This is a genomic window from Bartonella rhinolophi (assembly GCF_036576165.1).
Lineage (GTDB): Bacteria > Pseudomonadota > Alphaproteobacteria > Rhizobiales > Rhizobiaceae > Bartonella.
Genome location: NZ_JBAFWY010000008.1, coordinates 1 through 48,843, shown reverse-complemented (window position 1 = coordinate 48,843; position 48,843 = coordinate 1). Strand labels below are relative to the sequence as shown.

At 36.7% G+C, this 48,843-nt stretch carries 44 protein-coding genes, 2 tRNA genes and 1 pseudogene; 20 read left to right on the top strand and 27 right to left on the bottom strand.

The genetic code is table 11. From position 1 onward, the window contains the following. The first annotated feature begins 334 nt into the window (after window positions 1-334). A tRNA-Ser gene (locus V5N67_RS05750) sits at window positions 335-424 on the top strand. Between the two features lie 196 nt (window positions 425-620). Here the strand turns inward: V5N67_RS05750 and V5N67_RS05745 are convergent. From V5N67_RS05745 to V5N67_RS05725, 5 genes are all read right to left on the bottom strand, one after another. Next, entirely contained in the window at window positions 621-1,439 is an 819-nt protein-coding gene (locus tag V5N67_RS05745) for a DNA adenine methylase (protein ID WP_332060942.1), read from the bottom strand. 141 nt (window positions 1,440-1,580) lie between these two features. Next, window positions 1,581-2,579 (bottom strand): phage late control D family protein, encoded by a 999-nt coding sequence (locus V5N67_RS05740; RefSeq protein WP_332060941.1) that lies wholly within the window; start codon window positions 2,577-2,579, stop codon window positions 1,581-1,583. Then, entirely contained in the window at window positions 2,570-2,824 is a 255-nt protein-coding gene (locus tag V5N67_RS05735) for a tail protein X (RefSeq protein ID WP_332060940.1), read from the bottom strand. Before V5N67_RS05735 ends, V5N67_RS05740 begins: the two co-directional genes overlap by 10 nt. After that, on the bottom strand, window positions 2,821-3,252 hold the full coding sequence (locus tag V5N67_RS05730; protein ID WP_332060939.1) for a phage tail protein: 432 nt from the start codon (window positions 3,250-3,252) through the stop codon (window positions 2,821-2,823). Before V5N67_RS05730 ends, V5N67_RS05735 begins: the two co-directional genes overlap by 4 nt. Beyond that, window positions 3,249-3,716 carry a hypothetical protein gene (locus tag V5N67_RS05725; RefSeq protein WP_332060938.1) on the bottom strand — a complete coding sequence of 156 codons (468 nt, stop codon included), beginning with the start codon at window positions 3,714-3,716 and terminating at the stop codon, window positions 3,249-3,251. The genes V5N67_RS05730 and V5N67_RS05725 overlap by 4 nt, the downstream gene beginning before the upstream one ends. 440 nt (window positions 3,717-4,156) lie before the next feature. Here V5N67_RS05725 and V5N67_RS05720 point away from each other — a divergent pair, with 440 nt between their 5' ends. The 4 genes from V5N67_RS05720 (at window position 4,157) to parE (ending at window position 8,679) form a co-directional block, all read left to right on the top strand. Beyond that, window positions 4,157-4,801: a LemA family protein gene (locus tag V5N67_RS05720; RefSeq protein WP_332060937.1), complete on the top strand. Its 645-nt coding sequence runs from the start codon at window positions 4,157-4,159 to the stop codon at window positions 4,799-4,801. Beyond that, the gene (locus V5N67_RS05715) at window positions 4,801-5,652 is read left to right on the top strand and encodes a TPM domain-containing protein (RefSeq protein ID WP_332060936.1); all 852 of its coding nucleotides are present in this window, start codon (window positions 4,801-4,803) and stop codon (window positions 5,650-5,652) included. Before V5N67_RS05720 ends, V5N67_RS05715 begins: the two co-directional genes overlap by 1 nt. Window positions 5,653-5,804: 152 nt before the next feature. Further along, entirely contained in the window at window positions 5,805-6,542 is a 738-nt protein-coding gene (lipB, locus tag V5N67_RS05710) for a lipoyl(octanoyl) transferase LipB (protein ID WP_332060935.1), read from the top strand. 79 nt (window positions 6,543-6,621) lie between these two features. Further along, window positions 6,622-8,679 (top strand): DNA topoisomerase IV subunit B, encoded by a 2,058-nt coding sequence (gene parE, locus V5N67_RS05705; protein ID WP_332060934.1) that lies wholly within the window; start codon window positions 6,622-6,624, stop codon window positions 8,677-8,679. 18 nt (window positions 8,680-8,697) lie between these two features. On the opposite strand, the gene recJ is transcribed toward parE, so the two are convergent. Then, window positions 8,698-10,482 carry a single-stranded-DNA-specific exonuclease RecJ gene (gene recJ / locus V5N67_RS05700; protein WP_332060933.1) on the bottom strand — a complete coding sequence of 595 codons (1,785 nt, stop codon included), beginning with the start codon at window positions 10,480-10,482 and terminating at the stop codon, window positions 8,698-8,700. 307 nt (window positions 10,483-10,789) lie between these two features. On the opposite strand from recJ, the gene rplM reads away from it, so the two are divergent. Then, window positions 10,790-11,254: a 50S ribosomal protein L13 gene (rplM, locus tag V5N67_RS05695; RefSeq protein ID WP_332060932.1), complete on the top strand. Its 465-nt coding sequence runs from the start codon at window positions 10,790-10,792 to the stop codon at window positions 11,252-11,254. 2 nt (window positions 11,255-11,256) lie between these two features. Beyond that, on the top strand, window positions 11,257-11,742 hold the full coding sequence (gene rpsI / locus V5N67_RS05690) for a 30S ribosomal protein S9 (protein ID WP_332060931.1): 486 nt from the start codon (window positions 11,257-11,259) through the stop codon (window positions 11,740-11,742). Window positions 11,743-11,874: 132 nt separating this feature from the next. Here the strand turns inward: rpsI and V5N67_RS05685 are convergent, their stop codons facing one another. The 5 genes from V5N67_RS05685 to folE form a co-directional block, all read right to left on the bottom strand. After that, window positions 11,875-12,240, bottom strand: coding sequence for a response regulator (locus V5N67_RS05685; protein ID WP_332060930.1), 366 nt, complete (start codon window positions 12,238-12,240; stop codon window positions 11,875-11,877). A gap of 472 nt (window positions 12,241-12,712) precedes the next feature. Continuing rightward, window positions 12,713-13,201, bottom strand: a complete 489-nt coding sequence (locus tag V5N67_RS05680) for a hypothetical protein (RefSeq protein WP_332060929.1) — start codon at window positions 13,199-13,201, stop codon at window positions 12,713-12,715. A gap of 130 nt (window positions 13,202-13,331) precedes the next feature. Then, window positions 13,332-14,504, bottom strand: a complete 1,173-nt coding sequence (locus tag V5N67_RS05675; protein WP_442879248.1) for an alpha/beta hydrolase — start codon at window positions 14,502-14,504, stop codon at window positions 13,332-13,334. A 198-nt stretch (window positions 14,505-14,702) separates the two neighbouring features. Then, window positions 14,703-14,787 (bottom strand) — tRNA-Leu (locus V5N67_RS05670). Window positions 14,788-14,899: 112 nt separating this feature from the next. Further along, on the bottom strand, window positions 14,900-15,517 hold the full coding sequence (folE, locus tag V5N67_RS05665) for a GTP cyclohydrolase I FolE (RefSeq protein WP_332060927.1): 618 nt from the start codon (window positions 15,515-15,517) through the stop codon (window positions 14,900-14,902). 125 nt (window positions 15,518-15,642) lie between these two features. Between folE and V5N67_RS05660 the strand changes: the two genes are divergently transcribed. The 3 genes from V5N67_RS05660 (at window position 15,643) to thrS (ending at window position 18,519) form a co-directional block, all read left to right on the top strand. Next, window positions 15,643-16,071, top strand: coding sequence for an iron-sulfur cluster assembly scaffold protein (locus V5N67_RS05660; protein ID WP_332060926.1), 429 nt, complete (start codon window positions 15,643-15,645; stop codon window positions 16,069-16,071). Beyond that, the gene (gene yidD / locus V5N67_RS05655) at window positions 16,072-16,422 is read left to right on the top strand and encodes a membrane protein insertion efficiency factor YidD (RefSeq protein WP_332060925.1); all 351 of its coding nucleotides are present in this window, start codon (window positions 16,072-16,074) and stop codon (window positions 16,420-16,422) included. 120 nt (window positions 16,423-16,542) lie between these two features. Beyond that, window positions 16,543-18,519 (top strand): threonine--tRNA ligase, encoded by a 1,977-nt coding sequence (gene thrS, locus V5N67_RS05650; RefSeq protein ID WP_332060924.1) that lies wholly within the window; start codon window positions 16,543-16,545, stop codon window positions 18,517-18,519. Window positions 18,520-18,563: 44 nt separating this feature from the next. Here thrS and V5N67_RS05645 read toward each other — a convergent pair whose 3' ends face one another. From V5N67_RS05645 to V5N67_RS05625, 5 genes are all read right to left on the bottom strand, one after another. After that, window positions 18,564-19,067 (bottom strand): MerR family transcriptional regulator, encoded by a 504-nt coding sequence (locus V5N67_RS05645; RefSeq protein ID WP_332060923.1) that lies wholly within the window; start codon window positions 19,065-19,067, stop codon window positions 18,564-18,566. A 160-nt stretch (window positions 19,068-19,227) separates the two neighbouring features. After that, entirely contained in the window at window positions 19,228-19,551 is a 324-nt protein-coding gene (locus V5N67_RS05640) for an integration host factor subunit alpha (protein ID WP_332060922.1), read from the bottom strand. Between the two features lie 76 nt (window positions 19,552-19,627). Continuing rightward, window positions 19,628-20,602: a beta-ketoacyl-ACP synthase III gene (locus tag V5N67_RS05635; protein WP_332060921.1), complete on the bottom strand. Its 975-nt coding sequence runs from the start codon at window positions 20,600-20,602 to the stop codon at window positions 19,628-19,630. A gap of 49 nt (window positions 20,603-20,651) precedes the next feature. Further along, window positions 20,652-21,722 carry a phosphate acyltransferase PlsX gene (plsX, locus tag V5N67_RS05630; protein WP_332060920.1) on the bottom strand — a complete coding sequence of 357 codons (1,071 nt, stop codon included), beginning with the start codon at window positions 21,720-21,722 and terminating at the stop codon, window positions 20,652-20,654. Window positions 21,723-21,874: 152 nt separating this feature from the next. Then, the gene (locus V5N67_RS05625; protein ID WP_332060919.1) at window positions 21,875-22,432 is read right to left on the bottom strand and encodes a YceD family protein; all 558 of its coding nucleotides are present in this window, start codon (window positions 22,430-22,432) and stop codon (window positions 21,875-21,877) included. A gap of 240 nt (window positions 22,433-22,672) precedes the next feature. Between V5N67_RS05625 and V5N67_RS05620 the strand changes: the two genes are divergently transcribed. Then, the gene (locus V5N67_RS05620; RefSeq protein ID WP_332060944.1) at window positions 22,673-23,152 is read left to right on the top strand and encodes an outer membrane protein assembly factor BamE; all 480 of its coding nucleotides are present in this window, start codon (window positions 22,673-22,675) and stop codon (window positions 23,150-23,152) included. 47 nt (window positions 23,153-23,199) lie between these two features. Here the strand turns inward: V5N67_RS05620 and nusB are convergent, their stop codons facing one another. The 6 genes from nusB to glyA form a co-directional block, all read right to left on the bottom strand. After that, complete coding sequence (gene nusB / locus V5N67_RS05615) at window positions 23,200-23,676, bottom strand: transcription antitermination factor NusB (RefSeq protein WP_332060918.1); 477 nt, start codon at window positions 23,674-23,676, stop codon at window positions 23,200-23,202. Window positions 23,677-23,678: 2 nt separating this feature from the next. Beyond that, on the bottom strand, window positions 23,679-24,137 hold the full coding sequence (locus V5N67_RS05610; protein ID WP_332060917.1) for a 6,7-dimethyl-8-ribityllumazine synthase: 459 nt from the start codon (window positions 24,135-24,137) through the stop codon (window positions 23,679-23,681). A gap of 79 nt (window positions 24,138-24,216) precedes the next feature. Then, window positions 24,217-24,834: a riboflavin synthase gene (locus V5N67_RS05605; RefSeq protein ID WP_332060916.1), complete on the bottom strand. Its 618-nt coding sequence runs from the start codon at window positions 24,832-24,834 to the stop codon at window positions 24,217-24,219. Beyond that, on the bottom strand, window positions 24,816-25,943 hold the full coding sequence (ribD, locus tag V5N67_RS05600; RefSeq protein ID WP_332060915.1) for a bifunctional diaminohydroxyphosphoribosylaminopyrimidine deaminase/5-amino-6-(5-phosphoribosylamino)uracil reductase RibD: 1,128 nt from the start codon (window positions 25,941-25,943) through the stop codon (window positions 24,816-24,818). Before ribD ends, V5N67_RS05605 begins: the two co-directional genes overlap by 19 nt. Next, window positions 25,936-26,418: a transcriptional regulator NrdR gene (gene nrdR, locus V5N67_RS05595; protein WP_332060914.1), complete on the bottom strand. Its 483-nt coding sequence runs from the start codon at window positions 26,416-26,418 to the stop codon at window positions 25,936-25,938. Before nrdR ends, ribD begins: the two co-directional genes overlap by 8 nt. 21 nt (window positions 26,419-26,439) lie before the next feature. Next, the gene (glyA, locus tag V5N67_RS05590; RefSeq protein ID WP_332060913.1) at window positions 26,440-27,744 is read right to left on the bottom strand and encodes a serine hydroxymethyltransferase; all 1,305 of its coding nucleotides are present in this window, start codon (window positions 27,742-27,744) and stop codon (window positions 26,440-26,442) included. Between the two features lie 250 nt (window positions 27,745-27,994). On the opposite strand from glyA, the gene argC reads away from it, so the two are divergent. Further along, on the top strand, window positions 27,995-28,930 hold the full coding sequence (gene argC, locus V5N67_RS05585) for an N-acetyl-gamma-glutamyl-phosphate reductase (protein WP_332060912.1): 936 nt from the start codon (window positions 27,995-27,997) through the stop codon (window positions 28,928-28,930). A 20-nt stretch (window positions 28,931-28,950) separates the two neighbouring features. Here the strand turns inward: argC and V5N67_RS05580 are convergent, their stop codons facing one another. The 4 genes from V5N67_RS05580 to hfq form a co-directional block, all read right to left on the bottom strand. Then, window positions 28,951-30,027, bottom strand: a complete 1,077-nt coding sequence (locus V5N67_RS05580; RefSeq protein WP_332060911.1) for a COX15/CtaA family protein — start codon at window positions 30,025-30,027, stop codon at window positions 28,951-28,953. A 152-nt stretch (window positions 30,028-30,179) separates the two neighbouring features. Then, window positions 30,180-31,943: a hypothetical protein gene (locus tag V5N67_RS05575; protein WP_332060910.1), complete on the bottom strand. Its 1,764-nt coding sequence runs from the start codon at window positions 31,941-31,943 to the stop codon at window positions 30,180-30,182. Window positions 31,944-32,085: 142 nt separating this feature from the next. Further along, complete coding sequence (gene hflX / locus V5N67_RS05570; RefSeq protein ID WP_332060909.1) at window positions 32,086-33,375, bottom strand: GTPase HflX; 1,290 nt, start codon at window positions 33,373-33,375, stop codon at window positions 32,086-32,088. Window positions 33,376-33,485: 110 nt separating this feature from the next. Beyond that, window positions 33,486-33,725: an RNA chaperone Hfq gene (hfq, locus tag V5N67_RS05565; protein WP_332060908.1), complete on the bottom strand. Its 240-nt coding sequence runs from the start codon at window positions 33,723-33,725 to the stop codon at window positions 33,486-33,488. 722 nt (window positions 33,726-34,447) lie between these two features. On the opposite strand from hfq, the gene V5N67_RS05560 reads away from it, so the two are divergent. From V5N67_RS05560 to mazG, 8 genes and pseudogenes are all read left to right on the top strand, one after another. Then, entirely contained in the window at window positions 34,448-39,010 is a 4,563-nt protein-coding gene (locus tag V5N67_RS05560) for a coiled-coil domain-containing protein (RefSeq protein ID WP_332060907.1), read from the top strand. Between the two features lie 1,041 nt (window positions 39,011-40,051). Then, window positions 40,052-42,385 (top strand): NADP-dependent malic enzyme, encoded by a 2,334-nt coding sequence (locus tag V5N67_RS05555; RefSeq protein WP_332060906.1) that lies wholly within the window; start codon window positions 40,052-40,054, stop codon window positions 42,383-42,385. Window positions 42,386-42,573: 188 nt separating this feature from the next. After that, the gene (locus tag V5N67_RS05550; protein WP_332060905.1) at window positions 42,574-42,849 is read left to right on the top strand and encodes an acyl carrier protein; all 276 of its coding nucleotides are present in this window, start codon (window positions 42,574-42,576) and stop codon (window positions 42,847-42,849) included. A 20-nt stretch (window positions 42,850-42,869) separates the two neighbouring features. Further along, window positions 42,870-44,045, top strand: a complete 1,176-nt coding sequence (locus tag V5N67_RS05545; protein WP_332060904.1) for a beta-ketoacyl-ACP synthase — start codon at window positions 42,870-42,872, stop codon at window positions 44,043-44,045. 14 nt (window positions 44,046-44,059) lie between these two features. After that, window positions 44,060-45,334, top strand: a complete 1,275-nt coding sequence (locus tag V5N67_RS05540; protein ID WP_332060903.1) for a beta-ketoacyl-ACP synthase — start codon at window positions 44,060-44,062, stop codon at window positions 45,332-45,334. 64 nt (window positions 45,335-45,398) lie between these two features. After that, the gene (locus V5N67_RS05535; RefSeq protein ID WP_332060902.1) at window positions 45,399-46,427 is read left to right on the top strand and encodes a zinc-binding dehydrogenase; all 1,029 of its coding nucleotides are present in this window, start codon (window positions 45,399-45,401) and stop codon (window positions 46,425-46,427) included. Between the two features lie 3 nt (window positions 46,428-46,430). Then, entirely contained in the window at window positions 46,431-47,363 is a 933-nt protein-coding gene (locus V5N67_RS05530; RefSeq protein WP_442879247.1) for a lipid A biosynthesis lauroyl acyltransferase, read from the top strand. Window positions 47,364-47,401: 38 nt separating this feature from the next. Next, window positions 47,402-48,201, top strand: a pseudogene (mazG, locus tag V5N67_RS05525) (nucleoside triphosphate pyrophosphohydrolase). A gap of 99 nt (window positions 48,202-48,300) precedes the next feature. On the opposite strand, the gene V5N67_RS05520 reads toward mazG, so the two are convergent. Continuing rightward, complete coding sequence (locus V5N67_RS05520; RefSeq protein WP_332060901.1) at window positions 48,301-48,678, bottom strand: iron-sulfur cluster assembly accessory protein; 378 nt, start codon at window positions 48,676-48,678, stop codon at window positions 48,301-48,303. Window positions 48,679-48,843 lie beyond the last annotated feature (165 nt).

Here is a 48,843-nt window from a genome sequence, read left to right as displayed (position 1 = left end):
GTACATATAATATGAATAACTAATTATTTTCATAACACTGTGTCGTATCATAAAATAAACTTTGTTTCTTTATAAGAAAGTATCATTAATGAATTTATTCATGTAAACGAAAACATACTCCATAAAATATGTTTCAAATTTAAGATTTTTACATATTTTTCTATGATAGCATACGAAAAAATTGTTTATCCTAGAATTAAGATTCCTTATTTTAAAAGAGCAAAATTGAAAATTATTTTTTAATCAAGATTAAGCAGTTTTATTAAAAACGTTTAAAAGCGTATTTAAATGATTGACCTTTTGCCAGAACTTTGTAAAAAAGTGTACTCAGTTTGGAGGGGTGGTCGAGCGGTTTAAGGCACCGGTCTTGAAAACCGGCGTGCAGGAGACTGTACCGTGGGTTCGAATCCCACCCCCTCCGCCACTTGATTCTTTTCTGCATGTAATATATTGATTTTATATGTATTTTTTAAAGGTTCGGTGTAGCTTGCCACTAGGTTTTGCATAATTTGACACTAGGTTTTGCACCAATTCATTTTTTTTCAAAGGGTTTTTAAAGGGCTTTCAAGGGGTCTTCAAAGGGGTTTTTAAGCCCCCTCAAAGAGGATTGTTTTCTTCTGTTAAAAATCACAATTGGTAATGATTAGTTCTTTAGCTACAGTATTATTTGAAATGCCACATGTATAAGATGTCGTCACTTCTTTTATATGAAACTGACTGAAGGTTTTTCGAATCTCTGGCACGTCATTTAAAGAAAGAAGGAACTTCCCTTTTAATTGGGAAAGAATCGTTGCCATCACCTGATAATCTTCCCTCTTAAACAAATCCTTTCCGTAATAATCCTCAACACCCCAATAAGGCGGATCAAGATAGAATAAAACATTTGGTCGATCATAGCGAAGCATAAAGTCTGACCAGTTTAACTGTTCAATGGTAACCTCTGCCAAGCGGCGATAAATAAGCTCTAATAACGCTTCAACCTTAAAATAATTAAACCGTGCACTACGGCTCATTTCAACACAAAATCCACGCTTTATCACCTTACCGCCAAAGCCTAATCGCTGCAGATATAAAAATCGAAGAGCACGCTCTAGATCAGTTAACGTAGATGGGTCTTGCCGAGAGAGACGTTGAAACTCCTCACGACTGGTAATCTGAAACTTCACCATATCCATAAAGGGCTGATAATGACGTTGTAACACCCGAAAAAAATTCACCACATCACCAGAGCGATCATTGATAATTTCTGCTGGTGGAATCAATTTTCTCCTAAAGAAAATCCCCCCCATTCCAACAAAGGGTTCGGCATAAAGATTATGCGGAATATCTTCAATGATTTTGATAATAGTTCTGGCTAACCTGCTTTTGCCACCAATATAAGCAGCAGCTGGTGCGATAGGATTAACCAATTTTAATGTTTCAGAATGAATTGTGTCCATTATTTCTTAACACTCTTTCATGTATAAACGCCGTCTTCTCATTGTTTTCAATGATAAGAAGTGGCTGCGATGTTATCTTTTCTGGCATCGGACGGGCTGTGTTGCAAATTACTCCCGTTGGCTGGATAACCAGCCCAGCCTCTATTTTTGAGTATCCCCCCTTCCCTTTTCTGGTGCTTCTAAGATAATTTCTGTTGTATATCCGCTAGCTTTTTCATAGCGATGGGTAACTGTAGAAGCTCTCCATTGCCCGTTAATCTCTCCACGAAACCCACGCAGCAGAAGAGATTGATCTGCCATAATCTCTGGGCAGCCCTCCAGCGTTAACGAACCACTCCCAACAGCACGACAAAGCCTATCCCCTTCTGAGGCAGCTGCTGCCAGTGCCTCTTCCTTACATGTATAACAACTGCGCAAACGCCGCGTGGGACCTGTGAAGCTTGTCTGATGCTTAACCTGTACTTGCTGCCCCTTGGCACGATCAAAATAACTGGCTTCAACCGCACCATATTGTGTTCGCGGCTCTAAGGTGAACTCCCATTGAGAGCAATGATGCTTATGGATTTCGAGGGTTGGTAAACTCTCACGCCCTAAAAATAAGAACTTATTGTCCTTGATTAAAAAACGTGCCTGCATCCGATCAGCAAGCCGTGTTAAAAAATCAACAGCCGATTGATCCGTACGGACAACATAAGACAACGGTTTCTCATAGAACTCTGGACTGATTTTTGCTTGGTAACCATGGCGTTTGGCTAATGTCTCAACAATATCCCCAACGGTTTGGGCATCAAAATGCTCACTTGTCTGTTCCTTGATCTCTTTGCGCATGGAAACACTCTTGCCACAGATGCGCAAAATTTCTCCGTCACTGCTACCAGAGCTCACAACCGATTCGACAATAAAACATCCCATCGAAGCACTGATGCTGTCCTCATAACCAAAGCTAACCTGTAGATCGCTTTTACTTTGGGGAATCTCTAAATCATTGCCACTATTATCAAACTCTGCCTCGAATGTATCACATTCATTCCCTGCATGATCAACGATGGTGGCAGATAAAAGACGCTGGTAAAAAACCTCATGAACAGGTTTGTCACCCACTTTCACCACAATAAAAGGGCGTGTATACCTTAATCCCATAAGCGCCTCACCGTGCTTTTCTTATCACGCGTTGTAAATTCAGGCAGGAGAACACGCAAACCACGCGGCAAAAAATGACCATATTGGGCAATCCCTAGATTCGCTGATAAGGTGGCTTCTAAATACCCTTCTAAAGCTCCCACTTGAGCACGATCCCCTAGAACAGAAGTTGCATGCTCATAGCAAATCAGATCAAGGCTCATATCCTCTAGTTCCACAAGCAAATGTTTTTCAGGAATCTTCATTGATATTGCCCCTGAGGTTTGCCCCCATCAAAAAAGGGTAAGAGACTGAGGGAATAGCGAATACGCTGCGATTGCCCAGAGCGGCTAATATAGTCATGATCTTTACTGATATTGGTTATGACCACTGGTCCATGGATGAGAGCGCTATAAGTACAATCACTGATCCAACGAATCATCTGGACGGGTTTGGCTGCGCGAATGGTTCTGGTAATGGCATCAATTGCTTCACGGTCACCAAATTCTTCTGGAAACAACACACCATGAATGGTTTTAGGATCACTACCATAGCCTGTAAATTGCAAACTAGGTGCCCCACCAAAACGCTCCATCGAAACCCATGAAGCAGAAAATTCCTCCTCAAACGATTGGAAGTTAAGCCAATCTACATAAAATTGATGCGGTCCTAGCATCATTAGGGGATCACTCATTCCGTCCCTCCATGCAGCGCATTAGCTTGGGCACGCTGAAGAGCTGCACTGACCGCACGCCCTGTCACAGCAGGATCACGCGCACCATTAACATGCACCGTCACATTTTGATTATGATAAACAGCTGAACGGCTCTTATCGTTATCCCTTGGCTCTGTTTGAGCAAATTGTCCGTGATTTGCGCCAGAAAACTGTGGGATAGGTTGAATGGATGTTTTTCCACCAAGCCAGCTTGGTAAACTGGGCCAATGAAATAAATCTGTGAAATCAATCGTCCCAATCCATGACTTAATGCGACTAGGCAAGGATTTAAAAAAATTGGTCAATTGCGTGATAGCGCTACTAAAACCATCCACAATCCAATCAGCTAAATCTTCCCCTACCTGCTCCATTTCTGCTTTAGCGCTTTCAGAAAGTTTTTCCTGTGTGAAAAAATTGCTGAGCCAATCCCAAAAGCCACTCAAACTTTGTTTAAAACCTTCCCATAAGTCTTGAAACCACTGGAGAATAATATTAAGGCCTTGTTTGAACTTTTGCCAATGATCAGAAAAGTTTTTAAGCTTTTACCTATTATGTTCCTTTAAGATCGTTTTAAACTTTTTCTTAAGTACGATCTTAAAAAATAACTAAAAAATATATATACGGATAAAAATCTTGTAAAATAGGCAATTTAAAAACTATTAAAATAGAATAATTTACTATGATTATAATATAACACATAATATAAGTCAGTATTATAATGTTATGATTTACTATATACAATAATTTACCAGCAACAATAAACATTATGAAATTTATACAAACATAAACTGTTTTATAAAATAGCTATATACAAAATACAAAATACTTTTCATATAAAAAATATATCCTATATAATACATAAAATCGCTTGGGAGATATCTTTATGATAAATGTATTAACTACGCCAATTGTACTTACTTATCCTATGATCAAACTATTAAAACGCTTCCTAAGCACTATTTTTTTTGTATCTTTAATACCACTTTTAAGTGGCTGCGGATTTAATACGATACCAACAACTGAAGAAAAAGCGCATGCTGCATGGAGTGAAGTGCTGAACCAATATCAACGCCGCGCAGACCTTATTCCTAATCTTGTCGAAACTGTCAAAGGCTACGCGTCCCACGAGCAAGCCGTTTTTACTAATGTTATTGAAGCACGCGCAAAAGCAACACAGGTCAACATTAATGCAGATATGTTGGAAAATCCGCAAATGATGCAACAATATCTCAATAATCAAGCAAACTTATCAAGTGCACTTTCGCGCCTTATGGCTATTGTTGAGAATTATCCTGACCTCAAGGCAAATCAAAATTTTCTTGCTCTTCAATCACAATTAGAAGGAACTGAAAACCGTATTTCTGTTGCTCGTCGTGATTATATTGAATCTGTACGTGCATACAATACTGCACTAAAAACAATGCCAACAATGATTTGGGCAAAATTATGGTTTTATGATGCTAAACCTATGCCAACATTCACAATCGATATCGATAATCAACAAGCACCGAAGATCAATTTTAATTAATGAAACTACTTAGATATCTTACGCATCGCAGTACTTCTCCATGTTTATGGACATTTATCAGCATTCTGTGCTTGCTCATTGTGTCTGGAGGAATTTCTTACTCGCAAAGCAAATTTCCTCCCTTAACTGGCTATATTAACGATGTGGCGCATATACTCGATAATGAAACAACAGAAAATTTAACCAAAAAATTAGCCACATTGGAAGAAAAATCAGGAGACCAAATTGTTATTGTAACTCTCCCTACTCTTTCAGGAAACGATATAGAAACTTATAGTAATTCCCTTTTTCGCACATGGCAATTAGGTCAAAAACAGATCAATAACGGTGTGCTGCTGCTCATTGCACCAAATGAACGTGAAGTGCGTATTGAAGTAGGTTATGGTTTGGAAGGAGAATTAACAGACGCTATTTCTGCAGTCATCATTAATAACTTTATTCTTCCCAATTTTCGTAAAGGAAACTACCGAGAAGGTATTGTCGAAGCAGTTAATGCAATTATCAATGTCATTACAGAAAGTGATTCTGATTTTACTTCTCGAATCAAAATGCAAGCCAAAATAGTTGAAGTACAACGTAAACAAGCTGAAAAAAAAGAAATGATAGCCAATGCAGTCATATTTTTAATCTTTTTTATAATGATTGGTCTGCCCATTCTTGCAATGGTTTTTGGTAAAAAAGTAGGACCACAAAAATATCTGTGGATGGGTATCATTTTTACACCTTGGTTTTTTCACTTAAGTACTAGGGGTAGATATTCTGATCGAGGATTTGGAAGATATCAAAATAGAGGAAAATTCAGAGGTGGTGGTGGATCATCAGGCGGTGGCGGTGCAACAGGAAGATGGTAAAGCTAGCTTATATTTTTGGATACAGAAATTTTCTTAAAGCACACCGCATTGCGTCATTATCTTAATTTTAATAAATCATCGCATATCTTACTTTGCAATTATTTTAAAATTATAAATAATATAAAATTGTAATGCCAACATAAATATTGCGGATGAAATTTGCATTGAAACATATTGATCGCGATCATTTACCACATCATTTTAAAACAACTCATGACCATTCACCAGTTGAATGGAAAATAAGTAATGATTTGATCGAATATCCTGAAGCGCTGCATTATATGCAAAAGCGTGTAAAGGACATTTTTGCAAACACCGCCCGTGAACAAGTTTGGCTCCTTGAACATCCTTCCCTTTACACTGCCGGTACCAGTGCAAACAAAAAAGACCTTTTAGTGCCTAATATGTTTCCTGTTTATGACGCAGGTCGTGGTGGTGAGTTTACATATCATGGACCAGGACAACGTATTGCTTATATTATGCTTGATCTTAAACGTCGAAAACAAGATATTCGTGCTTTTATTAGTGCATTAGAGGAATGGATCATACAAACACTTGCGCAATTTAATATTAAAGGTGAACGCCGTGAAGAGCGTGTTGGTGTATGGGTTAAACGATCTGATTATTTATCAACACAAAGTGGCTTCTCTTCTGAGGATAAAATTGCTGCTATTGGTATACGTGTACGCAAATGGGTAAGCTTCCATGGAGTTTCAATAAATGTTGATCCTCATTTAGCACATTACTCAGGGATTGTTCCTTGTGGTATCAAAAATCACGGTGTAACCAGTTTTCTTGATTTAGGTTTTTCTGTAACAATGCGTGATATTGATATTGCTTTGAAACAAGCATTTGAACAAATTTTTGGACCAACAATTGATGTTTTCTAAGTGCATTGATTTTTAAATAAAAAACAAGCATAAAATTTATGGTTATAAGTTTTTTTAATTAGATAGATAGTCAAACGCAATGAGCGATAATAACAAGGATCTTTTTAGTATTTTAAATAATGCTCAATCTCGAGTAAAAACAAAAGAAAAAAGTCTGCCAACTTCAATGAACTCAGAAGCTATAGCTTTTAAGGAAAATGCACAAGAGGATAACTATAATGCCCACTCTATTCGGATACTTGAGGGGTTGGAGCCCGTGCGTTTACGCCCTGGAATGTATATCGGCGGAACAGATAATAAAGCACTTCACCATTTGTTTGCTGAAATTATTGACAATGCAATGGATGAAGCTGTTGCTGGTTATGCGGACTTAATTGATGTATCATTAGATAAAAATGGTTATTTAACTGTTACAGATAATGGGCGCGGTATTCCTATCGAAAATCACCCTCAAATGCCTGAAAAATCCACTCTTGAAGTCATTATGACACAACTTCATTCAGGCGGAAAATTTGATGGAAAAGCTTATCAAACTGCTGGAGGGCTACATGGAGTAGGGATTTCTGTTGTCAATGCTCTTTCTGATGAAATGGAAGTTGAAGTAGCACGAGACCGCAAGCTTTATCGGCAAAGATTTTCACGCGGGATTCCTCAATCTGGACTGGAAGATCTGGGCGATGTTTATAACCGTCGTGGCACACGAGTTCGTTTTCATCCTGATAGTGAAATTTTTGGTGAAAAAGCATCTTTTGATCCAGAAAAAATTTATAAGATGGCGCGCTCCAAGGCCTATCTTTTTGGCGGAGTAAAAATTCGCTGGAATTGTGACCCTTTCATGCTTGAAGGTACAAAAGATATTCCTGAAAAAGCTGTTTTTTACTTTCCAGATGGGCTTAAAGATTATTTACTATCATCACTGAAAAGCGAATATCGAGTAACCTCGGAAATTTTTTCTGGAAAAATAAAACAATATAATGGCCATAGTTCAGTTGAATGGGCTGTTGCTTGGCATGGTGGTGATTCTTGTGTGCAATCTTACTGCAATACTATTCCCACCAGAGAAGGTGGAACGCATGAAATAGGGTTGCGACAAGCTCTTTTACGCGGATTAAAATCCTATGCTGAATTAACAGGCAATAAACGCGCCGCTATCATTACCTCTGATGATGTCATGATTTCAACCGTTGCAATACTTTCAGTTTTCATCAAAGAACCTGAATTTGTTGGACAGACTAAAGATCGATTAGCTACAGTTGAAGCACAACGCATCGTTGAAAATGCAATACGTGATCCTTTCGATCATTGGCTGGCAAATTCTCCACAAGAAGCAACAAAACTCCTTGATTGGGTTGTTGAACGTGCTGAAGAACGTGTAAAACGACGCCATGAAAGAGAAGTAAATCGAAAAACTGCTGTACGAAAATTGCGTTTGCCTGGAAAATTGGCAGATTGTAGCCAAAACTCTGCGGCTGGTGCGGAATTATTTATTGTTGAAGGTGATTCTGCTGGTGGTTCTGCTAAACAAGCACGAAACAGAGCAAATCAAGCAATTTTACCTCTTCGTGGAAAAATTTTAAATGTAGCCAGTGCTGCGCGCGAGAAAATGAACTCAAGCCAAACAATTGCTGATCTTATCCTTGCTCTTGGATGTGGAACGCGCTCTAAATACCGTGAAGAAGATCTTAGATATGAGCGTGTTATCATTATGACAGATGCGGATGTTGATGGTGCTCATATTGCCTCACTTTTAATTACTTTCTTTTTTCAAGAAATGCCTGATCTCATTCGTCAAGGACATCTATATCTTGCTGTGCCTCCCTTATATAAAATATCGCAAGGGGGAAAGATCGCTTATGCACGTGATGATGTCCATAAGGATGAATTGCTCAAGACCGAATTTACTGGAAAAACGAAAATCGAAATTGGGCGTTTCAAAGGCCTTGGTGAGATGCGCGCCGAACAGCTTAAAGAAACGACTATGCACCCTCAAAAACGTGTACTTTTACGCGTTACTATTGATGCAGTTGAAATGCAAGAAACCAAAAACACAGTAGAAAATTTAATGGGAACGAAACCAGAAGCACGATTTCGGTTTATACAAGAAAATTCCACTTTCGCTTCTAATCTCGATATCTAATTTTCAAAAATTGTCCTTTTAAACTACTGCAGCGGCATCAACAACGCGTAACTGTGGGTTGATCGTTCCATTCCAATAATTTAAATTAAGATTCCCAGCTAAATGGATTATTTCACCAATATTCTCAGAAAGAAAATAACCAAGTGATGTTCCTGCTGCACGAAAAGCTACTCCTTGCAGTTTTTTGCCGTCGATATTAGATATAATAAGGCGAAGATGCCCTTTTCCAAACTCATGCAGATTAATTAACCGATGAGAAGGGAAAGCAAAAGTAGGTGTATTATTCCCTGAACCAAATGGTCCTGCTTTTTCAATCATATCAAAAAGCGCTTTATTAGCACCAAAAGCAGAAAGACAACCATCTATACTAAGAGACTTTTTAGCACGTAACTGGGAAACCATTAAAGAAACTTTTTCTTCTAGCCATTTTCGGAAAAGTTCTATTTTTGTCGACTGAATCGTAACCCCAGCTGCCATACTATGCCCCCCACCTTTTTCTAATAAATTCAATGTAACTGCTTCACGAACAAGCGCTCCTAAATCTATTCCACTAATCGATCGCCCCGACCCTGTCCCGCTTCCATCTGCTTTTAAAGCAATTGCAAAAACAGGACAAAAAAAACGTTCTTTTAAGCGAGATGCAAGAATACCAACAATTCCTGGATGCCATTCTTGGTGAACAAGTACAAGCGATGAAGGTGCTTCTCTATCTTGATAAAGAGAATCAATGTAAGCTTCTGCTTGAGCTAATTGATCTCCCTCCATTTCTTGGCGCTCTTGATTAAGCTGATCCAATTGTTTTGCTATTTTATCGGATTCATCCTTATCATCACAACTAAGCAAACGCGCTCCCAAAGCTTGGTCTCCGATACGACCCCCGGCATTAATTCTAGGACCTAACAAAAAACCTAAATGAAAACTATTGAGCGGCTCACCTACACGTGAAACCTTTGTTAAAGCTGCTATCCCAGAATTATGCATAGAACGAGCAACCTGAAGCCCTTTAACCACAAAAGCACGATTAACACCTCTTAATGGAACTACATCACATATGGTAGCCAATGCAACAAGATCAAGCATACTTAAAAGATCAGGAAGCTTCCCTCCATATTTTTTTTTCCGTAATAAATGATTAACCCAAGCTAATGTCACAAACACAACGCCAGCAGCACATAAATGCCCCTGCCCAGAAAAATCATCAGGGCGATTAGGATTGACAAGAGCAATAGCTTCTTGATGAACCTCTGTCATTTGATGATGATCTAAAACCACAACATCAGCACCTGCAAGCCTCACTGCCTTTACCGCATCTGGACTATTCGCGCCACAATCAACGGTAATAATCAAATGAGCGCCCTCTTGTACTAACATCGTCATTGCTTGTTCGTTCGGGCCATATCCTTCAACAATACGATCAGGAATGTAAATTTTTACTTCTATGCCAAAATAACGCAAAAAGCGCGCTATGAGTGCCGATGAACAAGCGCCATCAACATCATAATCACCAAAAACAGCAACCTTTTCTTGTTTCATAATAGCTGTAACTATGCGCTCTGCTGCACATTGCATATCCGTAAAACTTTCTGGATCAGGCATTAAAGTACGCAATGTCGGATTAATAAAAGCAACAGCTTCAGATTCATCGACACCCCTTGCTGAAAGAACTCGAGCTAATTGATCTGGAAAACCAAATTTCTGAGAAATAGCACGAGCATTGTTAACCCCTTGAATATCAAGAGCATCTATCCAAGACTGACCACAAGCAGAAGATTCAACATTGAGAAAATAACGGGAACGTTGCATTTTATATATCTTATAATGAAAGAAGGTGAAATACAATCAAGAGTCAAATATAAATTACGTTATTGTAACATATATTCTATCTTAAAATATTCTATCTTAAAATATGAATAAGCTATTATAAATTTAAGGTATTATAATACCTCGATTATAAAGTACTGTTTTATAAGTTTTTATTTTCTCTTGACGCAAATCGAAAGACATTATATCAGAGGAAATAATGTGCGTTAAACACTTTGCTATAATATAGTCTTCAACGCAAAAATAAAAAATACCCTTATGTTAATGGGTTTCAATAAAGGATACTTCTATGGCAACTTTTTCACAAAAGCCAACTGAAGTGGTGAAAAAATGGGTTATTATTGACGCAGAAAACCTTGTTTTAGGTCGTCTTGCTACATTCGTTGCTAACCGCTTGCGTGGCAAACATAAAGCTACATTTACTCCACATGTCGATGATGGTGACAATGTTATTGTAATCAATGCAAACAAAATAGCTCTTACTGGCAAAAAATATACAGATAAAAAATATTATTGGCATACTGGCTATATTGGTGGAATTAAAGAGCGTACAGCTCGTCAAATTCTTGAAGGTCGTTTTCCTGAACGCGTCGTTGAAAAAGCTGTAGAGCGTATGATTCCTCGTGGACCACTCGGTCGCCGTCAATTAAAGAATCTACGTGTTTATGCTGGGAGCCAACACCCGCATATAGCACAACAGCCTGAAGCTCTTGACGTTGGTGCTCTAAACCGCAAAAACAAAAGGATTGCTTAATTATGGCTGAAATTAATTCTCTTTCTGAGCTTAGTGCAATTGCAATTACTGCAGAAGTTAATGAAAATGTCGCTCCTGTCCATGTACAAAAGCTTGATTCACAGGGACGTGCCTATGCAACAGGGAAACGTAAAAATGCTGTCGCTCGCGTATGGATCAAACCAGGTTCTGGAAAAATTATTATCAATAATAAGGAATTCGACAAATATTTTGCTCGTCCTGTTTTAAGAATGATTCTTCGTCAGCCAATTATTGCAGCCAACAGGGATAGCCAATTTGATATCATTGCAACTGTTGCAGGAGGTGGTCTTTCAGGGCAAGCAGGTGCAGTACGCCATGGTATTTCTAAAGCATTAACCTATTATGAACCAGAACTTCGTTCAGTTTTGAAAAAAGGTGGATTTCTTACACGTGATAGCCGTGTTGTCGAACGTAAAAAATACGGAAAAGCAAAAGCACGCCGTTCTTTCCAATTTTCTAAACGTTAATCGCTATTTTACGCAACACACAGAGCTCCGTTTTCAACGGAGCTTTTTTTTTAAGTATAACCTAATCTCTCAATAAAATTGCATTTCCAGCATCTTTTTTCATGAGCATTTCGTCAAAAATTTGGTAATCATTTACTCTAAAAACCGCTTTATCGTTCTAATAAAATGAGGAACAGAGATAGGTTTTGACATATATTCCTCACATCCACTTGCACGAATTCGCTCTTCATCCCCTTTCATGGCAAAAGCTGTTACCGCCACAATGGGAATAGATTTAAGTTCTTTATCTTCTTTTAACTGCTTAATGATGTCGATTCCTGATACCTCAGGCAACTGAATATCCATAAGGATGAGAGAAGGCATGGATGAACGAGCTAAATCTAACGCAAGAAGACCGTTACGCGTTTCAACAGTTGAGTAACCACTTGCTTCCACAAGATCACGGAATAATTTCATGTTAAGCTCATTATCCTCGACGATCATGACTTTTTTTGACATCAATATAACTCCACCCTTCCTATATAAAGAATAGCTATAAGTCTGAATACATTATCCCTTAGTTAAAATAAAATGATAAAAAAAATTGTAAACCATGAAGAAACTGAATAATTTGCGATAAAAGCATTTCTTCTATTATAAAAAACTAATCGCAACACTTTCCAGTTGATAAAATGGAATCCGAAACGCTCATAAAATTGTATTGTCGCACATTTTTCTAACTAGCATATTAACTAATTTATGGATATTAGAGTTGGTTTTCATACCGTTTCATTGCAAAACAGACATAAATTAACTCAAATACTGATTATTGAAAATGAATAAAATCAACCAAATAAGCTTTTACTAATACGTAATAAGTTGTTGCTGTTTTAAAATAACTATTTAAACTTTTAAAATAAGTTATTAATTTTTGATTTTTCCATTTTTTATTAAATTAAAAATATTTTATTTATAGTTTTAATTTTAAGCATTATTTTTCAAAAAGATGCGGATTTTCAATGGTAAGCTTTTCCCGTGCTTTTTGCAACCGTTTAATAGTTTCATCAATCTTTGATGAAGAATGAGAAAATTTTTGATTACTCAACAAATGTTGTCGTTCTTGACATTCATAAAAACACCGCATTTGAGATTGGAGTATTCTCATTTCTTGAAAAAAAAGACGGCCCGTTTCTTTGAAATCATTATTAAGTGAAAAAAGTTGATCAGAAATTGATACCAAAACCTGTTTTAAGAAGTGCTCACTTTCTTGACGTTTGCGATACTCTAAAATAAGAGCGTAGCTTATCGCATCCAGTTGTTTTTTAGTAGAATCAATTTTCTGCAATAAATTTTGCTTTCCTCCTATGTTTTCTTTTTGTACCTTCAAAAGCATAGCATGAATATTTAGCAACTTAACTGCGGAATAAGGCAAATAATCAACCAATGTGGATGTATCTGCATAGCGTTTTTGTGCAACCATCAACTCACCTAATGACTGGCTTTTACATTCATCCCACTATTTTTTCTGACTTTACAGAACTATTCTAAAGAAAGTGCTAAAAATACTGATTTCGATATATTTTTGACGAGTAACTTCACTTTTTTGTATTTTAAGGTTGGGCAAATGGAGATAAAAGGCGCATAGGCGTATAAAAGATAAGGTGTGTAGTTTTCTCTAAAACACTACTACTATCAGCAAGAATCGCCTGACTTGGAGATAATTCCGTACCCTGCATAATTGTTGAAGCCAAAGAACCTTCTCGAGAAAGAGCCATCAATGTTGGCGAAGACGCAAATACACTGTGTGCCCCACCATCAACATGAGAAAAATCAAAGACAGCTATGCCATTTTTACGTAGTATATCAATATCTGAGCCATCTCCTACACGAGGATGCCCACCTGTAAGACGCCCCGAAACAGCAAGAGCTTTATCAGCACGGGATACCAAAATAGCTGTTGGCTTAGGCAATTCTTTAATATCATTAAGTTGACGCTCAAATACATCAAGATCAATGTCTGGCGCAGCCATTAAAAAACTTGTAATACGACGAATTGGCTTATATTTTTTTTGTAATGCTAGAGTCCTGAACGCTTCCATAGTAGCAAAATTTCCCATAGAGTGCGCAATAACCGATATTTGATCTGCATTCGTTTCACTGATGAGTGTTAAGAGCTCCATGAGTCCATCACGTGCAAAATTAGCACTATCACGATCATAAATATAAAGGGGAACTGATCCAGCAGAGGGCCATGAATAGTGTACAGCAACAACATTCAAAGAATAATCATAAGTAAACTGAGCTGTACGAAATGTACCATCTGCAAAATTATTATTATAACCATGAATAAAAAGAAAAATTTCTCTTTTTCCTTTTGGTTTTTTCGCTAAAGCCGTATTTAATTGTTGCTTAAACTGTTCCTTGTTATCATACTTTTGTAATGCCACTGCTGCAAAATACTTATCATGAGTAGGTTTGTATGCGTTTGTTTCAACAACACCTTTCACGTGTTGTTGAGGGATTCCCACATCAACGCGATTATAGTGAACTTTATTTGATCGCTCTGCCCCGTAAGGCTGAGAATAACTGTTTTGCATCATACGGCTTGTTGCAACATATACTGGAATGATAGCTTTTGGAGGAATAGGCTCACCTTCAACTTCTCTTTGCACAGCCACCATAGATGGCGTTGCATGAATACCATGCCACAGCACCGCACGCGATCTACTGCATGCAGTTAATAAAGTAATACAAATAAAGAATATTAAATATCTTAAAAACATTGCACTTCTCACGGCAACATCACCTAATCATGCTGAAAAGAGTCACCACTGCATTTTACAGGCACAAAGAGGCAAACCTAAGAACCTAAAATGAAGCTTTCATCAAGAGCACACTGAACGAATAATATGCAAAAAAATCCGCTATAATGCGCACATACCCTCTTAATCTACATCCATACCAGCCAAAGGAAGCACAAATGGTGTGGTCGAGAAGACTCGAACTTCCACGGGTTGCCCCACAGCGACCTCAACGCTGCGCGTCTACCAATTCCGCCACGACCACACGTGGTAAAGACAAAAATCCAATTTTCGACTTCTTAACAAATCACAAAGCAAGGTACAAGCCAATTTTCGCTTTCTCATAACTTATTTTATTGATCAAAATGTAAATTTTATTACAATCCACGAACCGCCATCATAAAATTAGCCTGAGCAACTTGATCTTTTTCATAATAGCCATGAAAACTTGTTGTAATCGTTGTAGCACCTTGCCTTTGTATTCCTCTCATAGCCATACACATGTGTTCAGCTTCAATCAATACTGCAACACCGCGAGGCTTTAAATATATCGCTAAAGCATCGGCTATTTGAGCTGTCATAGTTTCTTGTGTCTGCAAACGACGAGAAAAAATATCCACAACACGTACAAGTTTTGAAAGACCAACAACTTTTTTATCAGGAAAATAAGCTATATGAGCTTTACCAACAATTGGAATCATGTGATGTTCACAATGTGAATAAAAAGCAATATCTTTCACTATCACTGGTGCATTATATCCTGAAACCTCTTCAAAAATCGTGCTCAAGACTTCTTCCACCGATTCGCTGTAACCGGTAAAAAGCTCGCGATATGCTTTAGCTACGCGCTTAGGAGTATCCATAAGTCCTTCTCGATTTGGATTTTCTCCCACCCATAGCAGCAATGTACGAATTGCTGCTTCCACTTCTTCAAAATCAGGACGTTTTTCCCCATATAAAAACGGGTTTGTAGTACCCCCTTTAACATCATGCATTTTAAAACTCCAAGCTTACCACATACAAAACATTTGCTATATGTCCATTTCATTCTGTATAATTTCTATATAATCGAATTAAAAGCTTAAACAATCACGGCTTTCGAATTTTTAGGTCATTGCTCATGATTGACAATATTTATAATGATAAAATACTTGAATATGCTGCACGTATCAGCAAAATTGGGCGTCTTAATGATCCGAATGCGACATCAAAAAAACATGCTCGCCTCTGCGGCTCAACTATTACTGTAGATCTCAAAGTAAAAAATTCTATCGTTACAGATTTTGCTCATGATGTGCACGCATGTGTGCTAGGACAAGCTTCAGCTTCACTTTTAGCATATCACATTATCGGACAAACAACACAAAACCTTAAAATGTTACGTGAAGTTATTTATCACATGCTCACAGAAGATGGCCCGCCTCCTTTAGCACCATTTGAAGCGTTTTCTTGCTTACAGCCCATTAAAAACTATAAAGTGCGTCATACATCAACAATGCTTGTTTTTGATGCTGTTATAGACTGTATTAAACAAATTGAAGAAAAATAAATGCTTGAATCATATTCTCAAAAAACAAAACAAACTCGAAACTATATAGGAGTATGGCGAAAAACACCTGGGCGGTTATTGGGTATTTTATTAATACGTTTCTATCAAGTAACACTTTCCAATTTTATAGGAAATCAGTGTCGTCACGCACCAACTTGTTCAGAGTATATTTATGAAGCAATTGCACGCCACGGACTTTGGGCAGGTGCATGGATGGGACTTTTTCGTATCATACGTTGTGGTCCATTTGGAACACATGGCTTCGATCCAGTACCTACCTCTCTTGGAAATTCTTGCTGTTTTTATAAACCTTGGCATTACTGGAAAATTTCTGCCCAACATAACAAATAGTTCTTTTCTTTTTATATGTGTATTGATAGAAAACAAGCCTGTTGTCCTTAACTGATTACCACGAAGTTTTTATGAAACTCTCCACAGTATGTTTGTGGAGTTGGATTAAAGGGGTGTTTTATGTCTTGTTCCGTTTCTCTTTCCTTTCCCGATGGTTCAAAACGTGATTACCCCACCGAAATGACGGGGTTAGAATTAGCAATATCTATTTCCAAATCACTTGCAAAAAAAGCAGTCGCCTATAGCCTTGATGGAATCATTCGAGACTTATCAGACCCATTAGGACAATCTGGTGAGGTTGAAATCATTACTCGCGAAGATCCACGCGCCCTTGAGTTAATACGCCATGATTGTGCACATGTCTTAGCTGAAGCAGTACAAGAGCTTTTTCCTGAAACGCAAGTTACAATTGGCCCTGTCATTGAAAATGGCTTTTATTATGACTTTGCACGCCAGCAACCTTTTACATTGGATGATCTTTCCACCATTGAGAAAAAAATGCGTGAAATTATCCAGCGCAATAAATTTTTTAGAAAAGAAATTTGGTCTCGTGAAAAAGCTAGAAAAATTTTTTCTGAAAAAAATGAACTTTATAAGGTTGAGCTGATCGATAATATCCCTGATAATCAAGATTTAAAAGTCTATTATCAAGGTGATTGGTTTGATCTTTGCCGCGGTCCACACATGCAATCTACTGGACAAATTGGTAATGCTTTCAAACTAATGAAAGTTGCAGGTGCTTATTGGCGTGGTGATGCCAATAATCCGATGCTAACGAGAATTTATGGAACGGCATTTGCTAACGAAAATGATCTAAAAGCCTATTTGCACATTCTAGAAGAAGCTGAAAAACGCGATCATCGTCGTTTGGGACGTGAAATGGACTTATTTCATTTCCAAGAAGAAGGACCGGGAATGATTTTTTGGCACAAAAAAGGCTGGAAAATGTTCCAAAATCTGATCAACTATATGCGTAGACGCCTCGATGATCACCAATATGCTGAAGTAAATGCACCGCAAGTCCTTGATAGATCACTTTGGGAGTTATCTGGTCATTGGGGATGGTACAAAGAAAATATGTTCAAAGCAATTCCAGCAGCTGATGATTGGGATGATGAATATATTTATGCTCTCAAACCCATGAATTGTCCTGGACATGTACAAATTTTTAAACATGGTTTAAAATCTTATCGTGATTTGCCTATTAGGCTTGCTGAATTTGGTCTTGTTCATCGCTACGAACCTTCAGGTTCTTTGCACGGTCTGATGCGTGTGCGTAGCTTTACACAAGATGATGCACATGTTTTTTGCACAGATGAGCAATTAGCCGATGAATGTCTTAAGATTAATGATTTGATTTTATCGGCTTATGCTGATTTCGGTTTTAAAGAAATCAGCCTTAAATTTTCAACACGTCCAGAAAAACGCGTTGGATCTGATGCATTATGGGATCATGCAGAAAATATCATGGCATCTGTTCTTAAAGACATTGAGGCAAAATTTGCAGGGCAAATCAAAACAAGTGTCCTTCCAGGTGAAGGCGCATTTTATGGGCCAAAATTTGAATATACACTGAAGGATGCTATCGGTCGCGAATGGCAATGCGGAACAACACAAGTAGACTTTAATCTTCCTGAACGCTTTGGTGCATTCTATATTGACAAAAATTCCGAAAAACGCCAGCCTGTTATGATTCACCGTGCCATTTTTGGATCAATGGAACGTTTTCTTGGTATATTAATAGAAAATTTTGCTGGACATATGCCGCTTTGGCTTGCGCCCGAACAAGTTGTTGTAGCAACAATCACATCTGAAGCAAATGAATATGCAAAAAAAATAACGGCAAAGCTTAAAGCCATTGGACTCTCAGTAACATCAGATCTTCGTAATGAAAAAATTAATTACAAAATACGTGAACATTCTTTACAAAAAGTTCCTGTAATTTTAGTATGTGGGAAACGTGAAGCTGAAAACAACAATGTAAGTATGCGTCGCTTAGGAAGCACGGATCAGATCTTTTTATCTATAGAAGAAGTTATTAAGCAACTTTCGAATGAAGCTACCCCCCCAGATTTGCATCGTTTAATAAATGCTTAAAATATATCAAAAGGCAAAAAAGCTATAAAATAAGAACGTTGTCGTTATCGTGCTCTGTCAAGTACACGCTTACATTCAATGAGTTCAAATAACGTTTCTTGTAACAATGCTTTATCCGTTTTGTCCTTGTAAGTGTCAACAGCACCAACAGATTCTTCTGCATCATTCCTCATAAAACTTAAAAGCCCAAAAGAAGACTTTTTAGGTTTATTGCGGATAGTCTCAGATGTTTTTCCTGCATGTTTTTTTTCCATTACGATATTCATAGCATCGATATCACCATTACCAAAGGCAATAATAAAAGCGATGCCATTCTCTTTTAAAAGACGTTGCACGCCCTTTATAGTATAACCTTGATCGTACAATAGCTGTTTAATACCGTTAAGCAAATCTACATCAGCTGGACGATAATAACGCCTCCCGCCTCCACGCTTCATCGGTTTAATCTGCGTAAAACGTGTTTCCCAAAATCTTAACACATGCTGTGGAAGCCCCAACAACTCAGCGACTTCGCTAATTGTGCGAAAAGCATCAGAGCTCTTATCCATTTTGCAACACCTTATCTAAACTATACAAATAATTTTATAGCGATTAATCAAGTTTTAATTGTTCAAAAAATTAACAAAAATTGAATTTATTGAAATGAAATTCAAATATTGATCCTATATAAGTTTTTTTAATAAATAGCATAATAATGACAGCGCTTACTTATGTGACATCATTTTTTTGTTTTGCACGATGTGAATCTAAAATTCTTTGTTTCAGTACATTTGCAGCCTTGAACGTCACCACTCGCCGCGATGGTATAGGCGCTTCTACACCAGTTTTCGGATTGCGTCCAATTCGTTCATTTTTATTGCGAACTTGAAAAGTTGCAAAAGAAGACAATTTAACTGCTTCACCTTTTATCAGTGAATTACAAATTTCATCCAAAACTAATTCAACCAAAGCTGCTGATTCACTATGTGACAAGCCCACTTTCTTACAAATCACGCTCGCCAAATCTGCACGCGTTACTGTTTTACTTGTCATTATAAACACCTATCCAAAATTAAAAATTATAAAGTGATTTATACGTTTTATTCAAATATGGTCAAGCAGCTATAACCTACCAGCGAATAAGAACTGCTCCCCATGTAAATCCGCCCCCCATAGCTTCCAACATAATGAGATCTCCTTTTTTAATTCTTCCATCATGAATAGCTGTTGTTAAAGCCAATGGAACTGATGCTGCAGACGTATTACCATGTTGATCAATGGTGATTACAACTTTATCGTTAGCAATTCCCAGCTTTTTAGCTGATGCTTCAATAATACGTTTATTGGCCTGATGAGGCACAAACCAATCTAATTGTGAAGAATTCATACCTGCAGCTGTAAAACACTCATCAACCACATCAGTTATCATGCCAACTGCATATTTAAAAACTTCTCGTCCCTCCATACGTAAATAGCCTGTTGTTTGCGTTGTTGAAGGACCACCATCAACGTACAGCTTATCTCTATATGCACCATCAGAGCGCAATTTGGCAGACAATATACCACAATCAGAAGCAAAATTACCTTCAACTTTCTGCGCTTCTAAAATAGCAGCACCTGCACCATCACCAAACAAAACACATGTTGTGCGATCTTTCCAATCTAAAATTCGAGAAAACGTTTCAGATCCAATAACCAAAATCCTTTTTGCTAGCCCACCACGTAAATAAGCGTCTCCCGTTGTTAAAGCAAAAATAAAACCAGAGCAAACAGCTTGAATATCAAAAGCAAACCCATGATTCATTCCCAAGGCATGCTGAATCTCAACAGCAGAAGCAGGAAATGTATGGTTTGGCGTTGACGTTGCTAAAATAATACAATCAATATCTTTTATTGTTAAACCAGCATTAACAAGTGCAGCTTGTGCAGCTTTTACTCCTAAAGAAACAGTTGTTTCATTTTCATTGGCAATATAACGTTGACGTATTCCTGTACGCTGAATGATCCACGAATCAGATGTTTCAACAAATTTTGCAACCTCATCATTCGATAAGCTCTTTTTTGGCAAGGCACTTCCCACACCACACACAACTGATCGAATCATTCGCCCCTAACCTTTTCTTGATTTTTTTTATTTGCATTATAAATACTGATCATACGGTCTCCCCCTTTAATATTACCTTATCTTCTTTATCCAAAAGTTTCTCTTTATTTTCGTGAAATCGTCTTAAGTCATCAGTTATTTTTTTTAAAAGTTCATTATTAACCATTTCATAACCAACACGAATAGCAGAAGCAAAACCACCAGCATTTGCACCGCCATGACTTTTTATCACAACACCGTTCAAACCTAAAAGCACTCCACCATTAACTCTGTCGGGATCCATTTTATGCTTCAGTGTACGAAAAGCACTTCGCGAAAAAAAGTAACCAAGATATGAAAAAAAAGAACTGCGCATAGCAGTACTCAAAAGCTCCCCTATCTGTCGTGCAGTCCCTTCTGCTGTTTTTAAAGCAATATTACCAGAAAACCCTTCCGTTACAACAACATCTACTACTCCTTTTCCAATATCACTCCCTTCAACAAACCCTTTATACTCCAGTCCTTCTAATTGGACTTCACGCAATATCATTCCAGCCTTTTTGATTGCATAAAGACCTTTAACTTCCTCAACACCAACATTTAAAAGCCCAACACTTGGTCTCTCGGTATGATATAAGGTGCGAAACATACCTGCCCCCATCACTGCCAAATCAACCAACTGGCTAGCAGATGCACCAATCGTTGCACCAATATCCAAAACGATACTCTCACTGCGAAGTGTTGGCCAAATACCAGCAATCCCAGGACGTTCAGCTTCTGCCATCATTTTTAAACAAAAATAAGACATTGCCATGAGCGCACCCGTGTTACCAGCAGAGATGCAAACATCAGCTTCACCATTTTTTACAGCTTCAATCGCATACCACATTGATGATTTGCCACGCCCAATACGAAGTGCTTGGCTTGGCTTTTCATCCATACGCGTATAACTTTCTGTGGAATAAAAGCTTGATACAGAAGCCAAGCAAGGATACTTTTTCAAAACTGGCTTAACAGCTTCATCTATCCCATAAAACAAAAAATAAACATTGGGCAAATATTTTTGTGCAATTGCTGCTCCCGCAATAGTTACTTCTGGACCATGATCACCACCCATTACATCCACGGAAATTCTAATCACTCTTGCATATCCTACATTTTTAAATTTATGCTTTTAAATTCATTGCAATTTTTTACGACCGAAAAATCGCGAAGCGTATCATACAGATCGCTTCGCAGAAAATACCGTTTTTATTTTAGTATACAATAAATATTTTTTTTATGTATTTATACTCACTTCCAATCTTTCAAAATAGAAAATGGTGATATTTTTTTCTCAATTTCATCTGAACTTTCAATAACACTCATGCTTATACCTTTTTTGCGTGGGTAATGATCAATTGACAACTCAAAAAATTCTTCCATAACTGCACCTATATCAATTTTATCGTCATAAAAAACTTCTGGCACATCTAACCCTTCCGCATCTAAAAACAATTCACCTGTATCATCTGATATTTTTGGCTTCATTAAATTTGAGTTTTCAGGGACAAAAACAACTTCTATTTTTTCATAAAGAGTATTTTCTAGCGGTTCTAATGTGATAACACATGATTGTATTATATGTGCTCGCAATATTCCTTTTACGCGTACTCCACGTTTTTTCGACGGAAAGATATGAAATTCTCCCTCACAAGATTTCACTTTAACCAAATCATGATTCTTAGCTAAATTTGCACACTCTCGTTGATTTGCACAAATATGAACCCTTATACCCTTGGCAGGTAATGAACGTACGGATATTGGATAAGCCAAAGCAAATGTCATCTGAGAAACATTTTGAACATTCATTGGCAACTCCTAAATATAAATGAGGCTTAATATACTGCGCTTTTTATTTGGCAAAGTTACATTTTATCATTTTTTGCTTTTCTAAAGAAACTCTATATGGCATAATTCGCTTTATAACAGGGAAGCTCAGTGTAAGCTACGGCAGATTAAGCCTAAATGAGAAAAAATTTGAGATTCCTTTTTCGTCATATATCTAACTATAAAATATCTAACTACAAAATGGAGATATCATTGTTTCAGATGCCCCACATAGTGGATGTAGTCAAATGTAAATTATTGATTAGTCTGTTAATAATAAGTATGGCGGCAATTTCTGGTTGTCGTTTAATTGATTCCTCAGGTTCAAGTCAGATATATAGAGAGGGTTATATTCTTGATAAAAGTGCTCTTGATTCTATTTCTGTTGGCTCAAGTCAGGAGCAAGTTATTTTAACTCTAGGAACCCCTTCACTAAAGACGAAGTATGATAATGATGTCTTCTATTATATTTCACAAACTCGCTACCGTAGTATGCAATTTATGAAATCAAAAATCATTGATCGCAAAGTTTTAGCTATCTACTTCAATAAAAATAACCAAGTTACCAAAATAGCAAATTATGGTCTACAAGATGGTCAAATATTTGATTTTATCGCGCAAGTAACACCAACAGCAACAAAAGAGCAGTCTTTCTTGCTTCAAATAATTAAAGGCTCTGCGAATTTTCCAATTCAAAACTAAGTTTTAATGCCCTGCATACAACCCTGATAACATTAGGGTTGTATCTACTATTTTTGAAGGCGGACTTCTTTCGCTATATTATCAAGAACTGCATTGACGAGCTTTGGTTCATCACCTTCAAAAAATGCTTTTGCTATATCAACATATTCACTTACAACAACAGCAACAGGAACATCTTCACGGTTGACCAATTCCCATAAACCTGCACGCAAAATCGCTCGCAATATAGAATCAAGGCGCGAAAGTGACCATTCTGCAGAAAGCTGTTGATGAAGCGTAGGGTCAAGCTGCTTTTGATCTTGCACAACACCAGTTATTATAGCCAAGAACCATTGAAAATCAGCATCAAGGTACTGATCTCCATCAATATCTTTTCCTAAACGATAAGCCTCATACTCAGCTGCCGTTTCCATAACACCAGTCCCAACCATATCCATTTGATAAAGTGCTTGTACTGCAGCGAGTCTTGCTGCTCCACGTTTATTAGCTAAACGCGAAAAATGTTTGCTTTCTATATCAGCCATATTTAATGATTATCTCCAAATCCCTTTTTCAGAGCAATCATACATAAAGCAGCTTCAGCAGCGAAACCACCTTTATTTTTTTCGTCCTGTTTTGCACGCACCCATGCTTGTTTTTCATCTTCAACAGTCAAAATACCATTTCCAATAGCCAAATTTTTATGGACAGTTAAATCCATCAATGCTCGACAGGAATTATTAGCAACAATTTCAAAATGATATGTTTCACCCCGAATAATACAACCAAGTGCTACATAGCCATCATAAGACACCTTACTATTTTTTTCGACAAAAGCTATTGCAGCTGGTATTTCTAATGCTCCCGGAACTGTTACAATATCGTAACTTGATTCAGCCTTTTGTAAAGTGGTCACTGCACCTGCAAGAAGTGCATCGGAGATTTTACTATAAAAACGCGCTTCAACAATCAATATACGCGCCTTTTTATGCATTTCTTTCATCATAATGAACTCTCATCAAAATAAACCAATAAACTTTGTGTATTTAAAACATACAATTAAAAAAACATAATCAATTTTTAGCTTATTCAGCTTGCATTTTAAAGCCAGAAAATTGGGCAGCATAACGAGCAAATTGATCAATTTCTAAATTAACTTGATCGCCAACTTTAGCTTGTCCCCAAGTCGTCACTTCAAGTGTATGACGAATAATAAGAACATCAAAAATGTTATTCTCAACGCAATTAACGGTGAGAGACGTTCCATTAAGCGCAACAGAGCCTTTACCTGTAATAAAGGGCATCAATCGTGTTGGAGCTTTTATGAAAAAACGAACTGCATCACCTTCATTTTTCTGATTAATAATTTCAGCCAAACCATCAATGTGACCAGAAACCAAATGCCCGCCCATTTCATCACCAAATCGTAGCGAACGTTCCAAATTAACAAAAGTCCCTTTTGTCCATTGCGCAAGATTAGTCAAACGCAATGTTTCTTCCCACGCCTCCACTGCAAACCAAGTGTTAATCGTTGGTTTTTCAGCTTTTTCAACGATCGTCAAACAAATCCCTGAACATGCAATTGATGCTCCAATTTCTAAATTTTCCATGTCGTAGTGTGTAGAAATATTTAAACGCACCCCTTGCTTTAAAGATTTAACATCTTCAACACAACCAATATCCGTTACAATCCCTGTGAACATAGTGTCTTACGCCTCCACTTACAAAAACGGTCATTGCCAAACATTCTTGTCTCAACTTCACGAAACTCTGAAAAATATTTTCTAAAATGGGGAGCTTCAACACGGCTTTCGCCTAAAATAATAGGTGCATAAAAGCATATTAAATGATCTACACAACCAGCATTTAAGAACACTTCTCCTGTCTTTACTCCTCCCTCAAGTAAAGCATTATTGATCCCAAGTTGATAAAGTAATTGTAAAATAGAAAAGGGCTGCATACAACCATTGCTAGACTCTACTGAATATACAGATACACCACATTGTTTAAGTGCTATTTTTTTGCTTTCCTTTGAAAGACCTGCATCACAAATAATCCATGTAGGAATTTTTGTTGCCGTTTGAACAACCTTTGCATCAAGGGGAATACGTAAGTCTATATCTAAAATAATACGTATAGGCGAACGTTTTCCCAGTCCTGGCAAGCGACAATTTAGCTGTGGATTATCCGCTAATATAGTGCCAACACCAACAATAATAGCGTCATTTTGAGCCCGTAAAATATGAGTATGTGTGTGGGAAATCATTCCACTAATTTTTATTCCACCCTGCCCTTTTTTTCCCACACCATTATCTGCAGAAATTGCCATTTTTAAAGTGACGGCACATCGCTGCAGCTTCTTTATGCATAAATGAGTACACAATGCTTCAAAAGCTTCTTCAGCCAAAACTCCTTCCACAACTTCAATACCAGCCGTACGCAAAAGAGCAATACCACGACCATCAACTCGTTTATCTAAATCAGTAAGAGCAATAACAACCCGCGAAATACCCGATTTAATAAGTGCATTGACACACGGCGCAGTCTTACCATAATGCGAACAAGGTTCCAAAGTAACATAAGCAGTGGCACCATGAGCCAAGGGACCCGCCATGTGTAAGGCTTGCACTTCAGCATGAGGCCTTCCATGAATAGCAGTTACACCATAACCAACAATGGATATTTCCCCATTATCATCATTGCGCGTGATTAATGCGCCAACAGAGGGGTTTGTACCAGTAAGACCGATATGACGTTCTGCCAAACGGATAGCTGCGCCCATATATCGTTCATCTTGCGCTTTGTTATTCATTGAAACAAGATTCTGTATCCGTTATATCCTTTGACAACTCATCTATAATATCATGAAAATCGCTTGCATTACGAAAATCTCGATAAACAGAGGCAAAACGAATATAAGCAATATCATCAATACTCTTCAACGCTTCCATCACAAGACGCCCAATTCTTTCTGAAGCAATCTCAGGCTCTCCTAAGCTCTCAAGCTGACGAACAATGCCAGAAATTGCTTGTTCAACATGGTCAGGATCAATATTGCGTTTACGCACAGCTACATCAACTGATCGCATCAATTTATCACGATCAAAAGGTTCACATTGACCACTTTTTTTAGAAACTAAGAAGTTACGCAATTGAACACGTTCAAAAGTCGTAAAACGCCCACCACAAATAGAACATACACGTCGCCGTCGAATGACCGCACCCTCCTCAGTAGGGCGCGAATCTTTAACTTGTGTATCCTCAGATTGACAGTAAGGACAACGCATCTTCTTACACTCTTAACAAGCTCACAGATCAGAATAAAGAGGGAAATTATTCGTCATGTCTTTTACTTTTTCCTTAACAGCCATTTCAACTACACTATTGTCCTCATCACTTTTTGTTATCCTGAGACCTTCAAGAACTTCTGTAATTAAATCAGCAACTTGAATAAACTCATTTTCTGCAAAACCACGCGTTGTTGCCGCGGGTGTCCCTAAACGAATACCTGAGGTTACAAATGGTTTTTCTGTATCAAAAGGTATGCTATTTTTGTTACAGATAATGCCAGCACGTCCCAAAGCCAATTCTGCGAATCTTCCTTTTAAGTTTTTAGAACGCAAGTCAACCAACAATAAGTGATTATCTGTACCGCCAGTAACAATATTAAAACCATTACTCTGCAATCTCTTTGCCAAAGTCTTAGCATTAGCAACCACATTAGCAATATAATCTTTGAAAGCAGGCTGCAAAGCTTCTCCTAGCGCCACCGCCTTGCCAGCAATCACATGCATGAGAGGACCACCTTGAAGACCTGGGAAAACTGCCATATTAACTTTTTTGGCTAACTCTTCATCATTTGTCAATATCATACCACCACGAGGACCACGCAGTGATTTATGTGTTGTGGAAGTAACAATATGTGCATATGGAACAGGAGAAGGATGAGCACCAGCAGCAACTAAACCTGCGATATGAGCCATATCGACCACTAAATATGCTCCAATTTCATCGGCAATTTCACGAAATCGTTTCCAGTCCCATATCCGCGAATAAGCTGTCCCACCTGCAAAAATAAGCTTTGGCTTATGTTCTTTTGCAAGACGCTCAACTTCCTCCATATCAAGAAGCTGATCTTCTTGACGCACACCATAGGAAACAACATTAAACCATTTCCCCGACATATTGACGTGAGATCCATGCGTGAGGTGACCACCAGCATTCAAACTCAGCCCCATTAATGTGTCCCTAGGTTGAAGCAAAGCCAAAAGTACAGCCTGATTCATTTGACTACCTGAATTAGGTTGAACATTCGCAAAAGAAGCACCAAATAACTTCTTAGCTCGCTCAATTGCTAGTCCTTCAATTTGATCAGCAAAATGACATCCACCATAATAACGATTTCCTGGATAGCCCTCTGCATATTTATTAGTTAAAACCGACCCTTGTGCTTCTAAAACTGCTCTTGAAACAATATTTTCTGATGCAATAAGCTCAATTTCATATTTTTGACGCTCAAATTCTCCTCTAATTGCATCAAAAATTGCGGCATCAACAGTTTGTAAATGATTATTAAAAAAGCACTTTTGCGTGCTATTTTCTGGCTTGGTCATAAAATACATCCTAACATTAAAAAACGAAGCAATAAACGATAACATAGCAAATTGCACAGACAAAATATTTTAAATTATTTTTATTTTTAAAAAGTGCAAAATTGATATTAATTTTATCATAACGTGCTCTTATTACACTATTTTTTATAGATAAAACGACTTATATCCCTAAAATATTCAATAATTTAAGCTCATTTATGGTGTGACATGCTGAATATGGTAAAACAAAATTAATTCAAGGTAGATATGAATGACGACAAAAGTTTTTATTGATGGTGAACATGGAACAACTGGATTACAAATACACAAGCGACTAAAAAAACGTCCAGATTTAGAATTACTTTCCCTTCCCCATACAGATCGACATAACATCAATATTCGAAAAGATTATCTTAACCAAACTGATATTGCTATTTTATGTCTTCCAGATGATGCTGCACGCGAAACAGTCTATCAGCTCAAAAACAATAAAAAAATTAGAATCATTGATAGCTCAACAGCTCACCGCGTTGCACCAGATTGGATCTATGGTTTTCCTGAAATGACTGCAGGACAAAAAAAACGCATCCAATCGGCACGTTACGTAACAAACCCTGGATGTTATCCTACTGGTGCAATTAGCTTAATTCGACCACTTCGCGAAGCTGGTCTTCTAGACGCTTACTATCCAATATCAATTAATGCAATATCTGGCTACACTGGCGGTGGTAAACAATTGATTGCACAAATGGAAAATCAATCTCAACAAAACAATAGTCGGGAAAGTTATTTTATCTATGCTCTCAATCTGAAACATAAACATGTGCCAGAAATTAAAACTTATGGACAAATCAACCAAACACCCATTTTTGTACCAAGTGTCGGTCATTTCCCTCAAGGAATGATTATAAATCTTCCATTACATCGTAACTTATTTACAAAATCAGCGAATTGCTCTGATCTACGCGAAATTTTCGCAAATCATTACGATGGACAAAATGTCATATCGATTGCATCACAAAAAGAAACCGAGACCCTTACCAAACTCAGCCCAGAATGCCTAGCACATAAAGATGGCATGAAACTATTTGTTTTTGGCGATGAGAATGAAGGTATTTTTAATCTATGCGCCATACTAGATAATTTGGGGAAAGGTGCATCTGCAGCTGCTGTTCAAAATCTCGACTTAATGCTTTTAGGTAATTAAATTGTACTGATAGCAAATTCTTATTTACTAACAGGATATGCTCCCTTTGTTGCGCGCCAATGTGCAACTGAAAAACATAATATCACTAATGCAACGCTTTGATGGATGAGTCCCAAAATTATTGGAACTTCATTTAACAATGTAATAATCCCCAAAAGTGCCTGAATAACTATCATAATACATATCAAAAATGCACGACGAGAATGCGTTGAATGTGGAACATTTTTTTGTACATATAAAGCATGAATAATGGCTACAATAAACAAAAAATAAGCAAAAAAACGGTGAACAAATTGAACAGTTAACGGATTTTCAAAAAAATTAAGCCAAACGGGATTATGATTCAGCAATCCATCGGGAATGACTTGACCGTCCATAAGTGGCCACGTATTATAAGCTTTACCCGCATGCAATCCTGCAACTAAAGCACCCAAATAAATCTCGACTAAAATAAGAGCAACAAGCCAACCAGCAAAATGTTGAATCATTTTATTTGTTGGCTTTTCTGAATATTCTATAAGTCCTCGAGACAGATAAGTAACAAAAATAATAACAAAACATGCTGTTATAAGATGAAATGCTAAACGATACTGGCTCACGCTTGTCAGATTGCTTTGACCAATACCTGAAGCCACCATCCACCAACCAATCGCACCTTGAATAGCGATAAGAACTGGCACAATACTAATTGGAAGCAGAATATTTTTTTCAACACGCTTATTTGCCCAAAACCAAATTAAACCAAACAATGCCACAAGACCGACAAGACGCCCAAGAACACGATGACCCCATTCCCACCAAAAAATGACTTTAAATGCACTTAATGTCATATCGCGATTAAGGAGCTTATATTGCGCTATCTGCTGATACTTCGAAAATTCTTCCTGCCATTGCTCCACACCAATAGGTGGAATCATGCCATGAATTGGTTTCCATTCGGTTATCGATAACCCTGATCCCGTCAGGCGAGTAGCTCCTCCCACTAAAACAATTGCTAAACACAGTAATAAAATAGAATCAAGCCACACTCGGATTTGTTTCCGATGCTTTTTTTGCAATGGGACTAAAATAACATCATCTAATCTCTCTACTGCCATCTTTAATCACCCCACGCCTGTCTATCTCCACGCACAAGTATTTTTTAAACTTTGAAATTAAATCTTAACGAATTTATTAAGTACTGCAACTTTAGCAAAAAAACAAAGCATATTAGCTATAACATGCAATTAGCGCTTTTATTTTGCAACATTTACGATGTAATTATACGATAAACAGTTTTTGGAAAACTATTCACCATTTGCATCATCCAATTTTGTTCACTAAGAGCAACACTACAAATGTAATAATCTGTTAATTCCGCAAACTGCTTGAATCCATATTTAGGCTCACTTGCTATTTCTAAAATGACAAAGTCATAGTCTTTTTTAAATTCTTGTAATATATTAGGAATACTGTTCGAAAAATCTTGTACATAAGCAATATTTTTTAACCCTTGGGGAAGAATATCAATCCCTGTATCATAATCACGATAAACAACATCCTGCAGCTGCGCATTCCCCATTAAAATATCGCTCAATCCTCGGTGTGGGCCAATCACCTTCTCTATTTCTTGACCAGAAATATCCACTAATAAAATTGTTTTTTGCTCTTTTGTGAGATGAAGAGATAATTTTGCTGCCATCCGCGCAGATTCTGGTCCAATTATTGAAACCACTGTTGAGGTTCGCCATTTTAAAAAATTTGATAATCCCTCGATTGTAATAAACGTTTCAAGACCTTTTATTCCCTTAGATACCAAACTTCCTTTACCACTTTCAAAACTGTTTTCCTCTGATTGACTTTTTTTTGTTTGAAAGTATTGCTGAAACAATAATAGTCCTCCCAAGAGAATGATCAAGCTTGTAAATATACTAACAATAATACTTTTTCCGTAAAGAGTTATAAAAGAAATTGGCATGAGCGTTGCTGGAACAACTACTTGAATTTTTATATTCTGCAGTGAAGAAGACTTACTTGTTATTTTATTTTGCGCCTCTACAATCGCTCTTATTTTATCTTCTAGCTCATTAAATATTTGACTTAAAGATTGAGAATGATCTTTTATGAAAAAACTAATTCTTTCTTTTAGCTGTTTTTCAAAATCTCTTGCAATAACCTCATCTACATGAATTTGATCAGTAATCTGTAAAATTTTATTTTCCAATTGACGAGAAAGTGCTTCTGATTCCGCAATCAATGCCTTGATTTGAGGGTGTGTCCAACCTAATTGTGCAGTCATATGCGCTTTTTGTGTTTCTAAAAGATTACGCTTAGATTCTAATGCAGCAATTGCTGAATTGCTTGCAATAAATGATAAAGACAATAAAGATTGCCCATTTTCGCGCATCATCTTAATCGCTGAATTTAAACTCGTTAAATGAATACGCTTTAAAGTTGCTCCTGTTAACTGCATATAAAGATCATTAAGCTCAGTTTTTTTTGCATCCTGATGAATGAAAGAAGCAACAGATGAGCGAAATTCCTGCACTATATTTAATATTGCAGCATTATCATATTGTTGGTCAACTTGTGGTTCTATAAGTAATAATTTTTGATTCTGTTTGACAATTGCCTTTGAAAATGTAGAGAACCAAGTTTTTAATCCCTGTTGAGCAGATTCAATCGTTCCAGCTTCAAAAGCAAAGCTGATTAGATTGCCATTGCGGAATAAACGGATATTTTCACGAAAATTTTTCTTATAAAAACCCTCAAGAAAAAAATTTTGTAAATTTGAATCATTTAAAATTACAGGCTGCAATAATAAAAGCGCAGTGATATTATTTTGCTGATCAATTGCCAACGGCTTTCCCATAGAATCAGATAATGAAAATGTCAAACTTGCTCGATAGCCCCGTGGTTGAGCAGCATAATACAAACAAATCAAAAATACACATAGCATTGCTAACAGCAAAACGATCAAAATGCTTCGCGGTACGATGCGTACCAACAGTTTTTTATCGCACTTAAAATTCATTTTTATTTTAACCAATAAAGTAATTTCATATTTTTTATTAAGGTAAAGTAGTAACTATCCTCTTAACTTGAATTTATATTATTATGAGATAAGTAAAACGTAAAAATTAAGAAAAATATTCAACTACATTTCAAAAATATCTTTAATTCATATTTTGCTTGATATGATTTAATCGATTTTTTGCTTCAAAGGTTAGTACTGCTTTAATGGTCACAGACCCATCATCATGTCCTTCCTGAGTTATTTCACTAGAATTTTCATAAAACCAATTAATAAGCGGCATTTCATGAGGTTTTAAAGTACATTCAATGCTTTGCATTTCCCCAAAAATTCGCTCTTCAATTTTCATTAATAACTGCCCCACTCCCTCACCCGTAAGTGCTGATACCATTATAGCAGGATTTGACAACGTTTTTGCACTTGTTTGCAAAACATTCAACGCATGCTCATCCAACACATCGATCTTATTCCAAACTTCCATAATATGCTCTGTATTATCAATATCAACACCAAGGCTTGAAAGCACTTCTAAAACATCTTGGGCATGAGCACGATGATCAAGATCAGACATATCTCTTACATGAAGGATGAGGTCAGCCTCAACAACTTCTTCAAGAGTTGCTCTAAAGGCTGCAATCAAATGCGTTGGTAAATTAGAAACAAAGCCCACAGTGTCAGATAAAAGAATAGTTTTTCCATGAGGAAGAATAACTTTGCGCAAAGTTGGATCAAGCGTTGCAAACAACATATTCTTTGTTAAAACATCTGCACCACTTAAACAGTTAAAAAGAGTAGATTTTCCTGTATTGGTATACCCTACCAAAGCGACAACAGGGTAAGAATTTTTTTTCCTTTTAGCTCGATGAAGAGCACGTGTTTTAACAACTGTTGTCAATTCGCGACGAATACGAACAATTTTGTCTTGTAAAAGGCGCTTGTCCGCTTCAATCTGCGTTTCACCAGGACCACCTAAAAAACCACGCCCCCCACGCTGCCTTTCTAAATGCGTCCAGCTACGAACAAGACGACTTTTTTGATAAGATAAATGCGCTAACTCAACTTGTAAAACCCCTTCTTTTGTTCGCGCACGATCCCCAAAAATTTCAAGAATCAAAGCTGTTCTATCAATAACCTTGCAGTTCCATAATTTTTCTAAATTACGCTGCTGTACTGGTGTTAAAAAGTAATCCACAATTGCAAGTTCAATACCATACTCGCTTATATAATGGGCAAGCGCATCTACCTTGCCCCTCCCAAACAAAGTCGCGGGACGCTGCGTAGTGATATTAACCGTTTCATGATGAACGACATCCAACCTTATAGCACGCGCTAATCCTAACGCCTCTTTGACCCGAGAAGACAATGAACATTCACGTGAAATTTTTTCACTTTTGCTTTCATAGCAAATAGGTACCAAAACAACAGCGCGCACTTGTTATACAACCTATAAAAATTCTCCAAATTTCTCTCATTTCCATCTATGATTTTTAATTGACATAGCATTTTAAACGAGATAGAAAATTTGCAGTAAGGAGAGTTTATTTATTCGGAATTTTCACCTTCAAACATTTGTATAGATTGTCCAGGCATAATTGTAGAAATGGCATGTTTGTAAACTAATTGGACATGCCCATCACGGCGTAAAAGGACACAAAAATTATCAAATGACGTTACAATCCCTGTTAATTTAACACCGTTCACAAGAAAAATTGTAAGAGAAATTTTTTGCTTGCGAAGCGTATTTAAAAATACATCTTGCAGGTGCTGTGATCGTTCTGCCATTATTTTTACACCTTTTTTCGAACTGCATAAAATATTCGTGCGCACATATCGACTGAAAAATACCCAATTGTCAACGTAATAGCATTAAAATTTAGCAAAATATTGCTTAATATTAAAAAAAAGCCACTATTTTAAAGAAATGAGCATCACAGTTAGTGAGCTCCATCAAGAAACATGACAAGTTTTTTTCATAAAACTATTATTAAAATCTGAATTTTTATTTTATGCTCAAAACATTGATGTATATGATATATCTTTGAGATAGGTAAAGTTATGTGCATTTAAAAGGAAAAGTAACCAATTTTTTTCGTTCAAAAGTCATAAAAATTGCTATCACAATATTATAAATCATAAAATATTATAATAATCAAAGAGAGATACTCAAAACTTATACACCACCCTACCTTGCAAAACTTTTAAATATTTTGCATATTATAATTTTTACAAAATTACCCTTTGTTTGAATAAATCGATCTATGTCTCATCTATAAGCTAAAATTATAAACAGTATTTTATTTTAAGAATGATCCTTTACCACATTGTTTTTAATGATTTTTTTACTAATTTTAAATGAAAAACAAGACCCGCGTTAACTTTATATTGATAAGTTTTCAAAATTTTGCCTTGAACATATTCCTTTCTAAATAATTAACGGCTAGTATACAGGGATATCGGGAGGAAGACGTATCATCCTTTTTCCATGTGTAGAGTACGAGGCGAGTATGGCACGCAGAACCAAATTAAAAGCATTTGAAGTTGAGGTTGAAGAAGCTTTAACAAAAGCTATGGATTGTAACTTTAATGACACGATGGTTGAAACAATACTGTCAAACGATTCTGAAAATGTCGTTAATGTAGATGACTTGATACAAAAAATTACACTGGCGGAACAAGAGGCTTTTGCTAAAAATGATACTTCAGCTCTTATTTCGGAAGCTCATGATAATGCTGTTATTGATGAAGCAGTTGTTGAGCAACTTTTTGCAAACAAACCTGCGCATGAACTTTCAGGTGGTACTGTACATAATACGTTATTGTCTACGCAACTTCATCCTGATAATGATGATATAACAAACTCTTTAAATTTTGAATTACTAAAACAAAAATCTGTTTCTCGGATTTATTGGAGTACAACAGCGCTTAGTGCTCTATGGACAGCAGGAGGTGCTTTTGTCGCCCATAAGCTAGCCCCTGCTGGGTTCAACTCTTTATCGGATATTACCACTTTTTTGACATCTCCAACTGGGCTAGCTGTAGCAGCGGGAACAGTAATTCCTATCCTTATGTCATGGGGATTTGCTCAATTAACAAAACGTTCAAATGAGTTGCGCAATATTGCTGTTCTTATGACAAGTGCTGCTCAACGCCTTAGTGAACCGCAACATATATCTGAAAAACAAGCAATTGCTATAGGACAAACTATTCGTGAAGAAGTCGCTGCAATGAACGAGGGAATTGAACGCACCCTTGGACGTGCTGTTGAACTTGAAGCAATTATACAAGGTGAAGTTCATAACTTGGAACAAGCCTACGCTGAAAATGAATCGCGCATTCATACATTAATCAAAGAATTGAGCAATGAACGCGTAGCTATTCTGAATCATGCCGATCGCGTACAATCAACAATTAAAGGAACACAAGAAAAACTGAGTGATGAGTTTGGTTTGGTTACATCTAAAATTGTAACCAATGTTGAAAAGCTTGCGCAAACCCTCTCTCAGACTTTACAAAAACAGGGAGAAGACCTAGTCGCAAAACTTTCCTATACAGGCGATGGTGTGACCAATCAGCTTGTTGAAAAATTTAATGAAACTACAACACAGATTCAGCAAAAAAATATAAATTTTTTCGATGAGTTAGGAAAAAACTTTGATGGTTTTTCAGAACGTTTTGATAACAATGAAAAGCAGATAGAGAAAACCTTTAATGAAGCAGCCGCTAAAGCTGAAATGCATATAGCGAAAATTGCAACGCATATACAAGCTGCAACAGAACAGACTCTACACAGTGTGGACGAAAAATTTAAAACATTAGATGCAAATATTATTGATCGCAATAATCAATCTTTGCAGAGTTTTGATGAAAAAATTATGCAACTCGATGAGCAATCGCATAAACTCTCTTCTAAATTTGATAACGTAACTTCAGAAGCAATTAAAGCTTTTGAAAATCGTTTAGCAACCGTTGATCTTTCTCTTAAAAAACATGGAGATTCCATAATCGAATCTTTCATTGCTCGCAGCCAAGTCTTAGAAGATAATGCTGAAAAGCTTGGTGACTTCTTGGAAGCTCATACTTTGCGCATTAATACAAATCTCAAAGAAAAAACGGCTGATATCACCGATGTGTTCACAATTGGACACGACAATATTCTTTCTGCAGTCCAAAAAAGCAAAGAAATGCTGAAAGAAGAAATTAAAAATGTCGATAATGCAATTATTGATATCGTACAAGAACGCTCTCAAGATCTAAAATTACAGCTTGCTGATCAACGCGATATGATGGCAAATATGCTTGACAAAGGAAAAGATCAAATCGCTGATACATTTAAAAATCATATTGATGTCTTGGCTCAAAATGCTTCAAATTTTGAAAAAGTTTTGAGTGATAATGCTCAAATCGTTGACCAACATGCTGAAAAGCACGCCACAAATGTAATGCAATGCACAGAAAAACTACAAGAAGTTATTACACAAAGCTGTAATACAACTAAAGATGCGTTAGAAGCACAAGCTAGAAATATTGATATACGTGCTGATGCACTGCGTGATTCTTTGGCTATTAACAGTTTCTCTCTTAACCAAGTTCTTGCAGATCAAGCACGTACACTCGAACAACGTATGGAAACGATCCATAACCTTATTGAAAAAAGTGATATCCATGTTGATGCTGCGTTAAAGCAACAGATGAGTTTTGTTGAAAATGCAATTATCACTAATAACAAAAGTATTACTGAAACCGTTCAAGGGCATCTTAGAAACCTTGAGGGACATACTGAACTTTTAAAGAATACTCTTGCTCAGTCCAACGGTACATTCTTTGAATCTCTTCAAGTACACATGGGATCGTTTGACGAAAATTTAGAAATTCGTGCGCGTAAAATTTTTGAATGCGCGGCTACACTAGAAGAAACGTTGTCTGAAAAACTTGGTCGAGTCTGTGAAACTATCGAGATACAAACATCCGCCCTTGAAGAACGTTCTGATACATTACAAAAATCTATTACCTTTAACAATGAGCAAAGCCAAGCAATTCAAAAAGCTTTGGAAACAAACGTCAATAATATACGTGTAACATTAGAAGATTCTGTTAATACAGTCACAGGCAGCTTGCATGATAAAATTGTAAAAGCCTCTGATGTTCTTTCTTCTACGGGTGAACAAATAATTTCATCTGTTGCTAATGTTGCCGTAAAAGCAGAGAATATTCTTTCAGAATCTGGCAATCGTATTGTATCAAGCGTTAAACAAACAATTCATGATACCAGTGAAAAAGTGCTTTCTGTTTTGTCCGAGCAGACAGCTCACACTGTAGAGGCATTTGCAACAGCAAGTCATAATGCACAAATATTGCTGAATGAAACAATTCATACTTCAGCAACAACAATTGAACAAGTACTCAATGAACGCTGTAATGTTCTTCATCATTCCATGCAAAATCTTCAAAATAATCTAGGAGATCAACTTTCTAATGTAAGTAATCGTTTGGAAGAAGCAGAAAATCAGACAGCTACCCAAATTTCCAAACATGTTGGGACGCTAACAGAATTGACAAATTACTTAAATCAAGCTGCACAGAACACAACTGAATCAATTGGTCATTTAACGCAGCATGTCAGCGAACAGCTTTCTCTTTCAACACAAAATGCCGAACAAAGAATTTATGCGCAAAGTGAATCTTTAGTGAACACTTTAACAAAAACCAATTCTGAAACTATTCAAACCGTAACGGCTATGAAGGAGGATCTTATCAGTAATATTTCATCCATTCTTGAGCAATTGAATCAATCGATTTATAATATTCATGAGAATAGTAATGTTTTGATATCAGCAGTTCAAAATATTGATGGTCGGTTTAATGAAACTGCAAATAGTTTCTTCCACAAAACTAACAAAGTAGCAGAACATTTGTCAGCTTCAGGTAAAGCACTCAATAACAATGTGGATATTTTGCAAGGACTCTCACAAAATACATTTGATAAAATTAGCCATATAACGAATGATTTCGGAAAACATGCTAAGACACTTTCTGATACCATTCGCGTTCTTGAACAATCCGAAAATGCACTCAGCATAACGCTTGAAGAAAAACATAATGCTCTATCTGCATTAAGTAATGCTCTTGTGTCGAAGTCTGATGAAATCAACCAATTAATTAAACATTATGAAAATGTTCTTAGTGTAGCGTTTGAACGCACCGATGAAAATGCGCGTAATTCCACATATTCATTCCAACAATCGCTTAATCAGCTTATTAATGAAGCCTCGACACGTTTTTCAGGTGCAGCAGAAAATATACGCCGCTCAGCATATGAAATTCGCTCAGAAATTTCAAAAATTAGCGACGATATTAATGAAAGCGTTCAAAATCTGCCAGAAAAAACAAAAGAAACAACGCAAACAATTCGCTATGCTTTGAATGAACAAATCACCGCACTAAAAGATTTGGCAAATGCTATACAAAAAAGTGATCAAAATAATGTAAAAAATCAACTAACATCTGCAAATCTTACATCGCCAACATCTAATAAGAGCGAGAATGTGTCTTCTGACACCATGAAGAAAATAGTGCCACCTAGACCTGTTTTTCAGCAAGATCAGAACAAAAAAAGACAAAATAAATGGGTATCAAATCTCCTAGAAAGAGTTTCTCGTGAAGAAGCATTATATGAAAAAACAACTGATGATCCTGCTGTAGCATCAGTACAAACAAAGTCTCGTCTTACGAATGGGTCTCTTCATTCATTAGCGACAAGGATAGTGCAAGCTATCAATCACAATGCTATTGTTGAGTTATGGGATCATTATCGACGTGGACAAACCAATATCGTAACAGAGCATCTTTATACCTTAAATGGGAAAATGATATTTGAAATGATTAAGAAAAAATACATGAATGATACAGATTTTAGACGTTCCGTTAATCAATATATTGTAGATTTTGAAAAATTGTTACGCAATATATCTCGAAACTCTGGTGATTCTCGCTCAGTTCGGAAATATCTCATATCAGATACTGGGAAAGTTTATACTATGCTTGCCCATGCAAGCGGACGCATTCAATAAGAGAATAAAAAGTGGGAAAGGATGTTTTTTTCCACTTTTTTCTTTTTTAATAATATTTATAATTCATAATTATTTATGAGGTAAAATTATAGCGTAGTACATCAAAGTTATAGAGAGATGCACATTAGTTTTTTATGATATTTTAATAATCATCATATTTAAAATGGTCATTCAAATGCTAAAAAACTTTAGGCCATCTTGGTTATCAGAAAGGTTTTATCGTTTGAGTTTATTAGATTTGTGGTGTTGGCGATAAAAAAGCACTGCGCTGTCAAATTCAGTTTATGATTTACTATTTTAACTATACATAACACCTCTTCTCTGTCCGCCTTCTCTCATCTCTTCCACTTTTTCTCATATAAAATATCCTATAAAGGCTATCATCATTTATAAAATGCTCAACAATGATTTCAGTTAAATTTTTATTCGCTGAAATATTCATTAAATTGGCCTACATACCTGCCCTATCCACTTCATCAGTGTCCAATTTTATTTTGCAAGCGTATTTAAAATTTAATACAACCCTAACCATAAAGACGCTGTCTTTACCTTTATTAAATAATAAACAACAATACTTTTACTATCAACTTGCCAGCCTTTTTTAAAAAGTATACGAATATTCAAAAAGCAATAAACATTATTTTATAAACTATATTCATTTAATGGGAATTTAAATCAAGTATATACTTATAAAAATTAGGTTTAATGAATAATCAACTCTTTTTAGTTCTTTTCATATCCTTTTTTGTGAGCATTGCAAAAAAAATAACGGCTTGATAAGGTAGTCGTCAGTAATGCTTTACTAACTTTTAAAGTGACTTCTGCTAGTTTATGTTAAGGAAAAAATAATAAGTGCCAATGTTGATGAAACTGCTAATTAACGCAAACAAAAAGAAACATAAAACTAATTTAATGATCTAGAAAAATTTTCTTTTAACTCTGTATATTTGTATTCAGAAAAGTCAAATCTCGGGGTGGATGAGAGCTCATTGCAAATGGAAGTACAATCTATAAACGTATATTAACTTGGATATCGCAAAAATGTCTACAAAACAAAGTAATAACTTCAGCTCACAAAAAACTGAACGTGACAACGCAGCACTTTTTTATCACCAATACCCCAAACCTGGAAAATTAGAAATTCAAGCGACAACACCCCTCGATAACCAACGTGATTTAGCTCTTGCTTATTCCCCAGGTGTTGCAGCGCCATGTATTGCAATTTATGAAGATCCCACTCTTGCTGCTCAATATACTTCTCGTTCTAATTTAGTTGCTGTGATATCCAATGGAACAGCTGTCCTTGGATTGGGAAATATTGGTCCACTTGCTTCAAAGCCAGTCATGGAAGGAAAAGCTGTTTTATTTAAAAAATTTGCAAATATCGATGTTTTTGATATTGAAATTGATGCACAAGACATTGAAAAAATAGTGGAAACTATATCCGCTTTAGAACCTACATTTGGTGGCGTTAATCTTGAAGACATCAAAGCTCCTGAATGTTTCGAAATCGAAGAAAAACTTCGTGCTAAAATGAACATTCCAGTTTTTCATGATGATCAACATGGAACTGCGATTATTGTTTCTGCAGCAGTACTAAATGCATTGAATCTTGCTGGGAAAAAAATTGAAAATGCAAAAATAGTTGCCTCAGGTGCAGGCGCTGCAGCTCTGGCTTGTATTAATCTTTTAGTTAGCCTTGGCGCAAAAATTGAAAATATTTGGCTTAGTGACTTAGAGGGAGTCGTTTATGAAGGACGCGAGACACTTATGGATCGCTGGAAAGTCAAATATGCACAAAAAACTGATGCGCGGACTTTATCCGAAATTATTGATAATGCAGATATTTTTTTAGGTGTTTCAGCAGGTGGTGTTTTAAAGCCTGAATATCTAAAAAAAATGGCTCCAAATCCATTAATTTTAGCGCTGGCTAATCCAATACCAGAAATTATGCCAGAAGAAGCACGTTCCGTGCGACCAGATGCTATGATCTGTACAGGACGTTCTGATTACCCTAATCAAGTTAATAATGTTCTTTGTTTTCCCTATATTTTCCGTGGTGCATTAGATGTAGGCGCTACTGCTATCAATGAAGAAATGAAAATAGCAGCAGTTTATGCTATCTCAGCTCTTGCTCGTGAAGAATCTTCAGATATTGCAGCACGTGCATATTCAAAAACTCCTTCCAACTTTGGAGCAGACTACCTTATCCCTTCCCCCTTTGATCCACGCTTAATACTACGCATCGCCCCTGCGGTTGCTAAAGCTGCAATGGAAACTGGCGTTGCAATTCGACCAATTAAAAATATGGAAGCTTATCATGACATTCTTAATCGATTTGTGTTCCGTTCTGGCTTAACTATGAAACCCGTTTTTGCAGCAGCAAAAACAGCAAAACGTAAACGTGTGATCTATGCCGACGGTGAAGATGAACGTGTACTTCGTGCCGCGCAAGTTGTTCTTGAAGAACAAACTGCAATTCCTCTCCTCATTGGTCGTCCACATGTTGTAGAGAAAAGGTTAAAGCGCTTCGGTTTAAAAATTCGCCCTAACGTAGATTTTGAACTTACAAATCCAGAAAATGATCCGCGTTTTCGTGATTATGTTAATTTATTTCTTCATTATGCAGGAAGACGTGGTGTTTCGCCCGAAGTTGCGAAAACAACCGTAAGAACATCAACAACAGCCATTGCTGCTCTTGCAGTAATGCGTGGAGAAGCTGATGCAATGATCTGCGGTTTAGAAGGACGTTTTGAGCAAAATCTTGAATTGGTTGAACAAATTATTGGGCTTGATCCAAATGTTAGTCATTTTTCTTCTGTTAGTTTGCTTATCTCTTCACATCGCACTCTTTTTTTAACAGATACTTATGTCAATGAAAATCCTTCTGCAGAAGAAATAGCAGAAATGACAATACTGGCAGCTCAAGAAATTGAGGCATTTGGCATAACACCAAAAGCGGCATTATTATCACATTCAAATTTTGGCTCAAAAAATACAGAGAGTGCATGTAAAATGCGTCGCGCTACCGAAATTCTTGCCAAATTATATCCAAATTTAGATGCTGATGGAGAAATGCACGGAGATGCTGCACTTTCTGAAATTTTTCGTGATCGTGTTTTTCCTGCTTCGCGTCTTAAAGGAGAAGCTAATTTGCTTGTTTTTCCAACACTTGATGCAGCTAATATTGCACTCAATCTTATTAAAATTCTAACTAATGCGCTTCATGTCGGTCCTATCTTAATTGGAGCTGCACATCCTGTACATATATTAACACCTTCAGTAACCTCGCGGGGAGTGGTTAATATGACAGCTCTCGCAGTACTTGCTGCAAATAGAAAAAAGTTCAGTAATAAAGCAAATGAAAATAAGTGAAATAATAATAAAATTTCAAAATTTTTTAAATTTTGAAATGAGATATTTCATATACAATGAGCGCTTTTACCATATCGAAAGGCAGCTATATTCTAGATTAAGTCTTTTTTTTAAAGAAAAAAAAGGCTAAAAGAGTAAAATTAGGCGTATTTTAAATTTATTTTAACTTCACAATAAGGAATCATACATTGTCCTCTACGTTCGATAAAGTTGCTGATATTATCGCAGAAATTAGTGAAATTGATCGCAACATGATCACATCTGAAAGCCATACGATTAATGATTTAGGGATCGATAGTCTTGATTTTCTTGATATTGTTTTTGCTATTGATAAAGCCTTTGGGATTAAAATTCCATTAGAACAGTGGACACAAGAGATCAATGAAGGAGCAGTTGCAACTGAAGAATACTTTGTTCTTAAAAATCTTTGCACAAAAATTGATGAACTCGTTGCTTTAAAATAAGCTGTTTAGTTTCTTTTACCATGCATAATCAAGCTGTATTTATCACTGGAATAGGACTCATAACCTCTTTGGGCGAAGGGGTTGATTGTCATTGGAACATTTTAAATGATCCTACAGTCGTACCAAACCTTGATGATACAACTTTTTCTCCCTACACTGTCCATAAATTACCTGAAGTTGACTGGAGTTTACAAATTCCAAAGCGAAGCGATCTGAGGCAAATGGGAACTTGGCAACGTCTTGGTGTCTACGCAGCAGGTCTTGCTCTTGACGATGCTGGTATAAAAAATAATAAACAGCTAACATCGACAATGGATATGATCGTTGCAGCAGGTGGTGGAGAACGTGATATTGTTGTTGATACGCAAATTCTTTCCCATGCACGCACAGTCACTGATAGTGCTTCCATGCTAAACTCTGCTCTTTCAACTGAACTGCGCCCTACTTTATTTTTAGCACAACTTTCAAATCTTTTGGCTGGCAATATTTCCATTGTTCATAAAGTGACAGGATCTTCTCGTACTTTCATGGGAGAAGAAGGCAGTGGACTTTCTGCTATTCAAGTTGCTGCAGCTCGTATTCGATCAGGACAGAGTACACATGCATTGGTAGGAAGTTCCTATAATGCACAAAGCTATGATATGTTGTTGGCACATGAACTTGGAGGTCTCTTAACACGCAATGGATGGACGCCAGTATGGGATCGTAAAAATTGCCTTGGTGGTGGTGTCATAACTGGTTCTGGTGGGGTATTTTTGGTTCTTGAAAGTGAAGAACATGCAAGAAAACGTAATGCACGTATTTATGCTGAAATTAACCGAATTATCACGGATCAAACAGATAGAACAAAAACGCCACTTAAAAAATCAATTGCAATAATGCTGGATGCAATAAAGGCTCAATCTTCTTTTACTATTTCAGCTGCCTCAGGTTTTCATAGTGTAACAGAAGCAGAACAAAGTGCTCTTGATGAGACTGGTATATTTTATCGCGGTATTACAACATTATTTGGTTATATGCGAGAGGCGCAGTTTCCTTTAGCACTCGCACTCTCTGCTATTGCTGTTGAAAAAAAACATAGCTTTCCAGCATTAAGTATTCATGAAAAACCTTTTTCTAAAGAGGTGAATGAAGCATTTGCTACTACCATTGGTATAAAAAGAGCTGAGGGTATGGTGCGTTTAACTGCTACTTAAGGGGAAATTTTACCGTGAAATATAACGATCATCTTGGACGTCCACTTGTAGCAATAACTGGAGCAGGAATTGTAACCTCACTGGGGCAAGGAAAACATGAAAATTGGAAAAAATTAACAAGCGGTGTAAGTGGAATCCATACAATAACACGCTTTCCTGTTGAGGGTTTAAATACACGTATTGCTGGAACAATTGACTTTCTTAAAGAAAGTACACTTGGTGCTTCAGCGCTCTCTGAAAAACTTGCTAATCTAGCAGCAAAGGAAGCTTTAGAACAAGCTGCTCTTGATAAAGCCAATTTTAATGGATCACTGTTTTTAGCAGCTCCTCCCGTGGAGCTTGAGTGGGAAGCACGCTTTGCTCTTGCTCAAGAGGGAATGTGCAATAATAAACCTTCTTATGGAAACCTTCTTGAAGTTTGCAGCCATAAACACCACGAAGCACTTTTTGAAACCACACAATTTGGCGCTATTGCAGAGAAACTTCAAAAACAATTTAAAACAAAGGGACTTCCTATTACCCTTTCAACTGCTTGTGCATCTGGTGCAACAGCAATTCAGTTAGGTATTGAATCTATTCGACGAGAAGAGACAAATCGTGCGCTCACAATTGCTACAGACGGCTCTGTTTCAGCAGAATCTCTTATCCGCTTTTCGTTATTATCAGCCCTTTCAACTCAAAATGATCCTGCAGAAAAAGCAGCAAAACCATTTAGCCGTGACCGAGATGGTTTTGTCATGGCAGAAGGATCAGGCGCTCTTGTTCTTGAATCTCTTGAAAGCGCATTAAGTCGTAACGCAACAATTTTAGGAATTCTAGCTGGTTGCGGAGAAACAGCGGATGATTTTCATCGTACACGTTCAAAGCCTGATGCATCACCAGCAATTGAATCAGTGCGCAAAGCCTTAAACGATGCCCAAATAACTGCCAGTGAAATTGATTATATTAACGCACATGGAACCTCAACACCCGAAAATGAAAAAATGGAATACCTCGCATTATCAACAGTCTTCGGCGACATTTTAGAACGTATTCCAGTCTCTTCTAATAAATCAATGATTGGGCACACACTAACCGCCGCAGGTGCCATAGAAGCCGTCTTTTCGCTTTTAACCATTCAATCGGGAATACTTCCTCCTACAATTAATTACGATCATCCTGATCCTTCTATCCCTTTAGATGTTGTTCCCAACCATAGCCGAAAAGCCTGTGTCAATGCAGTTTTATCAAATTCATTTGGATTTGGTGGTCAAAATACTAGTCTTGTTATCACAGCATACAAAGGATAATCTTTTTAATAATCAAACTTCGTAACATCTAATTTGATAGCATATATATTTAAGGGGAATGATAATGCGTGCACTGCAACTACTCGATGAGCGCCAGCTTAAAATTACCGATATTACCCCCCCTCCACCACCTAGTCCTCATGAAGTAACAGTACGTATAAAAGCTGTTGCTCTTAATCATATTGATGTATGGGGATGGCGTGGTATGGCCTTTGCTAAAAGAAAAATGCCGCTCATAATTGGTGCAGAAGCTTCCGGTGAGATTGCTCAATTGGGAAGTGGTGTTGACAATTTAAAACTTGGACAGATCGTTTCAATTTATGGCGCACAAACCTGCGGATTATGCCAAGCTTGCCATGAAGGACGTGATAATCTTTGCAATCATGTAAAGGGGGTCTACGGCTTTCATTTAGATGGTTTTGCATGTGAATTTGTTAATTTACCAGCGCGTCTATTGGTTCCAGCTCCTCCAGAATGTAATGAACTACAAGCAGCTATTGCTCCCATTACTTTTGGCACTGTAGAGCATATGCTTTTTGATAATGCAAAACTACAAAAGGGAGAAACAATCCTCATACAAGCAGGCGGTTCTGGTATTGGCTCAGCAGCTATTCAACTCGCAAAACACATGCAATGTACAGTTATTACCACTGTAGGCTCAGACGAAAAAATTGCAAAAGCACAATCTCTTGGAGCAGATCACGTAATTAATTACAAAAAAGATCGTTTTGAAGGTGTTGTCCGTAAATTAACCCAAAAAAAAGGTGTTGACGTTGTTTTTGAGCATGTAGGTGCAGATACATGGAACGGTTCTATTTTGTGTATGAAACGAGGAGCGCGCTTAGTAACTTGTGGTTCTACTTCTGGTGTTTCAGCATCTATGAATTTAATGCAGCTGTTCCAGCAACAACTTAAGATATTCGGTTCATTTGGCTGTCGTATGGAAAACATGCAAAACGTTATGCAAAAAATGGCACAAAAAATTGTGCATCCTGTCATTGATACAATTGTTGGATTTGATGAAATTGACACAGCATTAAAACGAATGGAAAGTCGTGATGTTTTTGGTAAAATTATTCTCAAAATTAATTAAATCATGATAAATTTTTTTATTAAAAGTTTTATGTATCGTATTAAAATTATAGCTAAAAATTCATTCTATTGGTTGTGGGGACATCTTTTAATTGGTTCTTTATTTATCCTAAAATATTTCCCTGCAAACATTGGATTTTCTTTTTTTTCTTGGCTAGCAAAAACATTTGGTCCCCTTACACGTCGTCACCAAATCGCGCTTACTAATCTTAGAGCTGCTTATCCAGAAAAAACAGAGCAAGAACTCCATGCGATTGCAATAGAGATGTGGGAAAATATAGGGCAGTTCTTAGCTGAATATGTTTTTCTTGATAAAATTTTTGACTTTGACCCTCATGCTGACCAGCCAGGTCTTATTGAAGTTACTGGTGCAGAAATATTCCAGCGATTAAAAAATGAAAAAAAACCGCATATTTTTTTTACAGCTCATACTGGAAATTTTGAACTTCTTCCTATATGTGCGCAAAGTTTTGATCTTAATGTTACGGTTTTATTTAGACCACCTAATAATCCCTACATTGCAAAACGAGTTCTTAAAGCTCGACAAACTTCTATGGGACACCTTATCCCATCCAAGGCTGGTGCAGCTTGGGCATTAGCAGCCAAATTAGCAAAAGGTGAAAATGTTGGCATGCTTGTTGATCAAAAATTTCGCCGAGGTATTTTAGGAACATTTTTTAACAGACCACTAAAAACCAACCCCTTAATTATAAAACTTGCTCGACAATATAATTGTGATATTTATCCAGCGCGCTGTATCCGTCTTCCTAAAGGACGGCATCGTTTAGAGTTATATGAACGTATAACACTTCCGCTTGATGAAAAAAATGAGATCGATATAGCTGCTTCTACACAAAAATTAAATGATATTGTTGAAAGTTGGGTACGTGAATATCCTAGTCAATGGATGTGGCTACACAGACGTTGGGATAGATAACATATCCATATCATTTTTCATTTATAGAAGAGGTATAAATGTTAGCATCAAAAAATATAAATGATCTTATTGCAATTGTTGCAGCATTAAGAAATCATAATAATGGCTGTGTTTGGAATATAAAGCAAACATTTGAATCCATCATACCTTATACTCTTGAAGAAACTTACGAGGTTATCGATGCCATTAAGCGAGGAAACCGAATGGATCTTTGCGATGAACTTGGTGATCTTCTTTTGCAAGTGGTTTACCATGCTACGCTTGCAGAAGAAGAAGGAAGTTTTTCCTTTGAAGATGTTGTTTACGCAATTACTGCAAAAATGATTCGTCGCCATCCTCACGTTTTTGGAACCCCAGAGCAAAAAAAACGTGGTTTTGTAGAAGGTGAATGGGAACGTATCAAAGAGATAGAAAAAACTGAGCGAAAAACAAGAAACGAAGAAGCAAGCTTAAACGACTGACCCTGCAAAAAACATTTTTGCAAAAGTTAAACATATCCAATTCGCAGATCAAGAAATAATCGCTTTACAAAAAGCAACTGCAAAAGCGAATTTTGATTGGCATGAAAATCATGAGGCTTTTGTAAAATTTGCAGAAGAACTCCATCAATTCAAAGACGCAATCAAAGAGGATAAAACATCAGATATAGAAGAAAAATTCTGTGATCTTTATTTTTCCCTGCTTAATCTCGCACACTACCTGAACATTGATTCACAAAAAGCATTAAAAAAAGCAAATACAAAATATCAAAATTGCTTTACCTATATTGAAGAAAGGCTATCTACACAATCTAACAATACTATCTGATGCGTCCTTAAATGAAACAGAAATCCTTTAAGATAAGGATAAAAATGAAAAATAAGAAAAAACATTAAGAAAATCATACATTTCAAAAAATTAAGAAGATATCAACTAACTAAATGCAATTTTACTAAGGTCAATTAGTTTCATATATTTCGTTTAACTGATTTTGCGAAGCAGGACGAAGTTCTACTGATTCACCACACCCACATGCTGAAAGTTGATTAGGATTTTTGAATACAAAACCAGAACGAAGTGTTGTCACTTCATAATCCACCTGCGTTCCTAATAAAAATAATACTGCATCGCGTGCTATAAAAACGCGAGCACCGTTAATTTCAACAACATCTGCATCCAGAATTTCTTCCATCACAAGAGTGATTGTATACTCCATCCCCGCACAGCCACCTTTTTTGATACCAATAAGAATGCCACGCGCGCGTTTTGTGTCCATAATAGCTTTAACACGATCTACTGCGGCTTCTGTCAAATTTATTACCGAAAAACGGCTCATTTCTTACTCTTTTCTTACTAATCAGCACTTTAAATAGTTTTCTATACGATAATTTATTATCTGGGATATTAAAAGCAGAACAACAAGGCATAAATTGAAATACGTTGAACCTTTTTTATAAGATAAAAAACGCATATACCATAAATTTTATTTATAATAGTATAT

What these genes read in the sequence shown, in the direction of transcription:
- recJ (WP_332060933.1), bottom strand. Translation starts at nt 10,482, where the DNA reads ATGCAACGTTCCCGTTATTTTCTCAATGTTGAATCTTCTGCTTGTGGT.
- nrdR (WP_332060914.1), bottom strand. Translation starts at nt 26,418, where the DNA reads ATGCGTTGTCCTTACTGTCAATCTGAGGATACACAAGTTAAAGATTCG.
- V5N67_RS05735 (WP_332060940.1), bottom strand. Translation starts at nt 2,824, where the DNA reads ATGAAGATTCCTGAAAAACATTTGCTTGTGGAACTAGAGGATATGAGC.
- V5N67_RS05580 (WP_332060911.1), bottom strand. Translation starts at nt 30,027, where the DNA reads ATGGCAGTAGAGAGATTAGATGATGTTATTTTAGTCCCATTGCAAAAA.
- V5N67_RS05575 (WP_332060910.1), bottom strand. Translation starts at nt 31,943, where the DNA reads ATGAATTTTAAGTGCGATAAAAAACTGTTGGTACGCATCGTACCGCGA.
- hfq (WP_332060908.1), bottom strand. Translation starts at nt 33,725, where the DNA reads ATGGCAGAACGATCACAGCACCTGCAAGATGTATTTTTAAATACGCTT.
- glyA (WP_332060913.1), bottom strand. Translation starts at nt 27,744, where the DNA reads ATGACCAAGCCAGAAAATAGCACGCAAAAGTGCTTTTTTAATAATCAT.
- V5N67_RS05720 (WP_332060937.1), top strand. Translation starts at nt 4,157, where the DNA reads ATGATAAATGTATTAACTACGCCAATTGTACTTACTTATCCTATGATC.
- lipB (WP_332060935.1), top strand. Translation starts at nt 5,805, where the DNA reads ATGAAATTTGCATTGAAACATATTGATCGCGATCATTTACCACATCAT.
- V5N67_RS05660 (WP_332060926.1), top strand. Translation starts at nt 15,643, where the DNA reads ATGATTGACAATATTTATAATGATAAAATACTTGAATATGCTGCACGT.
- ribD (WP_332060915.1), bottom strand. Translation starts at nt 25,943, where the DNA reads ATGAATAACAAAGCGCAAGATGAACGATATATGGGCGCAGCTATCCGT.
- V5N67_RS05620 (WP_332060944.1), top strand. Translation starts at nt 22,673, where the DNA reads ATGCCCCACATAGTGGATGTAGTCAAATGTAAATTATTGATTAGTCTG.
- nusB (WP_332060918.1), bottom strand. Translation starts at nt 23,676, where the DNA reads ATGGCTGATATAGAAAGCAAACATTTTTCGCGTTTAGCTAATAAACGT.
- V5N67_RS05545 (WP_332060904.1), top strand. Translation starts at nt 42,870, where the DNA reads ATGCATAATCAAGCTGTATTTATCACTGGAATAGGACTCATAACCTCT.
- V5N67_RS05640 (WP_332060922.1), bottom strand. Translation starts at nt 19,551, where the DNA reads ATGACAAGTAAAACAGTAACGCGTGCAGATTTGGCGAGCGTGATTTGT.
- V5N67_RS05560 (WP_332060907.1), top strand. Translation starts at nt 34,448, where the DNA reads ATGGCACGCAGAACCAAATTAAAAGCATTTGAAGTTGAGGTTGAAGAA.
- V5N67_RS05680 (WP_332060929.1), bottom strand. Translation starts at nt 13,201, where the DNA reads ATGGTTGCACAAAAACGCTATGCAGATACATCCACATTGGTTGATTAT.
- parE (WP_332060934.1), top strand. Translation starts at nt 6,622, where the DNA reads ATGAGCGATAATAACAAGGATCTTTTTAGTATTTTAAATAATGCTCAA.
- V5N67_RS05530 (WP_442879247.1), top strand. Translation starts at nt 46,431, where the DNA reads ATGATAAATTTTTTTATTAAAAGTTTTATGTATCGTATTAAAATTATA.
- folE (WP_332060927.1), bottom strand. Translation starts at nt 15,517, where the DNA reads ATGCATGATGTTAAAGGGGGTACTACAAACCCGTTTTTATATGGGGAA.
- V5N67_RS05625 (WP_332060919.1), bottom strand. Translation starts at nt 22,432, where the DNA reads ATGAATGTTCAAAATGTTTCTCAGATGACATTTGCTTTGGCTTATCCA.
- V5N67_RS05635 (WP_332060921.1), bottom strand. Translation starts at nt 20,602, where the DNA reads ATGATTCGATCAGTTGTGTGTGGTGTGGGAAGTGCCTTGCCAAAAAAG.
- V5N67_RS05675 (WP_442879248.1), bottom strand. Translation starts at nt 14,504, where the DNA reads ATGTTTTTAAGATATTTAATATTCTTTATTTGTATTACTTTATTAACT.
- V5N67_RS05555 (WP_332060906.1), top strand. Translation starts at nt 40,052, where the DNA reads ATGTCTACAAAACAAAGTAATAACTTCAGCTCACAAAAAACTGAACGT.
- V5N67_RS05645 (WP_332060923.1), bottom strand. Translation starts at nt 19,067, where the DNA reads ATGGATAAGAGCTCTGATGCTTTTCGCACAATTAGCGAAGTCGCTGAG.
- V5N67_RS05730 (WP_332060939.1), bottom strand. Translation starts at nt 3,252, where the DNA reads ATGAGTGATCCCCTAATGATGCTAGGACCGCATCAATTTTATGTAGAT.
- rplM (WP_332060932.1), top strand. Translation starts at nt 10,790, where the DNA reads ATGGCAACTTTTTCACAAAAGCCAACTGAAGTGGTGAAAAAATGGGTT.
- rpsI (WP_332060931.1), top strand. Translation starts at nt 11,257, where the DNA reads ATGGCTGAAATTAATTCTCTTTCTGAGCTTAGTGCAATTGCAATTACT.
- V5N67_RS05520 (WP_332060901.1), bottom strand. Translation starts at nt 48,678, where the DNA reads ATGAGCCGTTTTTCGGTAATAAATTTGACAGAAGCCGCAGTAGATCGT.
- thrS (WP_332060924.1), top strand. Translation starts at nt 16,543, where the DNA reads ATGTCTTGTTCCGTTTCTCTTTCCTTTCCCGATGGTTCAAAACGTGAT.
- yidD (WP_332060925.1), top strand. Translation starts at nt 16,072, where the DNA reads ATGCTTGAATCATATTCTCAAAAAACAAAACAAACTCGAAACTATATA.
- V5N67_RS05745 (WP_332060942.1), bottom strand. Translation starts at nt 1,439, where the DNA reads ATGGACACAATTCATTCTGAAACATTAAAATTGGTTAATCCTATCGCA.
- V5N67_RS05610 (WP_332060917.1), bottom strand. Translation starts at nt 24,137, where the DNA reads ATGATGAAAGAAATGCATAAAAAGGCGCGTATATTGATTGTTGAAGCG.
- argC (WP_332060912.1), top strand. Translation starts at nt 27,995, where the DNA reads ATGACGACAAAAGTTTTTATTGATGGTGAACATGGAACAACTGGATTA.
- V5N67_RS05715 (WP_332060936.1), top strand. Translation starts at nt 4,801, where the DNA reads ATGAAACTACTTAGATATCTTACGCATCGCAGTACTTCTCCATGTTTA.
- V5N67_RS05685 (WP_332060930.1), bottom strand. Translation starts at nt 12,240, where the DNA reads ATGTCAAAAAAAGTCATGATCGTCGAGGATAATGAGCTTAACATGAAA.
- V5N67_RS05605 (WP_332060916.1), bottom strand. Translation starts at nt 24,834, where the DNA reads ATGTTCACAGGGATTGTAACGGATATTGGTTGTGTTGAAGATGTTAAA.
- V5N67_RS05740 (WP_332060941.1), bottom strand. Translation starts at nt 2,579, where the DNA reads ATGGGATTAAGGTATACACGCCCTTTTATTGTGGTGAAAGTGGGTGAC.
- V5N67_RS05535 (WP_332060902.1), top strand. Translation starts at nt 45,399, where the DNA reads ATGCGTGCACTGCAACTACTCGATGAGCGCCAGCTTAAAATTACCGAT.